This is a genomic window from Shimia sp., assembly GCF_049116215.1.
Lineage (GTDB): Bacteria > Pseudomonadota > Alphaproteobacteria > Rhodobacterales > Rhodobacteraceae > Shimia.
This window is the reverse complement of the sequence record NZ_JAGDZB010000003.1, coordinates 512,014-569,684: the sequence shown is the minus strand read 5'-3', so window position 1 is coordinate 569,684 and position 57,671 is coordinate 512,014. Positions and strand designations below refer to the sequence as shown.

The 57,671-nt window shown below is 56.7% G+C and carries 51 protein-coding genes (1 of these 51 running past the window's edge); 22 read left to right on the top strand and 29 right to left on the bottom strand.

Going from position 1 to position 57,671, the window contains the following annotated elements; all coding sequences use genetic code 11:
* Positions 1-41: 41 nt before the first annotated feature.
* Positions 42-1,052: a hypothetical protein gene (locus JXR15_RS11350; RefSeq protein WP_422053334.1), complete on the bottom strand. Its 1,011-nt coding sequence runs from the start codon at positions 1,050-1,052 to the stop codon at positions 42-44.
* A gap of 457 nt (positions 1,053-1,509) precedes the next feature.
* On the opposite strand from JXR15_RS11350, the gene JXR15_RS11345 reads away from it, so the two are divergent.
* Genes JXR15_RS11345 through JXR15_RS11335 form a run of 3 tightly spaced genes read left to right on the top strand, consistent with a single transcriptional unit; the run spans position 1,510 to position 6,164 of the window.
* Positions 1,510-2,289 (top strand): copper chaperone PCu(A)C, encoded by a 780-nt coding sequence (locus JXR15_RS11345; protein ID WP_422053333.1) that lies wholly within the window; start codon positions 1,510-1,512, stop codon positions 2,287-2,289.
* A gap of 60 nt (positions 2,290-2,349) precedes the next feature.
* Positions 2,350-4,413: a hydantoinase/oxoprolinase family protein gene (locus JXR15_RS11340; RefSeq protein WP_422053332.1), complete on the top strand. Its 2,064-nt coding sequence runs from the start codon at positions 2,350-2,352 to the stop codon at positions 4,411-4,413.
* Entirely contained in the window at positions 4,410-6,164 is a 1,755-nt protein-coding gene (locus tag JXR15_RS11335) for a hydantoinase B/oxoprolinase family protein (RefSeq protein WP_422053331.1), read from the top strand. The genes JXR15_RS11340 and JXR15_RS11335 overlap by 4 nt, the downstream gene beginning before the upstream one ends.
* Positions 6,165-6,201: 37 nt before the next feature.
* Here the strand turns inward: JXR15_RS11335 and JXR15_RS11330 are convergent, their stop codons facing one another.
* Complete coding sequence (locus JXR15_RS11330; protein WP_422053330.1) at positions 6,202-7,416, bottom strand: acyl-CoA dehydrogenase; 1,215 nt, start codon at positions 7,414-7,416, stop codon at positions 6,202-6,204.
* A gap of 237 nt (positions 7,417-7,653) precedes the next feature.
* Between JXR15_RS11330 and JXR15_RS11325 the strand changes: the two genes are divergently transcribed.
* Together JXR15_RS11325 and JXR15_RS11320 are read left to right on the top strand one after the other, a co-directional pair.
* On the top strand, positions 7,654-8,223 hold the full coding sequence (locus tag JXR15_RS11325) for a cupin domain-containing protein (protein WP_422053329.1): 570 nt from the start codon (positions 7,654-7,656) through the stop codon (positions 8,221-8,223).
* 9 nt (positions 8,224-8,232) lie between these two features.
* On the top strand, positions 8,233-9,345 hold the full coding sequence (locus tag JXR15_RS11320) for a CaiB/BaiF CoA transferase family protein (RefSeq protein ID WP_422053328.1): 1,113 nt from the start codon (positions 8,233-8,235) through the stop codon (positions 9,343-9,345).
* On the opposite strand, the gene JXR15_RS11315 is transcribed toward JXR15_RS11320, so the two are convergent.
* The 12 genes from JXR15_RS11315 to purC form a co-directional block, all read right to left on the bottom strand.
* Positions 9,342-10,031 carry an ABC transporter ATP-binding protein gene (locus JXR15_RS11315; RefSeq protein WP_422053327.1) on the bottom strand — a complete coding sequence of 230 codons (690 nt, stop codon included), beginning with the start codon at positions 10,029-10,031 and terminating at the stop codon, positions 9,342-9,344. The genes JXR15_RS11320 and JXR15_RS11315 overlap by 4 nt on opposite strands.
* On the bottom strand, positions 10,028-10,783 hold the full coding sequence (locus JXR15_RS11310) for an ABC transporter ATP-binding protein (protein WP_422053326.1): 756 nt from the start codon (positions 10,781-10,783) through the stop codon (positions 10,028-10,030). The genes JXR15_RS11315 and JXR15_RS11310 overlap by 4 nt, the downstream gene beginning before the upstream one ends.
* Complete coding sequence (locus JXR15_RS11305) at positions 10,776-11,759, bottom strand: branched-chain amino acid ABC transporter permease (protein ID WP_422053325.1); 984 nt, start codon at positions 11,757-11,759, stop codon at positions 10,776-10,778. The genes JXR15_RS11310 and JXR15_RS11305 overlap by 8 nt, the downstream gene beginning before the upstream one ends.
* Before the next feature lies 1 nt (position 11,760).
* Positions 11,761-12,678, bottom strand: a complete 918-nt coding sequence (locus tag JXR15_RS11300) for a branched-chain amino acid ABC transporter permease (protein WP_422053324.1) — start codon at positions 12,676-12,678, stop codon at positions 11,761-11,763.
* Between the two features lie 150 nt (positions 12,679-12,828).
* A complete protein-coding gene (locus tag JXR15_RS11295) occupies positions 12,829-13,962 on the bottom strand; it encodes an ABC transporter substrate-binding protein (protein ID WP_422053323.1) in 1,134 nt (377 codons plus the stop codon).
* A 296-nt stretch (positions 13,963-14,258) separates the two neighbouring features.
* Positions 14,259-17,555: an Rne/Rng family ribonuclease gene (locus tag JXR15_RS11290; protein ID WP_422053322.1), complete on the bottom strand. Its 3,297-nt coding sequence runs from the start codon at positions 17,553-17,555 to the stop codon at positions 14,259-14,261.
* 432 nt (positions 17,556-17,987) lie between these two features.
* Positions 17,988-18,671: an HAD family hydrolase gene (locus tag JXR15_RS11285; RefSeq protein WP_422053321.1), complete on the bottom strand. Its 684-nt coding sequence runs from the start codon at positions 18,669-18,671 to the stop codon at positions 17,988-17,990.
* A gap of 117 nt (positions 18,672-18,788) precedes the next feature.
* Positions 18,789-20,123 carry a sigma-54-dependent transcriptional regulator gene (locus JXR15_RS11280; RefSeq protein ID WP_422053320.1) on the bottom strand — a complete coding sequence of 445 codons (1,335 nt, stop codon included), beginning with the start codon at positions 20,121-20,123 and terminating at the stop codon, positions 18,789-18,791.
* Between the two features lie 4 nt (positions 20,124-20,127).
* Positions 20,128-21,891 carry a sensor histidine kinase gene (locus JXR15_RS11275; protein WP_422053319.1) on the bottom strand — a complete coding sequence of 588 codons (1,764 nt, stop codon included), beginning with the start codon at positions 21,889-21,891 and terminating at the stop codon, positions 20,128-20,130.
* Positions 21,892-21,927: 36 nt separating this feature from the next.
* Positions 21,928-22,596 carry a phosphoribosylformylglycinamidine synthase subunit PurQ gene (gene purQ, locus JXR15_RS11270; protein ID WP_294225715.1) on the bottom strand — a complete coding sequence of 223 codons (669 nt, stop codon included), beginning with the start codon at positions 22,594-22,596 and terminating at the stop codon, positions 21,928-21,930.
* Positions 22,596-22,826, bottom strand: coding sequence for a phosphoribosylformylglycinamidine synthase subunit PurS (gene purS / locus JXR15_RS11265; protein ID WP_054001400.1), 231 nt, complete (start codon positions 22,824-22,826; stop codon positions 22,596-22,598). The genes purQ and purS overlap by 1 nt, the downstream gene beginning before the upstream one ends.
* A gap of 106 nt (positions 22,827-22,932) precedes the next feature.
* Positions 22,933-23,688 (bottom strand): phosphoribosylaminoimidazolesuccinocarboxamide synthase, encoded by a 756-nt coding sequence (gene purC, locus JXR15_RS11260; RefSeq protein WP_299420381.1) that lies wholly within the window; start codon positions 23,686-23,688, stop codon positions 22,933-22,935.
* A 156-nt stretch (positions 23,689-23,844) separates the two neighbouring features.
* Between purC and JXR15_RS11255 the strand changes: the two genes are divergently transcribed.
* The 3 genes from JXR15_RS11255 (at position 23,845) to bmt (ending at position 27,325) form a co-directional block, all read left to right on the top strand.
* A complete protein-coding gene (locus JXR15_RS11255) occupies positions 23,845-24,159 on the top strand; it encodes a DUF1476 domain-containing protein (RefSeq protein ID WP_422053318.1) in 315 nt (104 codons plus the stop codon).
* Between the two features lie 162 nt (positions 24,160-24,321).
* Complete coding sequence (locus JXR15_RS11250) at positions 24,322-26,172, top strand: phosphatidylglycerol lysyltransferase domain-containing protein (RefSeq protein WP_422053317.1); 1,851 nt, start codon at positions 24,322-24,324, stop codon at positions 26,170-26,172.
* A 133-nt stretch (positions 26,173-26,305) separates the two neighbouring features.
* The gene (gene bmt, locus JXR15_RS11245; RefSeq protein WP_422053316.1) at positions 26,306-27,325 is read left to right on the top strand and encodes a betaine--homocysteine S-methyltransferase; all 1,020 of its coding nucleotides are present in this window, start codon (positions 26,306-26,308) and stop codon (positions 27,323-27,325) included.
* A 51-nt stretch (positions 27,326-27,376) separates the two neighbouring features.
* Here the strand turns inward: bmt and JXR15_RS11240 are convergent, their stop codons facing one another.
* From JXR15_RS11240 to JXR15_RS11225, 4 genes are all read right to left on the bottom strand, one after another.
* On the bottom strand, positions 27,377-27,985 hold the full coding sequence (locus JXR15_RS11240) for a carboxymuconolactone decarboxylase family protein (RefSeq protein WP_422053315.1): 609 nt from the start codon (positions 27,983-27,985) through the stop codon (positions 27,377-27,379).
* A gap of 163 nt (positions 27,986-28,148) precedes the next feature.
* Positions 28,149-28,535 (bottom strand): thermonuclease family protein, encoded by a 387-nt coding sequence (locus JXR15_RS11235; RefSeq protein WP_422053314.1) that lies wholly within the window; start codon positions 28,533-28,535, stop codon positions 28,149-28,151.
* A gap of 134 nt (positions 28,536-28,669) precedes the next feature.
* A complete protein-coding gene (locus JXR15_RS11230) occupies positions 28,670-29,401 on the bottom strand; it encodes a substrate-binding periplasmic protein (protein WP_422053313.1) in 732 nt (243 codons plus the stop codon).
* Positions 29,402-29,491: 90 nt separating this feature from the next.
* A complete protein-coding gene (locus JXR15_RS11225; protein WP_422053312.1) occupies positions 29,492-30,577 on the bottom strand; it encodes a PA0069 family radical SAM protein in 1,086 nt (361 codons plus the stop codon).
* A gap of 220 nt (positions 30,578-30,797) precedes the next feature.
* Here JXR15_RS11225 and JXR15_RS11220 point away from each other — a divergent pair, with 220 nt between their 5' ends.
* The 3 genes from JXR15_RS11220 to JXR15_RS11210 all read left to right on the top strand — a co-directional run bounded on the left by JXR15_RS11220 (position 30,798) and on the right by JXR15_RS11210 (position 32,913).
* A complete protein-coding gene (locus tag JXR15_RS11220; protein WP_422053311.1) occupies positions 30,798-31,496 on the top strand; it encodes a corrinoid protein in 699 nt (232 codons plus the stop codon).
* 86 nt (positions 31,497-31,582) lie between these two features.
* Entirely contained in the window at positions 31,583-32,275 is a 693-nt protein-coding gene (locus tag JXR15_RS11215; RefSeq protein ID WP_422053310.1) for a methyltransferase domain-containing protein, read from the top strand.
* On the top strand, positions 32,272-32,913 hold the full coding sequence (locus JXR15_RS11210) for a DUF1638 domain-containing protein (protein ID WP_422053309.1): 642 nt from the start codon (positions 32,272-32,274) through the stop codon (positions 32,911-32,913). Before JXR15_RS11215 ends, JXR15_RS11210 begins: the two co-directional genes overlap by 4 nt.
* Before the next feature lie 41 nt (positions 32,914-32,954).
* Here JXR15_RS11210 and JXR15_RS11205 read toward each other — a convergent pair whose 3' ends face one another.
* Positions 32,955-34,190 carry an ATP-grasp domain-containing protein gene (locus JXR15_RS11205; RefSeq protein ID WP_422053308.1) on the bottom strand — a complete coding sequence of 412 codons (1,236 nt, stop codon included), beginning with the start codon at positions 34,188-34,190 and terminating at the stop codon, positions 32,955-32,957.
* A gap of 142 nt (positions 34,191-34,332) precedes the next feature.
* On the bottom strand, positions 34,333-34,956 hold the full coding sequence (locus JXR15_RS11200; protein ID WP_422053307.1) for a helix-turn-helix domain-containing protein: 624 nt from the start codon (positions 34,954-34,956) through the stop codon (positions 34,333-34,335).
* An 85-nt stretch (positions 34,957-35,041) separates the two neighbouring features.
* Between JXR15_RS11200 and JXR15_RS11195 the strand changes: the two genes are divergently transcribed.
* The 4 genes from JXR15_RS11195 to JXR15_RS11180 all read left to right on the top strand — a co-directional run bounded on the left by JXR15_RS11195 (position 35,042) and on the right by JXR15_RS11180 (position 39,867).
* Positions 35,042-36,562 carry a class I adenylate-forming enzyme family protein gene (locus JXR15_RS11195; RefSeq protein ID WP_422053306.1) on the top strand — a complete coding sequence of 507 codons (1,521 nt, stop codon included), beginning with the start codon at positions 35,042-35,044 and terminating at the stop codon, positions 36,560-36,562.
* Positions 36,559-37,200, top strand: a complete 642-nt coding sequence (locus tag JXR15_RS11190) for a DsbA family oxidoreductase (RefSeq protein ID WP_422053305.1) — start codon at positions 36,559-36,561, stop codon at positions 37,198-37,200. The genes JXR15_RS11195 and JXR15_RS11190 overlap by 4 nt, the downstream gene beginning before the upstream one ends.
* A gap of 190 nt (positions 37,201-37,390) precedes the next feature.
* Positions 37,391-38,608, top strand: coding sequence for a multidrug effflux MFS transporter (locus JXR15_RS11185; RefSeq protein ID WP_422053304.1), 1,218 nt, complete (start codon positions 37,391-37,393; stop codon positions 38,606-38,608).
* A gap of 41 nt (positions 38,609-38,649) precedes the next feature.
* Entirely contained in the window at positions 38,650-39,867 is a 1,218-nt protein-coding gene (locus JXR15_RS11180) for an MFS transporter (RefSeq protein ID WP_422053303.1), read from the top strand.
* Between the two features lie 116 nt (positions 39,868-39,983).
* On the opposite strand, the gene mfd is transcribed toward JXR15_RS11180, so the two are convergent.
* A complete protein-coding gene (gene mfd, locus JXR15_RS11175) occupies positions 39,984-43,451 on the bottom strand; it encodes a transcription-repair coupling factor (protein ID WP_422053302.1) in 3,468 nt (1,155 codons plus the stop codon).
* Positions 43,452-43,490: 39 nt separating this feature from the next.
* The gene (locus tag JXR15_RS11170) at positions 43,491-44,015 is read right to left on the bottom strand and encodes a component of SufBCD complex (RefSeq protein WP_422053716.1); all 525 of its coding nucleotides are present in this window, start codon (positions 44,013-44,015) and stop codon (positions 43,491-43,493) included.
* 117 nt (positions 44,016-44,132) lie between these two features.
* Between JXR15_RS11170 and hemB the strand changes: the two genes are divergently transcribed.
* The 4 genes from hemB (at position 44,133) to JXR15_RS11150 (ending at position 46,665) form a co-directional block, all read left to right on the top strand.
* Positions 44,133-45,134, top strand: a complete 1,002-nt coding sequence (gene hemB, locus JXR15_RS11165; RefSeq protein ID WP_422053301.1) for a porphobilinogen synthase — start codon at positions 44,133-44,135, stop codon at positions 45,132-45,134.
* Between the two features lie 133 nt (positions 45,135-45,267).
* On the top strand, positions 45,268-45,828 hold the full coding sequence (locus JXR15_RS11160; protein WP_299420329.1) for a YSC84-related protein: 561 nt from the start codon (positions 45,268-45,270) through the stop codon (positions 45,826-45,828).
* Between the two features lie 19 nt (positions 45,829-45,847).
* Positions 45,848-46,366, top strand: coding sequence for a hypothetical protein (locus tag JXR15_RS11155; protein ID WP_422053300.1), 519 nt, complete (start codon positions 45,848-45,850; stop codon positions 46,364-46,366).
* Positions 46,367-46,455: 89 nt separating this feature from the next.
* On the top strand, positions 46,456-46,665 hold the full coding sequence (locus JXR15_RS11150; protein WP_422053299.1) for a hypothetical protein: 210 nt from the start codon (positions 46,456-46,458) through the stop codon (positions 46,663-46,665).
* Here the strand turns inward: JXR15_RS11150 and JXR15_RS11145 are convergent.
* Entirely contained in the window at positions 46,640-47,512 is an 873-nt protein-coding gene (locus tag JXR15_RS11145) for an NAD(P)-dependent oxidoreductase (RefSeq protein ID WP_422053298.1), read from the bottom strand. The two genes, JXR15_RS11150 and JXR15_RS11145, sit on opposite strands and share 26 nt — an antisense overlap.
* Positions 47,513-47,593: 81 nt before the next feature.
* Between JXR15_RS11145 and JXR15_RS11140 the strand changes: the two genes are divergently transcribed.
* Positions 47,594-50,062 (top strand): penicillin acylase family protein, encoded by a 2,469-nt coding sequence (locus tag JXR15_RS11140; protein WP_422053297.1) that lies wholly within the window; start codon positions 47,594-47,596, stop codon positions 50,060-50,062.
* Between the two features lie 10 nt (positions 50,063-50,072).
* Here JXR15_RS11140 and hflX read toward each other — a convergent pair whose 3' ends face one another.
* The 4 genes from hflX to trkA form a co-directional block, all read right to left on the bottom strand.
* Positions 50,073-51,347 carry a GTPase HflX gene (gene hflX, locus JXR15_RS11135; protein ID WP_422053296.1) on the bottom strand — a complete coding sequence of 425 codons (1,275 nt, stop codon included), beginning with the start codon at positions 51,345-51,347 and terminating at the stop codon, positions 50,073-50,075.
* Entirely contained in the window at positions 51,347-51,586 is a 240-nt protein-coding gene (hfq, locus tag JXR15_RS11130; RefSeq protein ID WP_008204623.1) for an RNA chaperone Hfq, read from the bottom strand. Before hfq ends, hflX begins: the two co-directional genes overlap by 1 nt.
* A gap of 122 nt (positions 51,587-51,708) precedes the next feature.
* Positions 51,709-53,229 (bottom strand): TrkH family potassium uptake protein, encoded by a 1,521-nt coding sequence (locus tag JXR15_RS11125; protein ID WP_422053295.1) that lies wholly within the window; start codon positions 53,227-53,229, stop codon positions 51,709-51,711.
* A gap of 3 nt (positions 53,230-53,232) precedes the next feature.
* Positions 53,233-54,609, bottom strand: coding sequence for a Trk system potassium transporter TrkA (gene trkA / locus JXR15_RS11120; protein ID WP_299420314.1), 1,377 nt, complete (start codon positions 54,607-54,609; stop codon positions 53,233-53,235).
* Between the two features lie 134 nt (positions 54,610-54,743).
* Between trkA and JXR15_RS11115 the strand changes: the two genes are divergently transcribed.
* Together JXR15_RS11115 and JXR15_RS11110 are read left to right on the top strand one after the other, a co-directional pair.
* The gene (locus tag JXR15_RS11115) at positions 54,744-55,226 is read left to right on the top strand and encodes a hypothetical protein (protein WP_422053294.1); all 483 of its coding nucleotides are present in this window, start codon (positions 54,744-54,746) and stop codon (positions 55,224-55,226) included.
* A 25-nt stretch (positions 55,227-55,251) separates the two neighbouring features.
* Positions 55,252-55,683: a hypothetical protein gene (locus JXR15_RS11110; protein ID WP_422053293.1), complete on the top strand. Its 432-nt coding sequence runs from the start codon at positions 55,252-55,254 to the stop codon at positions 55,681-55,683.
* Positions 55,684-55,701: 18 nt separating this feature from the next.
* On the opposite strand, the gene JXR15_RS11105 is transcribed toward JXR15_RS11110, so the two are convergent.
* Together JXR15_RS11105 and JXR15_RS11100 are read right to left on the bottom strand one after the other, a co-directional pair.
* The gene (locus JXR15_RS11105) at positions 55,702-57,126 is read right to left on the bottom strand and encodes a sigma-54-dependent transcriptional regulator (RefSeq protein WP_422053292.1); all 1,425 of its coding nucleotides are present in this window, start codon (positions 57,124-57,126) and stop codon (positions 55,702-55,704) included.
* A protein-coding gene (locus JXR15_RS11100; RefSeq protein WP_422053291.1) for an ATP-binding protein crosses the window boundary here: on the bottom strand, positions 57,123-57,671 show its 3' end. Its footprint extends 1,716 nt past the window's final position; 549 of the gene's 2,265 nt are visible here — the last part of the coding sequence; its start codon lies beyond the right edge, outside the window; the stop codon is at positions 57,123-57,125. Before JXR15_RS11100 ends, JXR15_RS11105 begins: the two co-directional genes overlap by 4 nt.

Genomic DNA, 57,671 nt, shown 5'->3' with positions numbered 1-57,671 from the left:
TGCGAATGAATGACGGTTCTGTCTAGAGGGCGCGTGTTGTGTCAGAAGCCGCGCGGGGATGCAAGCAGCCAAAGGCCAAAAAAGGTGTAGCAAATCATAAAGATAGCGAGGGGCACCTGAGACAGGAGCGCCATGCGCGCGGATCCGAAGTGCCGGACAGCAACCGCGTGGGCAAGCAAAACCGCCACGATATGGCCGATCACAACACCACCTGCCTGGCACAGCCAGAGGACGCGCACACTCTCTTGAGTGTTAAAAAATCCGGTGGTCACGTAGACATGTCCGAGCCCCAATAGATCCTGCCCCCGTGCCCAAGGATCGGTCGCCGAGATCAGCGCATACTGTGCCTCTACAAGAAAGCTCGTGAAGTAGTGCGCAAAATGATACCCGAGCGCGATTGGCAATACTGTGGGAGCAAAAAGGCAAAACGCAGTTGCAAGGCTTACGTCGGTGACCCGTCCGAGCATCAACCCCATCCAAAGCGTCGCAGCAAAGACCCCAACCAGCAGCACATTGCTCAATATCAGCCCGGCCAGAGTTTGCCAAATAACCGCTGAGCGACCGGGAAACTCCAGCGGGTTCAAGCCAATCTGTGCCAGCCACCAAAAGGTTTCGTTCACGCCATCAAAGCTACCGCTGCCCAGCACCAACAGGCACAACAGTGCCAACCCCGGCGGCACCGCACGGCGTTGAGCAATTTGCCAGCCCCAAAGTCCAAAGGCTCGACTTTTCGAGTACCGGCCAAACGGTGCCAAACGCGCGTAGAGCTGCATAACCATGCCTATGCCTTCAGCCCTCAAAGCCCAACGATGGCCAAACAGCAGAGTGCCAATCAGATGCAACAGCCAATACGCCGCCACAGCCCGAGCCAATCGCGCAGGATCAGAAGGAGCTATGTCCGCCAGCAAAAATGTGACAAATCCCAAAAAGGACACCACGCCAAGGCTGTGGCCAAGTTTTGGAGACAACCGAAATTTTGGCTGATGCCCCATCAGGGATTGCAAGATCCAAACAGGCCCAGTCCACGGATTTATCCAACGCCAAAGGTCCATGACAAATCCCTGCACAAAAACAAGCCCAACCCACCAAACGGTCCAGATTGTTAGGGGCAATGGATTGGCGAATGGATCGCGAGACCCGTTCAAGCCAATATAAACAAGCCACATAAGAATAACGCTGGATAGCAGGCTAGGTACTTTGGGTGAAAGGCTCGACCGATTACGCCAAAGTCTTAGGGGCGTGAAAATCCGCAACGCGGCGCTGCTTGGCAAAAATGCCATAAATGCGACTGTCAAAGCCACCGCAAATACACCTGAGGCGATGTAAAAATCCGTCGGTAGAAGCAGCACGAAGCCGCCCTCTGAGGTGTGGGCCCATGCGGGGCCAGAGACCATTGTAACACCAGCAAACGCGGGTCCACAGATAAGGCGCCAGCGCTTGAAACTGGGTGTTTGGTGGGACATCGTGACGATCATGCGGCGAATATAGCGACGGGTTTATGAGATGAAAGTGCGAAAGATTGCGGGGGTTTTGGCGCTGTTTGGCTTGATTGTCGGGCTCGGTTGGGTTGCTTTGAAACCAAAATCCGAGGCCCAAATTTTGTTGTCCAACGCGACCGCGGCACCGCTCGCGGCACAGCCGAACCAGCTCGCCGTATTTGTCACGATGGAGAATGTCGGACCACCGGACCAACTGATGTCTGCCAGTGCCACACACGCACAAGATGCGACGTTCAGCGAAAATCATGGGCTGCTCGCTCTGCCCGCCAATTCCCGTACTTCTCTGGCCGCAGACGGGATTTTTCTGACACTGAATGGCATTGGCGGCGACTTGGCAGACGGGCGGACCTTCCCAATTTCATTGTCGTTTGAAAAGGCTGGCACGATCACGACACGCGCACGCCTGGTAGCCCCCAAAGTTTCTGGCAAAGCGGCAGATGTGGGTCTCTTTGGCATCGGGGATATTTGTCAGGTGGGCGACGGAGAGCCAGCGCCACGTATTGCGATCTCCGCCAATGAAACCGAAGACGGCTGGCAGATTGACGTTCTCTCTGACGACTTCGAATTCACGCCAAACCTTGTCGACGGGCCACATGTTCCGGGCACCGGCCACGGCCACATCTATCTCAACGGTTTGAAACTCGGCAGGCTCTTTAGCCCGACAACAAAAATAGGCCACTTGCCTCCCGGTCAGCACGAGATTCGGATCACATTGTCGACCAACGACCATCGCGCCTACGTGATCGGAGACAAACCGGTAACGGCTTCGATTCGAATTCACAGCGATTGACAGGCAAATATCCCTGCCTCCATCATTTGCGTGCAAATGGATTTGCACGGAGGATCGCGGGTGGCCGAATCTGATAACACGCAAACCGGCACGGTTGTTGGCGTCGACGTAGGCGGCACCTTCACCGATCTCATTGCCTTGAGTCCTTCAGGCCTACGCCTGGCAAAAGTGCCCAGCACCTTACACGATCAGTCCAAGGGCGTGATGTCCGCGCTTGAAGCTGCGGAATGCGAAATCGCAGCACTTGACCTCATTGTGCACGGCACAACCACCACCACCAACGCGGTTCTTGAACGCAAGCTGGCCCGAACCGGCCTCATCACAACAAAAGGCTTCCGGGACATCTTGGAACTTGGTCGCCGCACTCGACCTCAGGCCTACGGTATGTTTGGCGAATTTACGCCTCTCATTCCCCGTGATCTTCGCCTTGAGGTCGCGGAACGCATGGACAGCGTTGGCAATATTCTGACACCGCTAGATATCGACGGTGTCACTGAAGCAGCCCAAATCCTGCTGGATCGTGGGTGTGAGGCTGTTGTCGTGCATTTCCTGCACGCCTACTCAAACCCTTCTCATGAACGTCAGGCGGTCCAAGCGCTATGCAAGGTCTGGCCCAACTTATACATCACCGCCGGCCACGCATTGTTGTCGGAAAGCCGGGAATTCGAACGCGGGGTCACCGCTGCGGTGAATGCATCGGTCCAGCCGGTCCTCACCAAATATATCAACCACTTATCCAGGGCTCTGACGGAGCAAGGGTATGCCCGAGACCTACTGATTATGAACGGAAACGGCGGTATGGTGCAGGCCCAGAATGTCTCTCAGGAAGCGGCCAAAACCGTGATGTCCGGTCCTGCATCGGGAGTCATGGCCGCAGCCTTCACCGGACGCGCGGCGCAAGAACCCGACCTCATAACCTATGATATGGGCGGAACATCTACGGATGTTGCCTTGATCCGGGACGCCACGCCTTCGGTCTCAAATGAAATCGAAGTCGAATATGGCATGCCCATCCATGTACCCATGGTGGATGTGCGCACAGTTGGTGCTGGTGGCGGGTCCATCGCAAAAATCAACTCCGGTGGTCTGCTGGAGGTTGGTCCAGAGAGTGCGGGCGCAAACCCCGGCCCAATTTGCTTCGGGCACGGCGGCAAACAACCAACCATCTCAGATGCGAATTTTCTGCTTGGGCGTCTCCGCCTTGCACACCTCTCACCTGAGGAACAGAGCGCCCGATCCCGTGATGTACGCCGCGCCTTTACCGAACACCTCGCATCGCACCTGAAGTGCTCCGCAGTTGAAGCAGCCTCTGCGGTTGTTCGGGTAGCCAACACCAAAATGGCGGGGGCAATCCGGATGGTGTCGTTGTCCTTGGGGGCCGATCCCCGGGACTTTGCGCTCTTTGCTTTTGGTGGCGCAGGGCCTTTGCATGCCGCATCGTTGACAAAAGAACTGGACATACCTCGTGTCATCATCCCGACCCGACCCGGTCTGACCAATGCTTTGGGCTGCGTGGTTGCCGACCTGCGCCATGACTTTGTGCGCACCATCAACGCGCCGTTGAGCAAACTGACTCAATCCAAACTTGCCACGGTCTGTGAAGAATTGATCCAGGAAGGCAAAACCTTGATCGGTCGGGAATCTGTTCCACTGGAAGGCGTAGAGGCCCACCTGTCTCTCGACATGCAATTTGTCGGACAAACCCACCTTCTCCGCGTGCCAATAACGGAGGAGAGACTGTCCATTGACGACATTCAAGCCCTTTTTGAACACGTGTACTTTCAGCGGTTTCAGGTGAAACTGGACGAAATGCCAGCTTCTGTGGTGAACGTAAACTGTTCCGTTGTTGGTCGGCGCCCGCCGTTGGATCTGACTCTTCTTTCGAGTAGAACCTCACGCGCGCCAACTCTTGAGGCTGCACAAACACAGTCGAGACAAGTCTTTTTTGACAACACTTGGATAGAGACGCCAATCTATTCTCGAGACGCTCTTCCGTCTGATGCGACACTCACTGGCCCGGCGATCATAGAACAAATGGACACCACAATTGTGGTTCCACCGGGGGCTAGACTTTCATCCGATGTGGTTGGCAATCTTGTCCTGCATGTCGGAGCGAATGTATGACGCTGGACCCTATCACACTCACCGTCATTCAAGCTGGTCTGCAGCAAGTTTGCGACGAAATGGACCTCGCCTTTTCGCGGGCCGCCTTTTCTCCGGTCATCGCGGAGGCCAACGATCGCTCTGACGGGATTTATGCCGCCACCGATGGCGCATTGATTGCCCAGGGGGCCGCAGGCTTGCCTGTGTTTGTCGGCACCATGCAGTACTCGACACGCGTTCTGATTGAGATGATCGCCGCAGGAGAGGTGGCGGCCCCGATTCCCGGCGACATTTACATCGTCAATGACCCCTATCTCGGGGGCACTCATTTGATGGATGTACGCTTTGCCAAACCGTTTTACCGTGACGGAGAAATCTTCTGCTGGCTGTCCAACACAGGTCATTGGCCCGATACTGGCGGAGCCGTCCCAGGCGGATTTTCCGCGTCTGCCACGGCCGTTGAGCAAGAAGGACTACGCTTACCGCCCGTCAAGCTATTCAAGCAAGATGTTATGGACAAAGAGATATTTGCAATCATCCAGTCCAATATTCGAGTTGCAGACCAGCGTATCGGAGATGTGCAAGCCCAAGCTGGCGCCCTACGCGTAGGCGAATCCCGCCTGTCCGCATTGCTTGACCGCTATGGCGATTCAACTGTTTCGGATGCCATCGACCAGCTACATCAGCGTGCGGAAGACCAAATGCGCAGCAGTCTTCAAAACATCCCCAAAGGCACCTACACATCCACAGCATTTGTCGACAGCGATGGTGTGATCAACGCGCCGCTGACCATCGCGCTTTCGGTCACCAAATCTGACGATGGGCTGACCTTTGACTTTACGGACAGCAGCCGGCCTTGCCTCGGTCCCATGAACTCAGTGAAAGCCACGACGCACAGCGCAGTCTACCTCGCCATGCGCCACATTTTCCCGGATGTGCCGATGAATGCCGGGGCCTTTGCGCCCTTCACGCTTACTGGCATCGAAGACACCTTCCTGGACGCCAAATACCCGCGCCCGGTCTCCGGCTGCGCCGCCGAAGTATCACAACGCATCGCAGAAGCGGTTTTTGCAGCCCTCGTTAAGGCCATCCCCGAAAAAGTCACAGCGGCCCCCGCCGGTACCAGCGGAAACTTTGCGCTTGGCGGTTTTGATCCCGCGCGCAATCTCAACTACGTCATGTATCAAATCTCAGGCGGCGGTTATGGCGGCAATGCTCATCACGATGGGCTGTCAAATGGCTGCTCGACCATCGGCATATCCAAGGCCCCGCCCATAGAAATAATGGAGCAAGCCTACCCGGTGCTCTATCGTCACTACGCCTTACACGAAGGTTCCGGCGGTGCAGGCGAACATCGTGGGGGATTTGGTTTGGACTATGAGGTCGAACTGCGTCGCGGTGAGGCCAAGGCCAGTTTTGTCATGGACCACGGACGCTTTGGTCCGCAGGGGGCTCGCGGTGGCTGTGACGGCGAGGTCAATGAGGTCACCGTGTATCGTGAAGGCGTGCCATACACGCCGGAACACTTTTCCAAGGAGCAGGACATTCCGCTTGCGGCGGGTGACCGGGTACACGTGCAAACGCCTGGCGGAGGCGGGTATGGCGATCCGCTAGAGCGCGCCCCTCATCTTGTTGCCGAGGACATTCGCCTCGGCCGATATACCATTCAACAGGCAAAGAACTTATTTGGCGTGGTCATCACATCATCCTTTGAGGTAGACAGCGCGGCAACTTCAACGCTCAGAAAAGAAAAGCGCGCCACCGCTAAGTGACGCGCTTCAACTTCCTGATATTACATTCTGAAAAGTATCAGAAAAACGCCTGCAAACCGGTCTGTGCACGCCCAAGGATCAACGCGTGCACGTCATGTGTGCCTTCATAGGTGTTCACCGTTTCCAGGTTCACCATATGACGGATCACACCAAACTCCAGGCTGATGCCGTTGCCGCCGTGCATGTCACGTGACAGACGCGCGATATCCAGCGCCTTGCCACAGTTGTTGCGCTTGATGATCGACACCATCTCAGGCGCTGCCTTAGCCTCATCCATCAAGCGACCAACGCGTAGCGCAGCCTGAAGACCCAGAGAAATCTCGGTCTGCATGTTGGCCAGCTTCAGCTGGAACAGCTGGGTCTGAGCCAATGGCTTGCCAAACTGCTTGCGGTCCAGACCATACTGCCGCGCCGCGTGCCAGCAATACTCCGCCGCGCCCATCGCGCCCCAGGCAATGCCGTAGCGCGCACGGTTCAAACAGCCAAACGGACCTTTCAGGCCTTCGACATTTGGCAGCAGCGCATCTTCGGACACTTCCACGTTATCGAGCACAATCTCTCCAGTGATCGACGCGCGCAGCGAGGCTTTGTGCATGATCTTCGGCGCGCTCAACCCCTTGGTACCTTTGTCCAGAACAAAGCCGCGAATTTTGCCGCCATGCGCGTCTGACTTGGCCCAAACCACAAACACATCCGCGATTGGGGAGTTGGAAATCCACATCTTGGCACCGTTCAGCGCGTAACCGCCGTCCACTTTCTTGGCAGTGGTTTTCATGCTGCCCGGATCGGAACCCGCATCCGGTTCGGTCAGGCCAAAGCAACCAATCCACTCGCCCGACGCCAGTTTTGGCAAGTATTTCTTGCGCTGTTCTTCAGAGCCATAAGCGTAGATCGGATACATCACCAGCGAGCTCTGCACCGACATCATTGAGCGATATCCACTGTCTACGCGCTCCACTTCACGCGCGACCAGACCGTAGGTCACATAGCCAGCACCAATGCCGCCATATTCCTCAGGAATGGTGGTGCCCAACAGGCCCATTTCCCCCATCTCGGCAAAAATCGCCGGATCGGTCTCTTCCTTCTCGAACGCTGCGGTCACCCGAGGCGCCAGTTTTTCGTCACAATAGGCGCGCGCGGCATCGCGTACCATGCGCTCATCTTCTTCCAGCTGGCTTTCGATCAGAAACGGGTCTTCCCAGTTGAACGAACCCAATTCCGGTTTGGACTGTGGTGCCAGATCCTTGGCCATGGTCTCTCCTTCCGTCCGCCCACATAGGGGCGCAAAACATCAATTTCCGTTGCCGCCCAACATGTCCGACCCTGCCCTCGCGTCAAGGCAACCCGGGACAAACGCCGCTACGTCGCAAAATCTTTCTTGCCTTCTATTGCGCAGAATATTGAGCATTGCTAGACCAAATTGATCAAAGTTTCGTTGCGTCCTGTTGGCACAGTATATCACAGCCAAAGGCACAACACGGAGGACCTGATGAGCGACACGTTTGACGTGGGTGACCGCCTTAAAAAACTGCGCCTATCCGCAGGATTGAGCCAGCGACAATTGGCGCAATACGCTTGCGTACCGCATGGGCAGATTTCCATGATCGAAACCAATCGCTCCAGCCCTTCTGTGGCTAGCTTGCGCAAAATATTGGGCGGCATGGGCATGTCGATGGCTGAGTTTTTTGAGCCAGAAACCCATGCGCCGGGTCAGGTTTTCTTTGGTCCGGAGACTCTCTCTGACCTGACGTCACAACTGGGCACCGAGGCTTCGAAACTGACCCTTAAACAGATAGGCAATGCCAAAGACCACGGCTTGCAGATCCTGCGCGAACACTACGCCCCGGGGGCTGACACCGGTGAAACCATGCTCTCCCATCCCGCAAATGAAGGCGGCATCGTGCTCTCTGGCGAAATCGAAGTGACCGTGGGCAGCCAAACCCAAATCCTGCGTGCCGGGGACAGCTATCTATTCGACAGCCGACAACCACACCGCTTCCGCAACATCTCTGACACACCGGCCGAGGTGGTTTCCGCCTGCACGCCGCCCTATCTCTGAAGGCTTCCCATGACCCCACTCAAAGGTCTCAAAGTTGTAGAACTCGCCCGCATTCTGGCTGGCCCCTGGATTGGCCAATCACTCGCCGACCTTGGTGCTGAAGTGTTCAAAGTGGAAGCTCCTCAGGGTGATGACACCCGCACTTGGGGCCCACCCTTCATCGAGCGTGACGGCGACAAAACCGCCGCTTATTTCTACGCCGCCAACCGCGGTAAAACATCCGTGGTGGCAGATTTCCGCACCGAAGAAGGTCGCGCCCAGGTGCTGGAGTTGATCAAAGACGCCGACATCCTGATCGAGAATTTCAAAGTTGGCGGGTTGAAAAAATACGGTTTGGATTACGACACGCTATCCAAAGCCAACCCACGCCTGATCTACTGCTCTATCACCGGCTTTGGTCAAACCGGCCCCTATGCCAAACGTGCTGGCTATGACTTCCTGCTGCAAGGCATGTCTGGACTGATGTCGATCACCGGAGAGCCAGACCGGCAACCCCAAAAGGTCGGCGTTGCAGTGACAGACGTGGTCACCGGCCTCTATGGCACCATCGGCATTTTGGCTGCAGTGGAACAGCGCCACACCACGGGGCGCGGACAACACATCGACATGTCCCTGTTGGATTGCGCTACCGCGATGCTGGCCAATCAGGCGATGAACTACCTCGCCACCGGCTACAGCCCAAACCGCAAAGGCAATGCTCACCCCAATATCGCACCCTATCAAGTGGTGCCCACATCTGACGGCCACATCATCATCGCCGTCGGCAATGATGGTCAATTCCAGCGCCTCTGCGGGGTGCTGTCACGCGGTGATCTTGGAGACTCACCGGACTACACCACCAACCAACTACGGGTTGCCAATCGCGATGCCCTCACTGAGCAGATCGAATTAGAAACCAGCAAATGGTCTTCAGCAGATCTTTTGGCTGCACTGGAATCGGCGACCGTTCCCGCCGGCCCAATCAACTCGATTGAACAAGCGCTGACCGATCCGCAAATCGCCGCACGTGGCATGGTAGTAGAGGCCGAAGGTGTGCGCGGACTGCGTGGCCCATGGGTGTTTTCCGACGCGGACCTATCCTCAGACCGCACCGCGCCGGTATTACCTAAACCAAAACCTTAGACGCCAAGATAGCGGTCGGTCTCTGCCGCTCCCAAAGCGTCAAAGCCATCGGCCCAGACCGTGCGCCCCTTCTCAAGGATCACCGCACGGTCTGCCACCTGCCCCAACTCTTTGAGCGATTTGTCGATCGCAATGATTGCCATGCCAGTTTCGGCCTTAAGCTTTGCAACAGCTCCCCAAATCTCCTGACGGATCACGGGTGCCAGCCCCTCAGTCGCCTCATCCAGAATAAGCAACTTCGGATTGGTCATCAGCGCCCGGCCAATCGCCAACATCTGCTGTTCACCTCCGGAGAGCGAAGCTGCAGACTGATCTCTTCGTTCTTGCAAACGGGGAAACAGACGACACACAGACTCAAAGTCCCAGGCCCCTTTTCTGGCGGCCGCGATCAGGTTCTCATACACCGACAGGTTTGCAAAACAACGGCGCCCCTCGGGCACCAGCCCAATACCCAATCGCGCGGCTTTATAAGACGGCAAACCGCCAATATCCTGCCCGCCAAACTGCACTGCGCCATCCGTGTTCTTCAGCATCCGGCACATGACCTTCACGGTGGTGGTTTTACCCATACCATTGCGCCCCATGAGCGCCAGCACCTCGCCTTCGCCCACGCTCAGCGACACATCAAACAGCGCCTGGCTGGGGCCATAAAACGCCGCGACATTTTTTAGCTCGATCAAGCTCATGCTGGCACCTCATCACCTAAATAAGCCCGCCGGATTTCCGGGTTCACTTTGATTTCCTCTGGCGTGCCTGTGGCGATCACCTCGCCATACACCAGCACGCTGATCCGATCCGCCAGCGCAAAAACCGCGTCCATATCGTGCTCAATCAACAGAATGGGCGCTTCTTTGCGCAACTCTGTCAAAAGCCCAATCATCTGCTGCGCCCCTTCCAGGCCCAGGCCGGCCATTGGCTCATCCATCAGAAAGGCTTTTGGCTTCAACGTTAGTGCAACGGCCACCTCCAATTGCCGCCGTTGCCCGTGGCTCAAATCCGCCGTGCGCGTTGCTGCAAACTCCGCCAATCCAACCTGCGCCAAGGCCGCCCTGGCCACCGTCACAAGTTGCGCATCTTTCATCACCGGCTTGAAAAACGACAACACATTGCCACGTTGCCCCAAGGCACCAAGCACCGCATTTTGCAAAACCGTGTGCTCCATCGCCAGGGACGAGATCTGAAACGTCCGCCCAAGCCCTTTGCGCGCGCGCTCCGCTGGACCATCACCGGTCAGATCCTCATCCATCAGCCGCACAGTGCCGCCGTCAGAGGGCAAATGACCGGTGATTTGCTGGATCAACGTCGACTTCCCTGCCCCATTCGGGCCGATCAGCGCGTGGATTTCCCCTTTGCGCAAATCCAGCGACACATCATTGGTGGCCTTCAAGGCGCCAAAACTTTTGAAAAGCCGCTCTGTGCGCAACACCACATCAGTCATGGGCTTTCTCCCGACCTGCCAGGGCACCAATCACGCCACCTTTTGCAAAAAGCACGATGCCAAGCAGCAGCGCGCCCAGATAAACGTGCCAAAACTCCGACAACCCGCCCAGCGTATGTTCCAGAAGGATAAATATCATCGCGCCAATCACCGGCCCAAACAGCCGACCAACGCCGCCAATGATGATGAAGATGATGATCTCACCGGACATCTGCCAGCTCAGCATTGTTGGGCTAACAAAGCGGTTGAGGTCTGCAAACAATGCGCCCGCTAAGCCTGTCACCGCGCCAGAAATCACAAAAGCGACCAACCGCAGATGATACGGCTTCATGCCCACGGACAACACGCGTGTTTCATTTTGCCGCGCCGCGCTCAGCGCAAGCCCAAAGGCCGATTTATGGATCGCATTCATCAGCAACAGCGCCAGACACAGGACCGCAAAACACAGGCCAAAGAACTGCATCGGCACCAGCGTGTTTAGCCCAGGAAATTCATTGCGCACGTAGATCGACAGACCATCCTCGCCGCCGTAAGCGGGCCAGCTGATCGCGAAGTAGTAGATCATCTGCCCAAAGGCCAAGGTGATCATGATGAAATAGACGCCCGAGGTCCGCAGGCTCAACGCCCCAATGGCCAGCGCGGCCAAGGCGCTTGTTATCATCGCCACCAGCCAGATCACCGGCATCGATTTTGTGCCTTCGATAAGAAACGGCGCTTCCATGATTGGCGCATAGGCCTGAGCATGGCTTGCCAAAATACCCATCACATAGCCGCCAATGCCAAAGAACGCCGCGTGCCCCAGGCTGACCAGACCACCCGTCCCCAAAGCGAGGTTCAACCCCACGCCCGCCAATGCAAAAATCGCCGCACGTGTCGCCAAAGTGATGATAAACGGCTCATCGGCGATCAATGCCCAAAGCGGCACCCCAAGTAAAACCGCTAGTGCGGCCACATTGATCCAGGTTTCTCGTGTCATCTCAGGCCACCCCATAAAGTCCGCGGGGGCGGAACACCAAAACGCCCGCCATCAGGATGTAAATCAACATTGACGCCAGCGCCGATCCAACGGACACCGCCGCTGACGGCTCCAAAAACAACCCAAACGCCTGGGGCAACAACACACGGCCCATCGTGTCGGTGAAGCCAACCAAAAGCGCACCAACAAACGCCCCTTTGATTGAGCCAATGCCGCCAATCACAATCACCACAAACGCCAGGATCAGCACCGGTTCGCCCATGCCAACTTGCACCGATTGGATCGCGCCTACCAAGGCTCCGGCAAAGCCGGCGAGAGCCGCGCCGAGCGCGAAAACAAAGGTATAGAGTTTGGCAATATCCACGCCCAAAGCGGCAATCATCTCGCGATCTGCTTCACCTGCGCGGATGCGGATGCCCACACGTGTGCGATTGATCAAGGCAAACATCGCAGCGGCCACCACCAGCCCAATCACGATGATTGACAATCGGTAAGCCGGATACTGAATGCCTCCGGGCAAGGTCACCGGCCCGGCCAACACGGCTGGGACATCCAGGAACAAGGGGAACGAGCCAAACATCCAGCGCGTGCCTTCAGAAAAGATCAAGATCAGTGCAAACGTCGCCAAAACCTGATCCAAGTGGTCCCGATCATAAAGCCGCCGGATAATGGTCAGCTCAATCAGGGCCCCAGCCAGCGCGGCCGCCGCCAAAGACGCCATCAGGGCCAGCACAAACGAGCCCGTTGCGGCTGCCACAGCCGCCGCGGCAAAGGCCCCGATCATATACAGCGACCCATGCGCCAGATTGATCAGCCCCATGACGCCAAAGACCAACGTCAGGCCTGCGCTCATGAGGAACAGCATCACGCCGAACTGAAGCCCGTTCAGCATCTGCTCTATGAAAAGTAGTGTTGTCATTGCCCTCGCCCAGTGCCACAGCGACACGCCTCCGCCAACATGTCGGCGTAGAAAATTCAGTCTATTCAGGATATTGAAGATCAAACATCATGCACCCACCCCGCCAAGATGCATGGAAAAGGGAAGGCCCAAAAGCCTTCCCAATGTCACTTACATTTTGCAGTCGCCAGCATAGGCGTCCGCGTGGTTGGTCAAGCCAGTTGCGATGATCTTGTTGGTGTACACGTCACCTTCTTTGATCACTTCGCGCACGTAGATGTCCTGTACGGGGTGGTGGTTGTCACCAAAGGCAAAGTCACCGCGCACGGAGTCAAACTCCGCCGCTTTCAGCGCGGCGCGGAACGCGTCCGCATCCGCCACATCCGCCTTATCCATTGCAGAAATCAGCAGGTTGGCGGTGTCAAAACCTTGGCTTGCATAGAGCGATGGCAAACGGCCGTATTCTGCTTGGAACGAGTCGACAAATGCAGCGTTTGTCGCGTTATCGATGTCTTTGTTCCATTGGCTGGTGTTCTTCACACCCATCGCCGCGTCCCCAACAGCCTGCAAAATACCTTGGTCGAAGCTGAACGCCGGACCAACCAACGGAAGATCCACGCCACTCGCAGCATATTGCTTCAAGAACGAAATCCCCATGCCGCCTGGCAGGAAGAAGTACACACTATCCGCACCGGAGGCCCGGATCTGCGCAATCTCGGCAGCGTAATCCGTTTGGCCAAGCTTTGTGTAAAGCTCCCCAGACAAGTCGCCTTCAAAGAAGCGCTTGTACCCGGTCAAAGCGTCCTTGCCAGCCGGATAGTTGGGCGCCAAGATAAAGCTGTTCTTCAAACCGCTGTCGTTGGCGTAGGCTCCCGCCGCTTCGTGCAGGTTGTCGTTCTGCCACGCAACGTTGAAGTAGTTCGGATGACAGCCTTTACCGGCAAGCGGCGACGGACCGGCATTTGGTGACAGGTAAAACTTTCCCTGCGCGGTCGCGGCTGGCACCACGGCCATGGCAAGGTTGGACCAGATGATACCGGTCAACACGTCCACCTTTTCCGATTGGATCATCTTGTCGGCCAGCTGCACTGCGATATCCGGTTTGCGCTGGTCATCCTCAATCACCACCTCCAGATCGTCGCGGCCAGCCTGCTGCACTGCCAGCATAAAGCCATCGCGGACGTCGATGCCAAGCCCAGCACCGCCACCCGACAATGTGGTGATCATTCCTACTTTCACATCAGCCTGCGCTGTTGCGCCCGCCAATGCCATCGCCGCAGCCAATGCCGCACTCCGCAACTTCATTTTGTCGCTCCCTGGTTTCTTGTTTTTTCAAGATGAACTTTGGGCGCTCAAAGGCCTGTCCGTCAATAACCTGAGGGAATTTTTTTTAAGCTTAAAATATCTTCAAGCCTAAAAGGTATTTTGTCTTACCTTTACAGCACCTTGCTGATCGACACTCAAGCGTTGAATTGGCCAAACTTTATGGTGCTCCGCGCGAACGCTTCCTCTATGCGAGAACATAAATTGCACCACACACGTAAAACTGACGGGCCCACATCAACAAAAACGCCGGGGAAATACCCCGGCGTTTAGATATTTTATCCGCGCGACCACCAGCCGCGTCGTTTTGGTTTGGGCGGAGCCGCGGGTTCTTCTGGAACCGTAACCTCCGGAGCAACCGCCACTTCCAATGGCTCTTCTACGGCCTCTGGTGCACTGCTGACTTCAGCTTCAGCCATCGGCGTTTCAACAGGTTCCGAAGACTCAACAGGAGTGTCAGCCACGGGCGCCTCTTCCGATGTGACAACTGCCTCAGGCTCATCTTTCACTTCAGCAGGCGTACCTTGATCACTTTCTGCTTCAGCCGCTTCCACCTGTTGCGCTTCGACTGGAGTCTCAAGGCTAGCCTCTTCTGGCTCTACCTCTTGCGCTGTGGTGTCATCACTTAAAGCTTCGGATTTCTTGCCACGTGACCGGCCACGACGGCTACGGCTGCGTTTCTTCGGTTTCTCATCACCGTCAGAAGCCTCTTCCGCAGGTGTCTCAGACCCAGTCTCAGCGGCTTCACCAGCCTCCGACGCCTCCGTTTCAGAATCGCCCTCGGTCTTGGTTTCTCCGTCAGCGTTGTCTTCACCCTCACCGTTGCCGCGACGACGGCGGCGACGACGGCGGCGCTTCTTCGGCTTCTCTTCACCCGAATCTTCCGCTGGCTTCTCTTCTACCGCAGCTTCTTCGGAGATCACTTCCGCTTCTTCCACATCAGCGTCGTCAATCGCATCCATGATTGAGATGTCGCCTGACACCACAGGTGCCTCAACCTTCGCCACGGCACGTGTTGCTGTCTTGAATTTCTCAATTGCGAAGTCCGGAGAGACCAGATGTGGATCAGCTTCGATCCGTACAGACAAGCCATAGCGCGTTTCAATCTGCGCCACATGCTCGCGCTTCTGGTTCATCAGATAGTTGACGATGGCGACCGGCGCTTTGACCAGAACTTCACGGGTCCGACCACGTGTGCCTTCTTCTTCAATCTGACGCAAGATAGACAGCGCGAGGTTGTCATCAGAGCGGATCAAACCTGTGCCATGACAATGTGCACAGGGCTGTGTTGTGGCTTCGATCATGCCAGGACGCAGGCGCTGACGGCTCATTTCCATCAGGCCAAACCCAGAAATCCGACCCACCTGAATGCGGGCGCGATCCGTCTTCAGCTTGTCTTTCATCCGTTTTTCAACAGCGCTGTTGTTCTTGCGCTCATCCATGTCGATGAAATCGATCACAATCAGACCCGCCAAATCACGCAGACGCAGCTGACGCGCTACTTCTTCGGCCGCCTCAAGGTTGGTCTTCAACGCAGTTTCTTCAATCGAGCCTTCTTTGGTCGCCCGACCGGAGTTCACGTCAATGGCCACCAATGCCTCTGTGACACCAATCACGATGTAGCCACCGGATTTCAGCTGAACTGTAGGGTTGAACATGCCGGACAGGTAGCTTTCCACCTGATAGCGTGCAAAGAGCGGCAGCGTGTCCTGATAGCGTTTCACGTTTTTGGCGTGAGACGGCATGATCATTTTCATGAAGTCCTTGGCAATGCGGTATCCGCGCTCGCCTTCCACCAGCACCTCGTCGATCTCGCGCGAATACAGGTCGCGGATCGAGCGTTTGATAAGGTCACCCTCTTCGTAGATCTTCGCCGGTGCGATAGATTTCAGAGTCAGCTCACGGATTTGCTCCCACAGACGCTGAAGGTATTCATAGTCCCGCTTGATTTCGGATTTGGTACGCTTGGCACCAGCCGTCCGCACAATCAAACCTGCGCCCTGCGGGACGTCAATCTCGCCAGCAATTTCCTTGAGTTTTTTACGGTCCGCCGCATTGGTGATCTTACGTGAGATGCCACCGCCACGCGCGGTATTGGGCATCAATACACAATACCGGCCGGCCAACGACAGGTAAGTGGTTAGCGCCGCACCTTTGTTGCCACGCTCTTCTTTCACAACCTGGACCAGCATTACCTGGCGCACTTTGATCACTTCTTGGATCTTGTAGCGACGGGCGCGAGGCTTACGCGGAGGGCGGATTTCCTCGCTATCGTCTTCATCAGCAACCGATTCAATGCTCTCGTCTTTTTCGGACGCATCGGAGCGTTTTCCGCGGCGGCGCGACCGGCGACGATTGGACTTTTTGCCATTCTCTTCGTCATCAGACGACGTATCAGAATCGTTATCGTCTTCTGAACTGCCCGCGTCTGAATCTTCGGATGTCTCGGTTGGAGCATCCGCTGCTACGGCGCCCTCGGATGGCGCGGTATCTTCTTTTACGTCACTTTCAGCAGGCGCATCGGCGGCTTCAATAACCACCTCAGTTTCGGTGCTTGGTGCATCCTCAGCGGAGCCGTCAACTTGATCATCTGAAGTCGCTTCCTCCGAAGCTGCCACATCTGCGTCACCCGTCTCCGCAGGATCGGCCTCTTCCACCACTTCTTCCTCGGCTACAGGGGCGGCGTCTTCAGACACCGCCTCTTCTGCAGACGTCTCGTCTTCGGAAACAACACTGGCCTCGGTTTCGGTTTCTTCACCAGTTTCCGGGTCTTTGCTGACAACTGCATCTTCGCCTTCAGTGTTGGCTGCGATGGTTTTGGGACCCTCGTCTTTGCCGTCAGTGTCTTCGGCGCTTGTGTCCGTCACAGCAGCGTCTTGCGAAGCCGCTTCAGCGGCTTCAATATCAGCCTCAGGCGCTGGATCCGCCGCACTGTCCGCCGAAACCTCTTCCGTCTCAGCGGCGGTGTCTTCCGCATCCGCGACCTCAGTCGCTGGCTCCTCTGCCTCGACAGCTTCCGTTTCGCCAGGCTCTTCCACCGGTGTCTCTTCTACCAGCTCCATCGGTGACAGACCTTCGTCTTGATCACCACCAGCATCTTCCACCAGATCAATGGTCTCCATGCCGGAAATTTCAGCAGCAGTCGTTTCAGACACGGCCTCTGCTGTGTCCGCATCCGCGGCCTCAGGCGCAACCTGATCCTCTGTCTTCTTCTTGCGAGAGCGAGACCGACGGGACCGGGATTTTGGCTTTTCCTCTTCCTCGTCACGGGCCTTCAAAGACTCCGCATAGGCACGCTCTTCTTCCAGAAGCGCCTCGCGATCCGCAACAGGGATCTGATAGTAGTCCGGATGAATCTCGGAGAACGCCAGGAAACCATGACGGTTTCCGCCATAGTCGACAAAGGCCGCCTGAAGCGACGGCTCAACCCGTGTTACTTTTGCGAGATAGATGTTGCCAGCAAGCTGGCGTTTGTTTTCAGATTCAAAGTCGAACTCCTCAACCTTGTTTCCGTCGACCACCACAACGCGGGTTTCTTCCGCGTGGGTGGCATCGATGAGCATTTTCTTAGCCATGTTATCCGTTTGCACCCGCGCAAGCGCCGCGCCCCTCCCGGGGGATCAGGTCGATGAACTTTTCGGGGGTGTCTTGTCTGAGCGAGGGGATGCGCGCCGCCGATGGGGCCGCTTGCGGTCCCTGCTCGGTCTCTCAAATCAATCGCGCGCTTCATCGCGTTTCTTCTCCGACGCGGCATTCGGTGGTCCCGAGCCTGCGCCTGTTACATGCCCTCCGCCATGGCGGTGCGGGCGTCTCTACTGGTTCATTTTCATGAACCCAATCGGTCTGAGCATCCCGCCCGGCCCTCTGCCCCTCGGGGTCCTGTGGGCCAACTGAAACGCAATACTCAGCGAAACTCATACGGTGCGCAAACCCTGCGCCATCCGTTCCCCCACATAAAACCACTCCTGTGGAAAACACAATGGGGAATCGTCTGACGGATACGTGGGTTAGGTTAACGCATCCTCAAAAAGCCCAATCTGCACAGCACCATGGCGCAAATCCCTGGCAACAATCTGCCCCAGATCGGGCAACGGCGTGTTTGGCGGCCGAAGGTCCGGAATTTGCACTGTCAGGCACCCTGCCCGCACAGCTGCAGTGGCCCCAAGATCACTATCTTCAAACGCCACACAGTGCACAGGGTTCACGCCCAACCGGCGCGCCCCTTCTAGATACGGCTCGGGATCTGGTTTATTGGCAATAACTTCATTGCCTGTACACACTGTGTCAAAAAACGACAGAAGCCCAGCCTTCTCCAAATGATGTTGCGCAGCCGGGCCATGCGTCGAGGTCACAACCGCCATCGGCACCGCAGCTTCACGGATCGCTTGCAACACGTCCCGCGCATAAGGTTTTGTCGGCACGCCATGCTCAACATTCTTTTGGTGCAGAATGCGCCAGCGCTGGTCAAACTCCGCGACATCTGTTTGTTGAGGCAAAAACTCATGCAACCGTGCTGTGGTGTCTTTGCTCGACGACCCAACCAAGCTTCCAAAAAACGCCGTAGCCTCTGCTGTTGAAATCCCCAGATCTTCGGTCAGCGTCAAAAACGCCTTCAGAAACATGCGCTCCGTGTCCAGAAGCAAGCCATCCATGTCAAACAGATACGCGGCCGGTGTCTTCAACAATGCCATCACAAGGTACTCCACAAATTTCCGTTAGCGCCAACGTCGTCGCACCCTGCCACCAAACAAAAAACGCCGCAAGCCCGTCGAGAGCCTGCGGCGTTCACAAAATCTATCGATCAGAAATCAGAGGTAATCAGCCCGCTGCAGGCCATACTTCGCCATCTTCTCGTTCAACGTCCGCCGCGGCAAGCACAGCTCTTCCATAACACCTGCGATGGACCCGCGATGGCGCCGCATGGTGTTGTCGATCAACATGCGCTCAAAAGCTTCCACATATTCCTTGAGGGGTTTGCCCTCCGTTGTCACAACCGGCTGCATCTCTTCGTGATCGCTCATCAGCAGTGACGCAATTGTGCCTTCACTGCGACGGCTTTGCAAAACTGCACGCTCTGCCAGGTTGATAAGCTGACGCACATTGCCTGGCCACGGTGCCTGCAACAGCTGCGCAGCCTCTTGCGCACTCACTTTAGGGGCATCACAGCCGTACTCTTCGCTGAATTGCTCTGACAGTCGGGTAAACAGCGTAAGAATATCTTCGCCACGTTGGCGCAGAGGCGGAACCGTGATCCGCAATGCCGCCAATCGATAAAACAAGTCAGAGCGCAATGCATCTTCGCAGGTGCGGTCCTGCTCCTGCATGTTGGAGATCGCCACAATGCGGGTTTCCGCCGGTGTGCCTTGCTCGTTGATCACGTTGAGCAGCTTGGCTTGCAGCGCGTCGCTCAAGCTCTCGATGTCCTCAAGCACCAATGTCCCACCGCGCGCTTCTTCAACGGCAGGCAATTGGCTGTCTTCCGGGTTCATCGGCCCAAACAAACGTTTTGCAAGCGCCTCTTCTTCAAAGGCCCCACAGCTCACCAGAACAAATTTCTTGCCCGCACGGCTGCCCACTGCGTGCAACGCATGGGCAACCAACGTCTTTCCAGTGCCCGTTTCCCCATCAATCAGCACATGCCCATCAGCCTGTCCGAGATCGAGGATGTCCTCCTTGAGACGCGCCATAACCGGGCTCGCGCCAATCAGCTTGTTCATAATTTGATCGCCGTCAGACAGCTCACGCCGCAGCGCCCGCGCATCCAAAGTCAAACGCCGCGCATTGGTGGCTTTCTTGGCCAGCTGCGTCATGCGATCCGGGTTAAACGGCTTCTCAAGGAAATCAAACGCACCCACGCGCATCGCCTCTACCGCCATAGGCACGTCGCCATGGCCCGTGATCATAATCACTGGCAGTGAACTGTCCGCGCCCATCAGCTTTTTCAGGAACTGCATCCCGTCCATGCCCGGCATTTTGATATCGGAGATCACAATCCCCGGATATTCCGCGCCAAGCGCCTTCAGCGCATCTTCTGCGCTGGGAAATGTTTCTGTGTCATAGCCCGACAGTGCCAGCCATTGGCTGATCGACTGCCGCATGTCCTGCTCGTCATCGACGATTGCGATCTTCATGCTTTGTGCCACGAATTTACTCCGCTGCTTCAATATCTTCATTCAAGATAGGCAGTTGAACTTCAAATACAGCCCCCTGCCCATCGCCATTGCGTGCTGTCAGCCGTCCACCAAGGTCGCTGACGATGCCAGAGCTGATTGCCAACCCCAAACCGACGCCCTCACCGGGCTGTTTGGTGGTGAAAAACGGCTCAAAAAGGTTGTTCAAATCCTCAATGCCGGGGCCATTGTCGCGCACCGTCAAAGTGGCTGTTTCCCCTGCTGCCAAAAGGACTTCGATCTCCGGATCGGCCACAGACTCGGTGGCATCCAAGGCATTGCGCAGCAGGTTGATCATCACCTGCTCTATCCGCACCCGATCGCCCATCACGCGCACCGGATCCGTCGGCACAATCTTGCTTATGCGCACCTGACGTTGGCGCAATTGAGGCTCCATCATCGACAAAGCGGACGCCACGGCGTCCCCCATGTCGACCACGTGGAACTCATCGCCGCCTTTTCTGGCGTAAGATTTGAGCTGTTTGGTGATCGCCCCCATGCGCTCGATTAGATCGTCAATCCGCTGAAACGAGGTCAACGCCTCATCCGGCCGATTGCGCTTCACCAAAAGCTGCGCCCCGGCAAGATAGGTCTTCATCGCCGCCAAGGGTTGGTTCAACTCATGGCTCACAGCCGCCGACATTTCGCCCAATGCCGCCAGTTTGGAACTCTGTGCCAGGCTTTGTTCCGCCACTTCCAGGCTCTGCTGCATCCGTTCCCGCTCGGCGATTTCCCGCTGAAGACGCAGGTTCAACCCCCGCAACTCCACGCTTTCCCGCTGAAACAGCGCCATGCGCAGCGCACTTTTGCGACCAAGAACGTAGAATCCAAGCGCCAACAGGATTGCAAATCCCATGATTTCCAGCGCCAGAACCGCGTTCACTTTCTCCCTTACACCGGCGTAACTTGTGAAACTGGTCATCTGCCAGCCCCTGAACGGGATCCGCGCGCCCATGCGCATCACCGCCTCCCCGCGCAAATACGCATCCGCCGGGTCCTGCGCCCAATCCGCTGTCACCTTAATGGCGCGCTCAATTGCGCCCAAAGCTGGCTGTCGCGCCAAAGCCTCTGCTTCAGTCAACCCACGCCACCGAGGTTCACTGCTCAGGATGATCGTGCCTTCGCTATTTGCCACCAAAACAGCATCTGAAATCCCGGCCCAGGCGCGCTCAAACTTGTGCAAATCCACTTCAACCGCGATCACCCCAAGCGTGGCACCGCCACTTTCCAACCGTCTGGAGTAGATAAACCGATAGGCTCCGGTCTCATCTCTGGCCGCTGTAAACAGTGTAACATTGGACCGCAAAGCATTGATAAAAAACTCTTGTTCCCGATACATCGTACCAAGGCGCGTGCGGTCTGTTGCCGCCACTGTGCGTCCAGTCTCGTCCAGCAGCAACAATGACGCCGCGCCAATTTCATCAACAAAGCTGATCAACCGCGCGGTGGAGCTGGAGAAGTCTTGTGAATCCAGCGCCCCAATCAATTCAGGGTCTTTTGCCAGCAACTGCGGCACAATTGCGTTGCGTCGCAACTCACTCAACAAGTTGCCGGAATAGAGCGCCAACCGGAGCTCTGCCCGATTGCGCGTATTGGCCGTAAATCGATCTGTCAGGAAACTGTTGGTGACCCAGATCGTCACCCCTGCAACCACAACCAACAAAGCCAAGGTCACGCGCGCCCGCCAGCTTGTTGTCGCCGGGCGCAGTTTTTCAGAGGTGTCAGAAGCGTTTTGCGTCATGCACGAACAGTACGCCTACGCGCCGACACCCTCAAGTCACGCTGTGGCAAACTGGTCCATCAACGCGCGGAACATTGCCACCCCGTCTGTGCCGCCATGGCCGGTATCCGCTGCCCGCTCCGGGTGGGGCATCATGCCTAGCACACGGCGGTTTTTGCTGACCACACCGGCGATGTCCGCAACCGACCCGTTTGGATTGTCGGTATAGGTGAACGCAATCCGGTCCTCATCACGCAGCTGCGCCAGCTTCTCGTCGGTCACAAAGTAGTTGCCGTCGTGGTGCGCAATCGGCACGTTCACAACGTCACCTTTGCTGTAGCCAGAGGTAAACGCAGTATCTGCGCTAGCCACTTCAAGACCAACCGTACGACAGATGTACTTCAGCCCGGCATTGCGGCGCAACGCGCCCGGCAGCAAACCAGTTTCGGTCAGGATCTGAAAGCCGTTACAGACACCAAGTGCATAGCCACCACGCTCGGCGTGCTTGATTAGCGACTGACAAATCGGAGAATTTGCCGCAATCGCGCCACAGCGCAGGTAATCGCCAAAGCTGAAACCGCCTGGAACACCAACCATGTCGATGCCTTCTGGCAGCGCCGTATCTTTGTGCCACACCATGGTGACATCCGCTCCGGCCTGCTCAAAGGCCACCGCAAGATCGCGGTCACAGTTGGAGCCCGGAAAAACAATGACCGCAGCTTTCATCAGCCCATCTCCACCCGGTAGCTTTCGATCACCGTGTTGGCGAGCAGCTTCTCACACATCTCGGTCACGGTTGCCTCGGTGGAACCTTCTGCCAGATCCAACTCGATCACCTTGCCCTGCCGTACACCTTCGACACCATCAAAACCAAGACTGCCAAGCGCGTGACGCACGGCCTCACCTTGTGGATCCAGAACGCCGTTCTTCAGCATGACATATACGCGGGCTTTCATTTGGTCTCTCTCCAATTGGGCATGTGGCGGGACTGTCCCGCTTTTCTTACCAAAAATTGTCTTTCCAACCGCGCCCAAAGTTGGGCGCAGCTGGCTTAGGTCTGGATCAGCTTACAAGCGTTGGCTTGGGGCCGGTGCCTTTGGGCAGCACACCAAGGCGGCGCGCCACTTCGGCATAGGCATCGGTCAGGCTGCCAAGGTCACGGCGGAACACGTCCTTGTCGAGCTTGCGCCCGGTTTCGATGTCCCAGAGGCGGCAGCTGTCCGGGCTGATTTCATCCGCCAGAACCAAGCGCTGGAAGTCGCCTTCATACACCCGTCCAATCTCAATTTTGAAATCGATCAAGCGGATACCAACACCAAACATCACGCCGCTCAACCAGTCGTTCACGCGCAGCGCCAGGCCAAGAATATCGTCCATATCCTGCTGGCTGGCCCAGCCAAAGGCAGCGATGTGCTCTTCAGACACCAGCGGATCACCCAGGCTGTCGTCTTTGTAGCAGTATTCCACGATCGGGCGTGGCAGCTGTGTGCCTTCTTCAATGCCCAACCGCTTGCTCATAGAACCCGCCGCAAAATTGCGCACGATCACTTCCAAAGGAATGATCTCACAATTGCGCACCAACTGCTCACGCATATTCAGGCGCTTGAGGAAGTGTGTTGGCACACCAACCTGCGTCAGGCCGGTCATGAAATATTCGCTTAGGCGGTTGTTCAACACACCTTTGCCGTCAATCACGTCTTTCTTTTCCGCGTTGAACGCAGTGGCGTCATCTTTGAAGTACTGGACAATGGTGCCCGGCTCAGGGCCCTCAAACAGAATCTTGGCTTTGCCTTCATAGATTTTTTTGCCGCGGGCCATGGCTACATTCCTTCTCTTCCGGGATGAGTCCCGAATTTGTTCGCCCTCTTAATGGATGGATAGCATTGTCGCAAGCTCACGGCTTACTCTTGCGACAGGCCATGTGGATGATCATATTATAATTGTGACATCCTATGGTTATGGAGGAGTTCATAAATGAACGCATTTGACGACCGCGAAGCCGCCTTTGAGGCCAAGTTTGCGCATGACGAAGAGATGAAGTTCAAGGCAGAGGCCCGTGCAAACAAAAAGCTCGGACTTTGGGCTGCTGAACTGTTGGGCAAGTCCGGTGCAAAAGCCGAAGACTACGCCAAAACTGTGATCGCCGCAGATTTTGAGGAAGCAGGTCATGATGATGTGATCCGCAAGGTTGTTGGGGATCTTGGCGACAAGGCGGACGAGCAGACCATCCGCGCCAAACGCCGCGAAGCTCTCGCCGCTGCAAAAGAAGAACTGGCCACCGAGGCCTGATCCCTTCAAATCCCCTAGAAATTACAACGCGCGGGCTTCGGCTCGCGCGTTTTTTTAGCTCCAATTGTCTTTGTTAAGGCGGCCGAAACCACGCATCCGATAGCGATTTGGGTCACTTGGGACAGGTAACGATTTGGGGCGGGAACCTTGAAGACATCAAAGTTGAAAATTGCGCAGACTTGTCTGCGCCGGATTTGGCCGTTTGCCTTTGGCGCGGTTTGCCTTTGGCTACTTTCTGAGCAGGTTGACGATGTCGACTATGGCGCACTTTGGGCCTCGGTGCTCTCCGCCGCGGCCTGGCAATGGGGCCTTGCCCTCACCTTCTCAGCACTCAGTTTTTTGGCCGTCTCTCGTTATGATGTGATCGCGCAGCGGCATTTTCAGATGCACCGCAGCACGTCGGAAGCCATGACCGTTGGCGCGACGTCCATTGGTCTGGGCCAAACCTTGGGCGCCGGCGCCGTTGTTGGCACTTTTGTTCGCTGGCGCATGATGCCTGATCTGTCGCTCAAAGACGCAGCCCGCATCACCGCCTTTGTCACCGTGACTTTTTTGGCAGCGATGGCCGTGACCATCGCCATCGCCGCATTGGTCCTACCCACCCCGCATGTGCCCGCCTTCTTGCCGCCGGTCATTCTGGCTGTTGCGGCACTTGTTGTGGTGTTTGCTTTTGTGTTCCCCGTTCTGCCACGCCAAGGCAGCCGCTTGAGCTTGCCAACATTGCCTGCCATGGCCGCACTGCTAAGCTTATGTCTGATCGACACCATCTTTGCAGCTCTGGCGCTCTACGTACTGCTCCCACCCGAACTGACGCTGAGCTTTGCCGTCTTGCTGCCAGTCTTCCTAATTGCTCTTGGTGCCGCCATTTTCTCCGGCACTCCCGGTGGTGTCGGTCCATTTGAGCTGACCCTCCTGGCGATGCTGCCTCATCAACCAGAAGCGGCTCTGCTGGCAGGTGTCCTGGCATTCCGCGCCATCTACTATGCTTTGCCCGCGCTCTTGGCTGGCTTGGTGTTCCTGCGCCACCTCACCAAACCACGACCTGCACGCGCCCCTCGTCAGCACCGAGCCTATGAGGCCTACGACAATGCACCTCTCACCACTGTGAGCCGTGCCGAACTTGGCGTGATCCGTCAAAACGGCGGCGCGCTGCTGTCCTGTGACGCAGGCCGCTACGGCGCCGTGCGCATTGGCCAAACCCTGGTGGCCCTGTTTGACCCCATCGAAGGCGACGCCCACGCCATGGCCCGCCCACTCAAACACGCCGCTCGTGCGCAAAACCGCATCGCCTGCAAATACAAAATCTCCTCCCGCCAAGCCGTAAAAACCCGCAAGGCTGGTTGGGCCGTGGTGCATATTTCTGACGAAGCTGTGCTGGCACCAGCCAGGCACACAACCGCTGGGTCCACTTATCGACAACTACGCCGCAAACTACGCAACGCCGAGAAAGCTGGCGTTCGCGTCTCTCAGCCAGGTGCGCATCAGCTGCCACTGGGCGACATGGCAAAGGTCACTTCCGCTTGGGAAGCCAAACACGGCATCCCCAAAGGTCTGACCATGGGCCGGTTTGAGGATTTTTATGTTGGTTGCCAGACTGTCTTCCTCGCGTTCAAAGAAGACCAGCTTGTCGGTTTTGTAAGCTTCCACGCCACCGCCCATGAATGGTGTCTCGACCTGATGCGCGTGCTGCCCGAAGCCCCTGACGGCACCATGCACCAATTGGTACAAAGCGCCATCGAAGTGGCAGCCCACGCCGACGTGCCACGGTTCTCTCTGGCCGCAGCGCCAGCCCTGCCCGAAGGCAAAACCGCTCTGGAACGAAAAATCCGCAGCTACCATTTCAAACATGCGGGCGGCGCAGGTCTGCGCCAGTTCAAAGCCTGTTTTTCCCCCCGTTGGGAACCGCTTTTCATGGCAGCACCGGGTCCGGCACAGCTCAGCTTGGCCGCACTTGATCTGACACGCGCGGTGAACTTGCGCAGCACACCAGCAACCCCGATAGCGTGCCAGTAGACCGTGCCGTCGGATTCTTACCTGTCCTCAGCCTAATAATGGTCTTGCATCAAATTAAGTTGTGCCTCGACGCCTCCCGTGGCACATCGCAGCGCAACTGACACGCGGCGCGCCGCGCCTTAAGGAGTTTCTGATGACCAACGCCCTCTCCAAGCTTTTGGAAACCCGTGACTGGCTCATGGCCGACGGCGCCACCGGCACCAACCTGTTTAACATGGGCCTCAGCTCAGGTGATGCACCGGAGCTCTGGAATGCTGATGAACCGCAGAACATCAAAAAGCTCTACAGCCTCGCGGTCGACAACGGCTCAGACATCTTCCTGACCAACTCCTTTGGCGGCAACGCCTCCCGCCTGAAGCTGCACGACGCCCAAAACCGCGTGCATGAATTGAACCGCCTCGCCGCCGAGATTGGCCGCGACGTGGCGGATGCTGCGGGCCGTCCTGTGATTGTCGCAGGCTCTGTTGGCCCAACGGGCGACATCATGGAACCTGTGGGCAGTCTATCGCATGCAGACGCTGTTGAAATGTTCCACGAACAAGCCGAAGGCCTGAAAGAAGGCGGCGCCGACGTATTGTGGCTGGAAACCATTTCTGCACCAGAAGAATACAAAGCCGCCGCCGAAGCCTTTGCTTTGGCCGACATGCCTTGGGTTGGCACCATGAGCTTTGACACCGCAGGCCGCACCATGATGGGTGTGACCTCTGCTGATATGGTGCAAATGGTCGATGCGCTGCCCAACACCCCATTGGGTTTTGGCGCCAACTGCGGCACCGGCGCGCCAGACTTGTTGCGCACCGTGCTGGGCTTTTCTGCCCAAGGCACCGAGACACCTATTGTGGCCAAAGGCAACGCAGGTATTCCAAAATATCACGACGGCCACATCCACTACGATGGCACGCCGGAGCTGATGGCGGACTATGCCGTGATGGCGCGCGACTGTGGCGCCACCATTATTGGTGGCTGCTGTGGCACCATGGCCCACCACCTCAAAGCCATGCGCGAAGCTTTGGAAACCCGCCCTCGCGGAGAGCGTCCAAGCCTCGAGCTGATTGCTGAGAAACTGGGCGGCTTTTCTTCTGCCAACGACGGCACCGGTGATGACGCCGCCGCGCCGGCCCGCGAGCGTCGCGGTCGCCGCCGCCGCGGTTAAGCCAACTGCAGATTACCCTTTGAAAGCCCGGATATTGTCCGGGCTTTTTGTTTAAGTGTGGTTCCAGTCGTCAGGATTGTCCGAGTTGTTGGGCGAGAGCCCCAGAATGTCCCCCTTAGTGGAACATCCAAGCCCCAAGACGGTGCGGTTGGCATAGCCAAAATAGGCCGATACCTGATTGATTTCCAAAATCTCACCATCGCTGAACCCGGCGTCCCGCAGCTGAACAATCAGTTTTTCGCTTAGTCCAGCTGCATCCCGCGTCAATTGTCGGGCATATTCCATAGCCAACTTTTGCTTGTCATCCAGCGGCGCGCGCGCGATGTCGCGTGCCTCAATCGCTTGGCGAATACCGTCTGCCCGCGCATCATCTGCCAGCAACCGTTTCAAACCAGCAAAATGATGCTCCACGCAATAGTCACATTCATTAAGCGAACTGACCCAAACCCCCAGCGTTTCCAAAAACCACTTTGGCACCGTGTTGCCGCTGTGATGCAAAACATACTTGTAGATCGCCATATGCCCCTCCATCGTATGGGGCCGCAGGCTGTGCATCATCATGATGTTGTCGACGTTGTTGTCCGGGCCTTTCACCCGATCATAGAGCATCTTCAGTTTTCCGTCGGCGTCGTCGTAGGCGACCGTATCGATCCAGGGCATCACAAAGTCCTTTGAAAGCGCAACACGTCCAGACACAAACGTGCCCCAACGTGTCAAAAGAAATGCGCCCACCTTGCATCGATAACAAAGCAACTATCAAGAAGAAGAACGGGACATCACAACAGGCTCTAAATCAGAGGAACGCCAAAGACTTTTGTGACACTCAGCAATACCCTGCCCGTTTGATCCGGCTCTTGGCCGACGCCTGCTCAAATTGCCGATACCGCTCACCGGAGTACTGCGCACAATCCAATGCATGACCGGCCGCAATCACTGCTGCGCCAATGTCCTGCCCATCCGCATAACACACGCCGATGTAGCGATCATAGGACCGCTCCCTGGTCAGGTCACAGGACACCTTTTTGCCGCGCAAGTAAATCACGGTCCACCGCTTGGCGTCTTTGCCGGCGCGGGTCTTGAGCTCCGGCGCATCAACACCTTGGAACCGAACAGGCGTCCCGTTTAGAACAATTGTGTCCGCATCGCGCACCTGCACATCCGCCCAAACAGGCGTGGTCGCCAAAACGGCAACCGCAATCAATCTTTTCATGTTGGTCTTCAGTCGTGAGTGAGTGGTGGGTCCGCACTATCATGTGGTCAGACCTGTGTCACATCCCCACCACGACCCAATGGGTCATAGGCAGCCGACCGCCTATGACCATTTTTCGTAGGAAGAAAACCCGCTCAAAAGGCGTGCTTCTCACGCAGCGCCGACACAGTGTCGCCATTTGCCGCCAACCACGTGTCAAACGCTGCGACCACATCCGGGCGCGAACTTGTCGAGAGGTGATAATTTGACACCGAATGCGGCAGTTTTTCATCAAACACCAACGCATCTTCGTCCTTCCCAAGTTCACGCAAAACGCGCCGCACCACGTCTTGGTTTGCATAAGCGCCGTCAATACGCCCAACCAACGCCTGACGAACCATGCCGATAAAATTTGCATTTTCCGCCAAGTCCACGTCACCCGCGTTGATCCGGTCCAGCCAAGAGTACGGCGTGAAACCGAGAACAGTGCCAAGCCTGTCCACGTCTTCCACCGGACGTCCAACTTGGTCGGGCAGCACCATCACTCCATCGACCGCTTCCGCGACAACTTCCGAGTACACCATACCTTGACCGTCTTTGAGCTCGGCAGACCAATAAGCGTTGTCCGGATATTTCATATCTACATCCCCGGTCACCACCGCCTGCATCAGCCGCGTTATCGGCAGCGCTTTGAACTCGATCTCAAACCCTTCATCTGCAGCAAACGCCGACAAAAGATCCGCCCCAAATCCTGTGTAATTTGTGCCGTCCCAATTGTAGTGCGGCAGGTATTCAATATTTTCGACGCCCACAACCAGACGCTCGGCGCTGGCCTGTCCGGCCACACAAGCCACTGCGAGGCTTGCAACTGCTATCAAGTGCTTCATAGTCTATCTCCAATGGAAATTTGTTCAGACCCGCACCTTCGGGCGCAGAAACTTTCCAATGTGTTGACTTCACCAAAAGCTGAAACTGTTTCAGAAAAGCGCCAATTGTCCGTCCCGCTCAAACGGCACCTCAAACAAGTCGCACCGCAAGGCAGGCATATCTTTGTCCAGCCCATATCGCACCCGCGCTTTATCAACCCGTTGGGCAATCATCTCTGCATAGATGCCCTCGCCGCGCATTCGCTTGTTGAACTCCGCGTGGTAAAGCTCCCCGCCATGCATTTCCCGCATCCGCGCCAAGACTTTGGCCGCCCGCCCTGGATACGCCGCCTCCAACCATTCCTCAAAAAGCGGTGCCACTTCCATTGGCAATCGCAGCATGATCCATGCCATTCCAGTTGCGCCGGCGCTTGCGGCGGCTTCCAAAAGTGCCTCAACCTCATGGTCGGTCAAGCCAGGCACCACAGGGGCCAACATCACACGCACTGGAATGCCCGCCTCCTTTAGGCGCCGGATGGTCTCCAACCGTCGGTTCGGCAACGGACAGCGCGGCTCCATTGCACGCGACAGAGCCTCATCCATGGTGGTCAAAGAAATCCCCACCTGTACCAAACCCTGCCCCGCCATATCGCTCAAAACATCAATGTCGCGCTCCACCAAAGTGCCTTTGGTGGTGATCGCCACCGGATGGTTGAACCGTTGCAACACCTCCAGCACCGAGCGCATAACCCGGTACCGGCGCTCAATGGGCTGGTATGGATCGGTATTGGTGCCAATTGCCAACAGGCTTGGCGTGTACCCCTTGCGTCGCAGCTCTTTCTCCAAAACCTCCGCAGCTTTGGGACGCGCCACCAGTTTGCTTTCAAAATCCAATCCCGGCGACAGGCCCAAATAGGCGTGTGTTGGCCGCGCAAAACAATAGGTGCACCCATGCTCACAGCCGCGATACGGATTAAGCGACCGATCAAACGGAATGTCTGGTGACGTGTTTCGTGTGATAGCCGAGCGCGGCCGCTCCTCACTCACCTCAGTTGCAAAACCCGCGCGTTCCTCTGGTATGTCCCAGCCATCGTGCACTTCTTCACGTTGGGCATCGTAGCGGCTCGACACATTGCTCTGTGCACCGCGCGCACGTCGGCGCGCGACATCAATTTTCTGCGGTTTCAGGTCGGACATGCTCCCAAACTAGAACAAAAGGAGAACACATGCAACAAACCCCATGATCTGGATGAGAAACTTTCATCGCATTCATGATTTTTGCCCCTACACGTCGCACGCGGCTTTGGCTATGTCGCTATTCAGACAGTTTGCCCGCTGAAAAAGTTTGAAAGCTGGGGTATAACGAACAGCAACCGGTGCCCATATTGGGCCCCCGCCAGGGTATTGGAATACGCGCATGTCAGAAGAAGACGACATCATCCTGTCCGAACTCAATGACGAGGAACTTGTCCAACAGATGTTTGACGACCTCTATGACGGTCTCAAGGAAGAGATCGAAGAGGCTGTGAACATCTTGCTGGAACGCGGCTGGGAACCCTACCGCATCCTGACCGAAGCCCTTGTGGGCGGCATGACCATTGTGGGCGCCGACTTCCGCGATGGCATCTTGTTTGTGCCTGAAGTGCTTTTGGCCGCGGGCGCCATGAAAGGCGGCATGGGTATCCTGAAGCCTCTGCTGGCTGAAACAGGCGCCCCGCGCATGGGTTCCATGGTGATTGGCACCGTCAAGGGCGACATCCACGACATTGGCAAAAACCTTGTGGCAATGATGATGGAGGGTGCCGGCTTTGAAGTGGTCGACCTTGGCATCAACAACGCTGTTGAAGGCTATCTGGACGCCCTTGAAGAGCACAAACCAGACATCCTCGGCATGTCAGCCCTTCTGACCACCACCATGCCTTACATGAAGGTGGTGATCGACACGCTGGTCGAAAAAGGACAGCGCGACGACTACATCGTTCTGGTCGGCGGCGCCCCTCTGAACGAGGAGTTTGGCAAAGCTATTGGCGCGGATGCTTACTGCCGCGACGCGGCTGTGGCCGTAGAAACCGCCAAAGAATGGGTGGCTCGCAAACACAATCAGATGAGCGCCTGATCAGGCCCATCTCCTTTGCTCACTCCCCGAGCAATTTGATCCGGCCCGCCCTTCACAGGCGGGCCGTTTTTGTTCAAGGTACCGATATGTCCGGATTATATAGCCCTGATCTCGCCCGCATCCACGCCGAAGGTTTCAACGACACCTTTGACGAAGCACATGATTGGCTCGCCGCGCAAATCCTGCATGGACCAGTCAACGCCCACCTGTTTGACATCGGCTGTGGCGATGGCACTTGGCTTTCCGTGGCCGAAGATCGCGGCGTCATGGGCGAAGGCGTCGACCTTTCACCCGCCTTTGTAGAAATCGCCCAAGCGCGTGGCCTGCTGGTGAAACAAGGCAACGCTGCTGACATTCACATCCCCAAAGGCACCACCGCTGTGACATGCCTTGGAGAAGTCCTCAGTTACATCGACACCACCACCAAGCGCGACACGCTTCAGCCCGTGGCACAGGCTGCATTTGACGCCCTGCCCTCCGGCGGCCTGTTGTTTGCTGATTTGATTGGCCCCAGCTGTCTGCCACATGCTCGGCGCAACACCGGCGCGGATTGGCAGATGCGCATTGAGGTCACGGTAGAGCGTGACCGCCTCACCCGTCGCATCGAAACCCAGGTTGGCAACCGGTTTGACACGGTGATCCATCAGCAATCCCGCCGCCATCCAAACAGCACCAAACGCGCACTTGAAGCCATAGGGTGGCGCTGCAAGATCCTTGACAGCTACGGCCCCGCAGGGCTTCTCCCGGGCCGCTTTGCCATCAAGCTGACCAAGCCATGACCGATCTCCCCGACGACACCACCCTCGCTCAGTCCGGCTTAGCCCCCACCGGCAAATCCGGCCGCATTCTGCTGCTCGCCTGTGGTGCGCTCGCACGTGAAATTCTCGACCTGATCAAACTCAATGGCTGGTCTCACATGGACCTCACCTGTCTGCCTGCCATCTTTCACATCCATCCTGAGAAAATCGCCCCTGCCGTACGAGAGGCTGTCGCCAAACATCGCGGCAGTTATGACGCCATCTTTGTGGTCTATGCTGACTGCGGCACCGGTGGTCAGCTGCAACAGACCTGCGATGAATTGGGTGTGCAAATGGTGGCAGGCCCGCATTGCTACAGTTTTTTTGAAGGCAATGACCGCTTCGCAGAAATATCAGAAGACGAATTCACCGCCTTCTACCTGACCGACTTCCTCGTCCGGCAATTTGACGCCTTTATCATCAAACCCATGGGCCTCGATCGCCATCCCGAGTTACGCGACATGTACTTTGGCAACTACGAAAAACTGGTCTACCAAGCGCAAACCGACGACCCAGCGCTGACGGAAAAAGCCAAAGCCTGCGCGGATCGCCTTGGCCTCGCGTTTGAACGGCGTTTTACCGGCTACGGCGACATGGCCACGGCTCTGGAAGCGCTCTAACAAAAAAAGGCGCCCCAAACCGGAGCGCCTTGATAATTCACTTACGACAATCGCCGCGTTGGCTTGGGGTCAGGTGTTTCGACGGATGTTTTCTCACGCCGATTTTTCTCAAGCAAGGTTTCGAACGCATCAAATATGCGGTTCATGTGTTTGCTTTTGTAGGGAAAAACCTCTTCGTCATCCATATCATGTACGATCAGCGCGTTGTCCGCCTCAAACACCACCAGATTGCCTTCCGGGTCTTCGGCGCAGTCGACACCAAAATAGTCCAGGTCAATTGCTTCGGTCAGTGCGCCAAACCCTGACTCGTGGCGGGTGGCAAACGAGCGGTCGAAACTGTCCATCCAGGCGGATTCCTCCGCTCTCTTTTCAGCAAACTCTTCCATGCGTGCGTTCAAGTACCAAAGGTCCCATTGGTCCGCGATGGCCATATGACAAGGGAACGGCTGCCCATCGACAAAAATCACGCGATACTTACGGTAAAAGCCATCTTCTTGTGTGGCATAAGGGATGAACTCTGAGACATAGAATGTTGCCTCTGTACGTTCCGCCAAATAGGCCGCAAGCGCAGTTTGGCTTTCGATCAGTACCAGACCTTCGCCCGCATGGCTGCCCACAGGTCGCACCACATAGGGATAATCGCCAAGCACCGCCAAGCGCTCCTCGCCCGCATCGCCTTGCAGTTCCACACGCTCAAAGCGTTGTGTTTTGGGGAGTGTCAGCCCGCCTTTGCCAGCAAACATTTTTTCAAGCGTGTCACGCTCCAGATCCACCTGACCAACCGGTAAGTTCACCACTTTGGTGCCAGCCGCTTCGGTCAAAGCCCGGACCTTGGCTTGGAAAGCCATGGCTTTCACACTGTCCGCAGGGGCCGCACAAAACGCCACATCATGTGCGGGCAGATCAATTTGCGCGTCACTGTCTACGTTCAGATAATATGTGAGGATCTCAACATCCGCGTCCTGCAATAGGAACTCGATGGGCGTGTTGCCGCCAATATGGCTTGGCTCCGCAAACACCAGCAATTTGGTGCGCGCAGCGTCACTCTTCTTTGTGCTGAAAATCTGTTGCCGCTTAAGCGCTTCTTCCTGCCAAGCCAATCCCGCCGCACGGTTGCCCTGCAGCTGATCTATCACCGACAGATCCATAAAGATGCCATCCGCATCTTTTCCGGTGAACACTTTGCTCAGCAACTCAGTACGCAGAGGCTGAAGATCAACGCCGTCAAACGCCATCTTTGTCAGGCTCGCAAGCCCGATTCTTTCTTGAGGTTCCATTCTGGCTCCAAATGTAAGTGCCCCTCAGGAATGCCCCAATCGTTGTTAAAAATACGTGCAATCAATCATTACAATTTTCGCTATCTGCAAAAACTGTGGAATTTGGTGAAAATTAGTCAAAAACACCTGCCCAAACAGGCATTTATGCGAGCGACGTCACCCAGAGGATTGTCGCATCATCTGCGCTCACGGAGACCACATTGTGGCCCATGGAACCGTCATAATAGGCGCTGTCACCGCGCCGCATTTCGACAGGCTCATAAAACTCGGTGTAAAGCATGACCACACCGGTCAACACGTACAAAAACTCTTCGCCGTCGTGGCGCACCCAGCCGTCAAACTCTTCCATCGACCGCGCCCGAACCCGTGCCCGATACGGAAGCATCGCCTTCTTGCGCAGCCCTTCCGCCAACAATTCATGTTCATACGTGGTGGTAACCTGGCGCGTGCCCTCACCGGACTTCACCAACGCCATACGGCCGTTGACCTGATCTTTGATTGGCGCGGTAAACAACTGCGGCACAGAGATTTCCAACCCGACCGCCAGCTTTTTCACCGCATCATAGGTGGGGGACATCTGGCCGTTTTCAATTTTGGACAGGGTTGACCGTGCCAGACCAGCCTGACTGGCCGCTTGCTCCAACGTCCACTTACGGGCTTTGCGCAATTCGCGCACGCGTTCACCAAGGTCAAGCGGTTCGACATGATCCTGCCCGCCGTTCTCACGCGCGATCTTGATCAACGATTTTGGGTCTTTTGAGCTCATGCCGCGCTTCTACCGTGCGCAACCATGCACTGGCAACCGCCACGTTTCTCTTGCACCCATTGCGTTTGCTGCATACGCCAACCTTATGTGCTCAATCTTTGACCAAGGCCCACCGCCACCCTGTCCCACGTCTTTCAACATGGCCGCCCATGTGCTGCGCCATGCGGATCGTTTGGCGGACAAAGAGGCTCTCCGTATCTTATCGTCCGAGAGTACTGAAAGCTGGACCTTCGGCGCTCTGAAGTCTGCCATCCTTGGCACAGGAACCGGTCTTTTGCGGTCCGGTCTTACCCCCGGTGACCGGGTCCTGATGCGCCTTGGCAATACGGTGGAGTTCCCAATTTCCTATCTGGCTTGCATCGCTGTTGGTTTGATCCCCGTTCCAACGTCCTCTCAACTTACCGAAGCTGAAGTCACAAAGATGGTGGAAACACTGTCTCCAGCGGCCATTTTGCATGACCCTGAGGTTGCAACAACTTCAAAGCCACAACCCAACACACTGACAACACAAACTCTTCTTGAATTTCACACCCTTCCCGCTGCTGATTTTGCCTTTGGCGACCCCAACCGTCCCGCCTACATCATTTATACGTCTGGCACCTCTGGTATTCCCCGAGCGGTGGAGCACGCACATCGCGCAATTTGGGCACGCCAGATGATGTTTGAGGGCTGGTACGATCTGCACGAAGACGACCGCCTCCTGCACGCCGGCGCCTTCAACTGGACCTTCACACTTGGCACTGGCTTGATGGACCCCTGGACCAAAGGCGCCACCGCGCTGATCCCAGCGCCAAACACCGCGCCTCAGGACTTGCCACACCGCCTACGGGAGAGCCATGCAACCCTGTTTGCCGCAGCACCAGGTGTCTACCGCAAAATACTCGCAACATGTGACAATCCTGCGCTGCCAGACCTGCGCCACGGTCTCTGTGCCGGCGAAAAGCTCTCCGAAACTTTACGCACCCAATGGAATGCAGCCACCGGAACGAAACTCTTCGAAGCTTTTGGCATGTCCGAATGCTCGACCTTCCTTTCGGCCAGCCCGGCTCACCCTGCGCCAAAAGGCACTTTGGGTCGCCCTCAAACCGGCCGCAAGATCGCCATTCTGGACAGCACCGGCCCGGTGCCTCACGACACCCCCGGCACCATCGCCGTACACAAATCAGACCCCGGCCTGATGCTGGGCTACCTCAATGCCCCCGAAGAGACCGCTGCGCGGTTTCAAGGCGATTGGTTCCTCACGGGCGATCTTGGCCAAATGGACGATGACGGTCACGTCACTTACCTCGGCCGCGCAGACGATATGATGAACGCCGGTGGTTTCCGCGTTTCGCCACTTGAAGTCGAGGCAGCACTCCTGCCATTTCCGGAGATCAGTTCCATCGCGGTAACCGATGTGGAGGTCAAAGCCGACACCCACATCATCGCCGCTTTCTATACGTCTGATCACGATCTCGTGGAGGACGCGCTGAAAGCCTTTGCGGAGACCCATCTTGCGCGTTACAAGCAGCCTCGGCTTTACCAACGCCTGCCCGCGTTGCCCACCAACGCCAATGGCAAACTCAACCGTCGCGCCCTGCGCGAATTATTCAAGGCTTCCACATGATCAAACTCGACATCATCTCCGACCCGATCTGCCCGTGGTGCCTGATTGGCAAAACCCGCCTGATGAAAGCTTTGGAAGCCGAAGGGGACCATCCATTTGTCATTGAGTGGCACCCGTTTCAGCTCAACCCGGATATGCCTGCCGAGGGCATGGACCGTCGCGAATATCTGGAAACCAAATTTGGCGGCAAAGACAATGCCGTAAAAGTCTACTCCGAGATTGAACAACACGCGCGCGACGAAGGTTTGGAGATCAACTTTGCCGCCATCAAACGCACCCCCAACACCATCAACGCCCACCGCTTGATCCATTGGGCTGGCATCGAGAAAAAGCAAAACGCCGTGGTGGATGCATTGTTCGCCGCCTATTTCAAAGACGGCCGTGACATTGGTGACATCGACGTTCTGGCAGACATTGCAGACAGCGCAGGCATGGACGCCGCGATGGTGCGCAAACTGCTGGAGTCTGATGCCGACGTGGAAGACATCCAAAAACGCGATGCGCATAGCCGCGAGATGGGGGTGAATTCGGTGCCAACCTTCATTGTGGCCAACCAACATGCGGTGCCCGGCGCACAACCCGCCGAATTGTGGCGCCGCGTGATGGCCGACCTAAAGGCGCAAAACGCCGCTGAGTGAGACCTGAACCACCGTTCATTCTTCACTTGTGAACCACAACGCCCCACGCTAACTTAGCCAGGTCGACCCGCCATTCTGCGGCCTGACCACTCAAGCACGATCACCCAACTGGTGTAGGCCAGAGTTTGAACAGCGCCGCTTTCGCGTGCTGTCCTCTTGCCTGCATGAGCTTTTTTTGACGGAGCATGTCATGACCAAAGACAATCTGCCGATGACGCAGGTCGAATTCATTGCCCTCTGCGCGATGATGTTTGCCACCATTGCGTTTTCGATTGACGCCATGCTCCCAGCCTTGCCGCAAATCGCCGCCGAGCTCAGCCCGGGCAGCCACAACACCGAAACTCTGATTGTCATGTCCTTTGTGTTGGGCATGGGCATTGGCACGTTTTTCACTGGCCCGCTGTCAGATCGCTTTGGCCGTAAGCCAGTGCTGATCTCCGGCGCGGTGATTTACACACTCTGTGCCTTCATTGGCTACCAAAGCCAAACACTGGAATGGCTGCTCGCCGCGCGCCTTTTCCAAGGCATGGGCGCTGCTGGTCCTCGGGTGGTAACGCTCGCCATTGTCCGCGACCTGTTCTCTGGTCGCGACATGGCACGCATCATGTCTTTTGTAATGATGGTGTTCACATTGGTGCCTGCCATCGCGCCTCTTCTAGGCCAAATCATCATCGATTTCTCCTCATGGCGCGGCATCTTCGTGGCTTTCATGGCGTTCTCCATGCTGTCAGTGGCGTGGATCAGCATCCGCTTGCCAGAGCCTCTGCCCGTCGATCACCGTCGCCCCTTTAGCATCGCCAAACTCCTAGCGGGTCTGCGCGAAATGTGGAGTATTCCCGCCGTGCGCACCTCTATTCTGGTGCAATCTCTGATCATGGGCAGCCTGTTTGCCCTCATTGGCACTGTCCAGCTGGTCTATGACCAGACCTATGACCGCGCCTCAGAGTTTCCCTATTGGTTTGCAGGCATCGCTTTGGTCTCTGGCACCGCAAGCTTCCTCAATGCCAAACTGGTGATGAAACTGGGGATGCGTTTCCTTGTCACAGTTGCGGTGGCAGGCAAAATCATCTGCGCCTTTATCATGGTTCTGTGTTTGGCGATGCCTGATCTGAACATGCAGTTTTACGCCTTTGCACTGTGGCAGTTGACCGTATTCTTCTCGATAGGCCTGACCATCGGCAATCTCAACGCTATGGCGATGGAACCCTTGGGGCATATGGCGGGCACCGCTGCGTCAGTGATGGGCGCGCTCTCGACCATCTTTGGCGTCATCCTTGCGGCGCCGATCAGCCTCGCTTTTAACGGCACACCTTTGCCGCTGGTGATCTCTGTGGGGACCTTGGCTCTGATGGGCTTCTTGCTGATGCTACACATGCGTCGCATCGAAGCGCGCTCCATCGCTGCCTAAAGCCGCTTGCACATCCGCTAGCTGTACGGGACACTCCCCGTATGGCCAGCACCCTCATCCTCCGCAATCGCAATTTCCGACTACTCTTTGCCTCCGGCGCCCTGACCAATCTGGGCGACGGGTTGGTTATGCTGGCCATCCCGTGGCTGGCGACCCTGCTGACGCGCGACCCCGTTGCCATCGCCGCTGTTGCCGCCGCCGGGCGACTGCCCTGGCTGTTCTTTGCCTTGCCAGCGGGCGTGATCGCCGATCAAGTAGACCGCCGCAAACTCATCGCGCGGGCTGATCTTCTACGTGCCTCCCTTGTGGGCGCCATCCTCTGGCTGGCGCTTAGCGCGCCTGGCCCAGGCGCCATCTGGCTGCTGGCTGCCCTCACTTTCCTTCTGGGCGCCGCCGAGGTCCTGCGCGACAACGCCGCCCAAACCATCCTGCCGGACATCGTCACCCCCTCTGATCTCGAATCCGCTAATGGCCAGATGTGGAGCGTCGAACAATTAACCGGTCAATTCATTGGCCCACCACTTGCAGGCTTCTTGATCGCCTCCAGCGTCGCCCTGCCCTTTGGCCTCGATATTGCGGCGCTCGTTTTGGCCGCAGGCCTCGTCTGGATGATCAGCCTCGCCCCACGTCCCAAGGTCCAACAGAACTTCTTTGGCGCTTTAAAAGAAGGCATCGCCTTCATGCGCTCCGACCGCCTGCTTCTGCGCCTCGCCATTGTGCTGGGCTGCGCCAATTTCATCGCCATGGGCACAATGACCGTTCAGGTCCTCTATGCCCAAGAGGTATTGGACCTCAGCGCCACGCAATATGGCTTTCTACTGTCAATTGCCGCGCTTGGGGCCATCACTGGCAGTCTCACCGCCCCCAAACTGGTGCAATGGTTCGGCACGCAAGCCTGCCTCTACGCCTCTATCGCAACCTGGAGCATCGGTAATGCCACCATCGGTCTCAGCAGCTCTGCTGTACCAGTGGCCCTAGCGCTGTTCTCGGTTATGGCCGCTTCCATGCTGTGGAATGTAATCACGGTCTCCTGGCGGCAACGTCGCATCCCAACCGAGCTTCTGGGCCGCGCAAACAGCATTTATCGCTTCTTTGGCTGGGGCAGCATGCCACTGGGTGCTCTCGCCGCCGGCGCCATGGTCGCGCTTCTGGAACCGACATTAAGCCGCGAGCTTGCCCTGCGCGCACCATTCCTGACCGCAGCCGCCCTCTGCCTCTGTCTGCTGCTATACGCCATTGCACGCCTGCGTCTGGACTGACCCAAAGCTTCATTTGACCAAAATTATCCCGGGGGTTTGGGGGCAGCGCCCCAGGCCAAACGCGGCGAAATTGCACCTTCGCAAAACAGCCGCGATACAGACGCAATACCGACGCGCTATATGGCAGCTTTTGTCTTCTTGCGTTTCTTCTCGTCGACAACTTTCTGCGCCAGATCCCGGGCAATCGCAAACGCGCCTTTGATCTTGTCTGAGGACTTCTTCCAATCCCGACGCACAACAATTTTGTTGTCCTTGACCTTGGCGAGGCCTTTCTGATCCTGAATGAACTCGACCAGCCCCTGGGGCGAGGCAAACTTGTCGTTGTGGAACTGAATAGTCGCGCCTTTGGGACCGCCATCCAACTTGGCAATACCAGCCTTCTTGCACATCTCTTTGATCCGCACGATCAGAAGCAAGGTGTTGACCTCTTTGGGCAATTTGCCAAACCGGTCGATCAACTCCGCAGCAAAGCCTTCCAGCTCCACCTTGCCCTGCAACCCACTCAGGCGACGGTAAAGACCAAGCCGCACATCCAGATCCGGTACATAGGTATCCGGGATCAGAACAGGCACGCCAAGATTGATCTGAGGCGCCCATTGATCATCGCCTTCCGACAAGCCTTCAAGCTCACCTGTCTTGATCTTGGCAATCGCGTCTTCCAGCATCGACTGGTAAAGCTCATAGCCCACATCGCGCATCTGACCAGACTGCTCCTCGCCCAGCAGGTTACCTGCACCACGAATATCAAGGTCTTGAGAAGCAAGGGTAAATCCAGCTCCTAGCGTGTCCAAAGACCCCAAAACCCGCAGCCGTTTTTCCGCAGCTTGTGTCAACTTTGCCCGCGGCTTGGTGGTCATATAGGCATAGGCCCGCGTCTTGGAGCGCCCAACCCGTCCCCGGATTTGATACAGCTGCGCCAACCCAAACATATCCGCGCGATGCACAATCATTGTGTTCGCGGTTGGAATATCCAACCCGCTTTCCACAATTGTTGTTGCCAAAAGCACGTCGTACTTGCCGTCGTAAAAGGCATTCATACGGTCATCGAGTTCCCCAGCCGCCATCTGACCGCTCGCCGTGACAAAACTGACTTCTGGCACATGGTCGCGTAAAAACTCTTCAATTTCAGGCAAGTCGCTGATCCGCGGCACAACGTAGAAACTCTGCCCCCCGCGATAATGCTCCCGCAACAAGGCCTCACGCACGGTGACCGCATCAAAGGAACTCACGTAGGTTCGGATCGCCAAACGGTCCACCGGTGGCGTGCCAATGATCGACAGATCGCGCACACCAGACAAGCTCAATTGCAAAGTTCGAGGGATTGGCGTCGCCGTCAATGTCAGTACATGTACATCGCTGCGCATCTGCTTGAGCCGCTCTTTATGTGCCACACCAAAGTGCTGTTCCTCATCAATGATCAGCAACCCGAGGTCTTTGAACCGGATGCTCTTGGCCAAAAGCGCATGGGTGCCCACCACAATATCAACGGTCCCGCGTGCAATGCCGTCACGTGTTTTCTCCGCTTCCTTGGCTGAAACAAACCGCGACAAAGCTCTGACTTCCAAGGGGAATCCACGGAACCTTTCCGCAAACCCTTTGGCGTGTTGTCGCGCCAACAAGGTGGTCGGCGCCACCACTGCCACCTGTTGGCCAGACATCGCCGCCACAAAAGCGGCCCGCATCGCAACCTCGGTTTTGCCAAAGCCCACATCACCGCAAACAAGCCGATCCATGGGCCGTCCGGACGCCAGGTCGCCGATCACATCGCCAATTGCACTCAGCTGATCCTCGGTTTCCTGATACGGGAACCGGGCGGAGAATTCTTCCCAAGCATGATGTTGCGCCTCAAGCACCGGCGCCCTGCGCAATTCTCGCTCAGCCGCCACGCGGATCAACTTGTCCGCCATCTCGCGGATGCGCTCTTTCAGCTTTGCTTTCTTGGCCTGCCACGCGCCGCCGCCAAGGCGATCGAGCAACCCCTCATCGTGGCCGTACTTTGATAACAGCTCAATGTTTTCAACCGGCAGATAAAGCTTTGCACTTTCTGCATATTCCAGCGCGATGGTCTCATGCGCAGCCCCAGCCGCGGTGACCACTTCCAGCCCCAAATACCGCCCAACGCCGTGGTCGACATGCACCACCAAGTCACCTGGGCTCAATGATTGGGTCTCGGTCAAGAAGTTTTCGGCCCGCTTCTTTTTGCGCGGCGCCCGGATCAGGCGATCACCCAAAACATCTTGCTCGGAGATCACCGTCATGGACGGTGTTTCAAACCCATGTTCCAACGCCAAAACCGCTAAGTACAGACCGGTTTTCCCGATGTTTTTTGCGTCTTTGATGTGAATGGTTTCCGCCAGACCTTCGTCTTCAATCAGCCCGCTCACACGCTCTCGCGCGCCCTCGGAGTAGCTCGCCACAACCACCGGCCCATCCGCCTGCTTTTTGCGAATATGATCTGCGAGAGCCCCGAAAAGACTGACGGTTTCTTGCTGGCGCTCAGGAGAGAAATTCCGTCCTATGCGCCCACCAGCATCAATCACACCTGGGCCGGACGCTTGCGGCAGCGGCGAGAAATGCAGCACCCGCCGCCCCTTAATCGCGTCACTCCACGCAGCGTCATCCAAATACAACAGCTCCGCAGGCACCGGTTTATACACCGTATCCATGCGGGCTTTTTGTGCCATGGCATGTTGGCGGGTTTCATATTGATCCGCCACGCTGTCCCAACGCGAAAGGCGCGCCGCATCTGATTGATCATCCACAGAAATCACGGCATTTGGCAGGTAATCAAACAGCGTTTCCAGTTTCTCGTGAAAAAACGGCAGCCAGTGCTCCACACCCTGATGTTTGCGACCTGCACTGATCGCTTCATACAGTGGATCATCTGTGCCAGCGGCCCCAAACTCGATGCGGTAATTCTGCCGAAACCGCGTGATCGCCGGGTCATCCAGAATGACCTCGCTGACCGGCGCAAGCTCGATCATGTCGAGCGTTTCCGTGGTCCGCTGGGTCGCCGGATCAAACCGCCGCACGCCATCCAAAACATCACCAAAAAAATCTAGCCGCACCGGGCCACTGTCACCCGGCGGGAAAATATCGATGATCCCGCCTCGGATTGCGTAATCCCCCGGTTCCATCACGGTTGGTGCCTGTGTGAAGCCCATACGCACCAAAAACTGGCGCAGCGCCTCTTCGTCCACTCGCTGGTCGACCTGTGCCCGAAATGCCGCCTCTTTCAACACCTTGCGCGCTGGCACCCGCTGCGTCGCCGCATTGAGCGTGGTCAGCAGCACAAATTGGCTAGGCATGTCATGCACCAAACCGGCCATGGTCGCCATACGTGTCGCGGAAATGTCGGCATTTGGAGACACGCGATCATAAGGCAGACAATCCCACCCCGGAAACACAATAACAGGCATGTCGGGTTGGAAAAATTCCAACGCCGCCCGTGTGGCTGCCATGCGCTTATCGTCACGCGCCACATGCACCACCGGGCCGTTGCTCTTGGCCACCTCATTCAGGATCAGCTTAGCGTCAAAGCCTTCAGGAGCCCCACCCACGGAGATGTGCTGCACGTCTTTCATCGGATTAACCGTCCAATTTTATAGTGTTACGGGGTGACCTCACCCAAGAGGAGAGATTTGGAAGTTCTGAAACATACCCCAAAGCGAGGTCACAAAAATTGAAATCATCCCGATAAACTGCACCCAAAACCGGTGTCGCGCCAACCGCTTTCTGAGATCAACGGATGATGGGGCTTCTGCCCGGATACGCCGTGCCAACCGGACACTCAGCAAACTGACAATGCTCATCGGAAACATCAGCAGGAACACCGCCTGCGCAAATTCCACATTGTAGCCAAAACCGACGCCCGCCAGGCCTGTCAGTGCAAAACAGCCGCCGCCGATCAGAAAGAGGCCGGACACATCTGCAATGTGCAGCAATCGATTGCAATTGATCCGCACCAAGTCTTGAAGGTCAATCTCCGCCTGACAGCCATTGCGTTTTGCACGCAGCACAGAATCCCACGGCACCCCCAACACCCAATGGCTGGCCGTGGACCAGAAAACCGCCAGCGCAATCCAGAACCAGAGGTTGCTGAAGCTGCGCATATCGATGAGTTCAAAAATAGTTTGGCTCAGGTCCAAAGTCTTCACTGCCCTTTAGAATTTTAACTCACATACCGCGCCCCTGCGGCAATTCCTAGCCTTGAGGTGTGGTAAAATCCGTGGCACCTCTGATGTTGCAAATTTACGGAGCATCCTATGACCCACACGCCTGCGCCATTCCCAACCTCGCGCCTGCGCCGCACCCGCCAATCTGCTGCTGTGCGCGGCCTTGTGCGTCAGAACACGCTGACCGTGGATGACCTGATCTGGCCGGTATTTGTGCGTGATGGCGAAGGGGTGGAAGAGCCTATTCCCTCCATGCCTGGTGTTTACCGCCGCTCCGTGGATAAGATCGTCGAGGTCGCGCGCGAGGCCGCAGACCTTGGTATTCCGGTGATCTGTCTGTTTCCCTACACCGATCCTTCGCTGAAAACCGAGGATTGTGCAGAGGCCTGGAACCCGGACAACCTCTCCAACCGCGCCACCCGCGCGATCAAAGACGCCGTGCCAGAGATTGCAGTGATGACCGACGTCGCGCTGGACCCCTACAACATCAATGGGCATGACGGTTTTGTGGTGGACGGCGAAATTGTCAATGACGCCACTGTGGACGCCCTCGTCAAACAAGCGCTGTCCCAAGCGGAGGCTGGCGCAGACATCATTGGTCCGTCTGACATGATGGACAATCGCATTGGCGCCATTCGAAACGCCCTAGAAGCCAGCGGTTTCCAAAACGTGATGCTAATGAGCTACGCCGCCAAATACGCCAGCGCCTTTTATGGCCCTTTCCGAGACGCTGTTGGCGCGTCCGGCGCCCTCAAAGGCGACAAGACAACCTATCAAATGGACCCTTCCAATGCTGACGAGGCGCTGCGTCTTGTTGCGCGTGACCTCTCAGAAGGGGCCGACATGGTCATGGTCAAACCGGGCATGCCCTACTTGGACATTTGCCGAGACGTGAAAAACGAATTTGGGGTACCCACCTTCGCCTATCAGGTGTCCGGCGAATACGCGATGATTACCGGCGCCGCGCAAAACGGTTGGATTGACGGTGACAAAGCCATGCTCGAAAGCTTGATGGCATTCAAACGCGCCGGATGTGACGGTATCCTGACCTACTTTGCGCCAGCCGTGGCCCGCAAACTGGCGGGAAAATAAACAAAAACCGCACAAAATATAGGGAATTGGCGCAGTTTTCGTGACATCGAACACTGCGCCGACTATACTATTGCCAAACCGGATCAAAAAAAACCGGTGGTATGAGCAGAACAACACATATGGGCAAAAGACCATGAGCAATTTGACACGGCGCGGCTTTGCGCTGACCGGACTGGCTGCGGCAGGATTGACCGCTGCCTGCGGTAACGGTGTAGGATCCAACGCCTCAAGCGAGATTGATGCGCGCGCAGACACCACATTGGATTATCTGTTTACCGAGTATCCGAACACATTGGACCTGAAGGCAAAATCGACCGGTATGTTGGTTATGCCACTGATCACCGAAGCTGGGTTTGGCTTCGGCGGTGGCTACGGCCGTGGCGCCCTTCGCATCGACGATGTGACCGTGGACTACTACTCCGCCACCAAAGGCAGCGTTGGCCTGCAACTGGGCGCACAACAACACGCCCACGTGCTCTTCTTCATGACCGATGGCGCGCTTTCCGAATTCCGCAGTTCCAACGGTTGGGCTGCCGGTGCTGGTGTTCAATATGTGGTTGCCAACGAAGGCGCCAATATTTCAGCGGAAACAACCAACCTTTTGGCCCCGGTCATTGCTGTGATCTTTGGTCAAGCGGGGTTGAAGATCGGCGCCACTCTGGAAGGCATCAAATACACCCGCATCATCCCATAAGCCTCTGACGTCTTTGGCAATGCTGGAGTTCCCGGACATCCCCTATGTCGAGCGCGCGGGCCACACCCTCGCGCTCGATCTGTTTCTGCCAAATGACAAATTACCAACTGGCCTGATGCTCTTTGTGCATGGCGGTGGGTTTCTAAAAGGCGACCGTCTTGGACCGCCAGCTGAAAGGCTTGCACGCAAATTGACCGGTCTTGGCGTGGCTATGGCGTCGATCAGCTATCGCCTTGGCACCCATGACACTGAGCTGCCTGTTCCAATTCGCCGACAAGTCTATGCCAACCGCTGCCGCGCCAAAGCCTGCGGCCTCGCACTGCAATACAACCTGATGGGTCCACGGTTTGAAGCCGCACGGACGGATGTTGGTGCAGCTTTTGAGTTTCTCAGAAGTCCGCAATCGCCACAGAATTTCAGCGATCTGTCCATAGGTCTTATCGGCATCTCCGCAGGCGGCATGGTTGGTCTGTCCTTGGTCTGTCCTTGGTCTTTCCGCATGCCAACCTGCCACGATTTGAAAAACCAGCCTGCGTGATCGCCCTGGGCGCCACGTTGCAAAACCCTTGGGCGCTTACAAAAAACGCGCCGCCTTGCCTCATGCTGCACAGCTGCGAAGACCGCATCGTGCCCACCGGAAATCGCGACATCCTCGCGCCTCTTATTGCGCAAGCCAAAGCGCCCATCGACATCCAAATCTGCCAGAGGAAAGGTCACAACGCGCCGGTGCACGCATTGTTTTCTGACGACGCCCCAGATGGGACGCCGTATTGGGACATGGCACAGACCTTGATGCGCCAATCCGGCGTGCTTAGCCCATCGCGCGCAGGCGCTTGATCAAGCTTGACGTATCCCAACGCCCGCCGCCCTGTTTCTGCACGTCTTTGTAAAACTGATCCACCAATGCGGTGACTGGCAGGCTCGCGCCCACCTCATCCGCGGTCGACAGGCAAATCCCAAGGTCTTTGCGCATCCAGTCCACCGCAAACCCGTGCTCAAACTCATCGTCGATCATGGTCTCATAGCGGTTCTGCATCTGCCAACTGCCAGCCGCGCCACCGGCAATCACGTCCACCACGGCACGGCTGTCCAACCCAGCTTTTTCGGCAAAATGCAGCCCCTCGGACAGGCCTTGCACCAAACCGGCAATACAAATTTGGTTCACCATCTTGGTCAGCTGACCCGCGCCGCTCTCGCCCAAGCGCTTGATCGACCGCCCATAAGCCTGCATCACCGGCTCCGCAGCTTCATAGCTGACTTGATCCCCGCCACACATGATCGACAGAACGCCATTTTCGGCCCCAGCCTGTCCACCGGACACAGGCGCGTCCACAAAGGCGATGCCTTGCGCTTTGCCCGCTTCAAACAGCTCTGCAGTGACCTTGGCCGACACCGTGGTGTGATCGACAAAAATCGCATCAGCCGCCATGCCATCAAACGCACCATTCTTACCAATGCAGACCTGGCGCAGGTCATCGTCATTGCCAACACAGCACATCACAAAATCCGCACCCTGAACGGCCTCTTGTGGTGTCACACCAAACGCCCCGCCATGTTCCTTTGCCCAGGCCTCCGCCTTGGCGGTTGTGCGATTGAAAACAGTCACTTCGTGACCGGCCTTCACCAAGTGGCCCGCCATCGGATAGCCCATTACACCCAGACCCAAAAAGGCAACTTTTGCCATCGTCTTTTCCCCAACTGTCTATTGTCGTAATACTTGTCTCGCCTGCGCAAGCAGAAGGCAAGAACAAACAAGGGCAGCCCTATGACCACATTCTTTCAATGGCTTTTGCGGATCGCGAGCGGCCTGGTGATTCTATGTGTGCTTGGTGTCGCACTAATCTACTTCCTCGCCTCGCGCAGTCTGCCAACCTACGACAAATCTCTATCTGTCGCTGGCATCACAGATCCCGTGGAAATTGTGCGCAATAATGCCAACGTGCCACACATCTTTGGCGAATCCGACGAAGATGTCTTCTTTGGTCTTGGCTATGCCCACGCGCAGGACCGTCTGTGGCAAATGCTAACCCTGCGCCGCACGGTGCAAGGCCGACTCTCCGAAGTTTTTGGTCCGCGTACTCTAGACATCGACAAACTCATGCGCCGTTTTGACTTGGCCGGTGCCGCGCGCCAGTCCGTGCGTGTGCAAGATGACGAAACACTCGCGGCACTTGAGGCCTACGCACGTGGCGTCAACGCCCGCATCGACGAAGTGAATACCGAAGCCTTAGGACGCGGCGCTCCTGAATTGTTCCTGTTCAAACAAAGCTTTGCTCCGTGGCAACCATCGGACTCCATCGCCTTGCAAAAACTCATGGCACTTCAGCTCACCGGCCATATGCAATTCGAAGTGCTGCGCGCCCGCACCTCGCTGGCGCTGCCGGATCAGGCCCGCCTTGTCGACATCTTGCCGGACGCGCCTGGCACCGGCATCGCCGCGCTACCCGAATATTCCAGCCTTGTGCCCAACACGCGAAAGTTTGCCAAAAGCACGCCACTGCCGGAGCACCCGCTCTCACCATTTGCCCTGCCAAGCCTCTCCGGCGCGTCCAACGCCTGGGCCGCAGCACCAAACCGAAGCGCCTCCGGAGGTACCCTTCTGGCCAACGATCCGCACCTCGGCTTGTCTGCGCCTGCCATTTGGTACCTCGCCCGCTTAGAGCTCTCTTCCGGAGGCGTAATTGGCGCCACAATTCCCGGTATTCCGGTAGTTCTGGCAGGTCGCAGCAACGATCTTGGCTGGGGTGTCACAGCGGCCTATGTCGACGATCAAGACATTATGATCGAGGAGCTTGATCCGACCAATTCGGAAAACTACCGCACCCCAAACGGCTTCAAACCGTTTGCCACCCGTAAATCCATTGTCACCATCAAAGACAGTGCACCAATTACCCTGACGCTGCGCTGGACCGACAATGGTCCTGTCCTGCCAGGATCCGATTTCAACCTGAACTCAATTACACCTCCAGGCCATGTCGCAGCCTTAAACTGGACAGCGCTAAGCCCACGAGACACATCAACAAGTGCCTTGATGGCATTGATGTTTGCGACCTCGGTCGAAGATGGCATGGAAGCCACCAAAGGCCATATTGCGCCTGGTCTCACACTGACTCTCGCAGATCGTGAAAACATCGGCATGAAGTTGATAGGTGCTCTGCCCAAACGCGATGCCAGACATCAAAGCCAGGGCCGCCTGCCCGCCCTCGGTTGGCGCGCAGAGAACCGCTGGCAAGGCACGCTGGATACCGCCGCCAATCCGTCCTTTATCGAGCCGGTTGGAGGCATCGTCGGCAACACCAACAACAAACTGGTTGAGCGCCCGTTCCCCGCGCATATTTCCCACGTTTGGGGCGACAGCCAGCGCATCCAACGCTGGACCCTTCTGATGCAATCCCGCCGTGTGCACACCCGGGACAGCTTCATCGAGGCCCAGCTGGACACCGTCAGCTTTTCCGCCCGCGCCCTACTCCCATTGATTGGCGCAGACCTCTGGTTCACTGGCGAGGCTGCCCCGGAAGGCTCCCGCGAACGCCAACGCCAACGTGCTCTTACGTTGCTGTCAGAATGGAACGGCGAAATGAACGAACATATGCCGGAGCCGTTGATCTACGCCGCCTGGACCCGCGCCCTGCAGGACCGCCTGATCCGTGACGACCTCGGCCCGCTGGCAGATGAATTCACCCACGTTGAGCCGCTCTTCATCGAACGTGTGTTCCGCAATGTTGGCGGCGCAGCAGAGTGGTGCAACGTGCGCCAAAGCGCACCAAAAGAAACCTGTGCCGACATGGCCCGCATGGCGTTGGACGATGCGCTGATCGCGATAGAAGAACGCTACGGCCAACAACTCGAAGCCCTACGTTGGGGCGACGTGCACCAAGCCACCCACGACCACCAAGTCCTTGGAAAGGTGCCAGTTCTACGGTACTTTGTGAACATCCGCCAATCTACATCCGGCGGTGACAACACCCTGCAACGTGGCAAAACCGCTGGCAGCGGTGCCAATCCATTCCTGAACGTACACGCCGCCGGCTATCGTGGTGTCTATGATTTTGCAGACCCAGACAGCTCGGTGTTCATCATCTCCACCGGACAATCAGGACACTTCCTGTCGCGATTTTACGACGACATGGCCCAACTGTGGCGCCGTGGCGAGTACATTCCAATGTCTCTGGATGAAGAACTGGCGCGCGCTGCCGCAGTGGGTGTTACCACATTGCAGCCGCGCGCGCAGTAGCAGTAAAAGTTTAGAGGCTTTCGAACTGGGCGCGTTGTTTTGGTGTCCAGTGAACGGTGAGCTCAAACCCGTCTTCGGCTTGCTGCTCATCTTCGACAACACCTTCTTTGAACAGCCAGGCCCGGCCTTTGCCATCGGCAAATGACAACTTGAGGACTTCACGAGTTTTGTCGCCTGCCAGCGCCTGGGCAATGGCGGCAAACATCTCGTCTAGCCCTTGGCCACTCACCGCAGACACTGCAAAGATCGCATTCTCGCGGTCCGCCTTGGCCACCACAGCGTCGCGATCATCGGCGCTGAGCAGGTCGATCTTGTTCCAAACTTCGATTTGCGGCGTGTCTTCACTCAAGCCCAAAGTTTCCAGAATGGTGGTCACATCTTCGGCTTGATGCTGGCTTTCCGGGTGCGCAATATCCCGCACATGCAGAACCAAATCCGCTGCCAGCACTTCTTCCAAAGTCGCGCGGAACGCCGCCACCAACTGCGTGGGCAAGTCACTGATGAATCCCACCGTGTCAGAAAGGATCACTTCTGGCCCGTTGTTGGGCAATTCCACCGCCCGCATGGTTGGGTCCAGCGTGGCAAAAAGCATATCTTTGGCCATCACATCTGCACCGGTCACGCGGTTGAAAAGTGTGGATTTCCCAGCGTTGGTATAGCCCACAAGCGCCACAATTGGGAACGGCACCTTGGCCCGCGCCTTACGGTGCAGCTCACGGGTTTTCACAACTTTGGACAACTGCCGCCGCAGCCGCACCAGATGGTCATCAATGGCCCGTCTGTCAGCCTCAATCTGGGTTTCACCGGGACCACCGACAAACCCAAGACCGCCTCGCTGACGTTCCAGGTGGGTCCAGGCCCGCACCAGTCGGGTGCGCTGATACGACAGCGCCGCCATCTCGACCTGCAGAACACCTTCGCGCGTACGAGCACGATCGGAGAAGATCTCGAGGATCAACCCGGTCCGGTCCAGAAGTTTGACCTTCCACTCTTTCTCAAGGTTGCGCTGCTGCACCGGTGTCACGGGCCCGTCGATCAGGACCAGCTCGACCTCATTGGCTTTGAACAGCGCCTTCAGCTCTTCAATTTTGCCGGATCCAAAAAGCGTGCCCGGCTGCGCCCGCGGCAAGCGCACCACGTTTGAGCCAACCACTTCCAGTTCCGGCAAAGCGTCCGCAAGTGCAATGGCCTCTTCCAATGCGAAAGAGGCCTCACGCCGAACATCGGCGCCGTAAATATCGGGATGCAGAACCCAAGCGCGGGTCACCTGCGTGTCATGCTCCATCAAGAGGCGTCTTCACCCTCGTAAAGAGAAATCGGCTGAGCCGGCATGATTGTGGAGATCGCATGTTTGTAGACCAACTGGCTTTGACCATCACGGCGCAACAACACACAAAAATTGTCAAACCAGGTGATCACACCCTGCAATTTTACGCCATTGATCAGAAAAATAGTCACCGGAACTTTGGTTTTCCGGACGTGATTTAAAAATGCATCTTGGAGATTCTGTCGATCCGAAGCCATGTCGCGCTTGCCTTTGTTCTTGTTTATGCATCGGGTAGTCGTGCGCAGGGAGTATGGAACGTGGATTCGTGACTTACCAGCCTAAATTGTTAAGTTTTTGGTTCGGCCCTACGTAAACCGCATCATTTCTGCCACAAATCCGGCGATATCAATGCGATGATGGCCAGTGCCTCCAGTCGTCCAAAGGTCATAGCTGCACATAAAATGAGCTTTTCCGCGACCCCAAGCGACGAAATCGCAATTGGGAACTCACCGGCAATTTGGGTCAGCGGACCCGCCGTGGTCAGCGCCGAAATGGCCAAGATGGCCGCCTCTTGAAAATCATTCCCCAGCAGGGCCAACGCAATTGTCACCGCCGCAATCGACAGCGCAAACAGCATGAAAAACACCCAGGCAATCACCGCCCCTTTGCGACGGATCTGACGTGCGCCTGTGCGACGGCGACCCAGCACCACATTTGGATGCACCAGCCGCTCCATTTCCCCAAGCCCCTGCACGTAAAGCGCATAGACCCGCAAAAGCTTTACACCACCGGCAGTGGTGGCCACGCCGCCACCTACCATCGCCAACGCCATGAGAATCAGGCCCGGTGCAGACAGCCCGCTCCATTCGCGCGCCACTTCCCATTCGCCGCTCTGAAAACCAGTGGTGGTCAGGAAACTCATCACCGTGAACACCCCGCCCCACGCTGCCTTCAGCGCCGCCGTCGGGTCTTGTAACGCGTTGTCTTCAAACGCGCCCACCCAATGGCGCATGAACAGCGCCGTGGGCACAACCGCAACAATCAAGAACCCTAACCGCAGCTCCGGATCTTCCCAAAGGTTATTTCGGCGCACGGCACCGGTGTCCGAACTGAACGTGCCGCGTGACAGGGCAAACAAGAGAAACAGGAAAATCACCATCTCTCCTGGCACACCGCTAACACTGGATCCAACGCCCCCAACAGCGGAAATTCCGCTGGTCGACATGGTCGCCATCGCATGCATGGTTGCCACAAACGGACTGTCGCCAAGCACAATCAACATCACGGCCAAAGCAAAGGTCAGCCCGCCATAAATCGGTACCAACGCCTGTGCGGCCTTGCTCCAGCGTTTCATTGGGTGGGCACGTTGCATATGGCCTAGGCTTGCGCTCGCCTGGCCCGGCTCTCCAACGGCGGTCACTTCAAATCCACCCAGGCTAAGCGGGGCAAACACCGCCGCCGCCGCCAACCACATCAGCAACCCGCCAAGCCAGCCCACCATGCCACGCCACAAATGCAGCGGATCCACCAGCATGCTTGCAGGCTCATAAATGGTCATGCCTGTGGTGGTCAGACTGCTGACCATCTCAAAATACACGTCCAGAAAAGGCACCACATCGAGCGCTTCATACATTGGCCACGCCAACACCGCTGGCAACAGCGTGATGGCAAAAAACAACGCTTTAAGATTGTCAGACGTCCGTGCTTGGCGCGTCGTGCCCTGGATTGCGATCGCAATCAGCACGCAGGTAAAGAGCACCAGAATGCCACCGTAAAAGAACATACGCGCGACAAAATGCTGGTCCTGATGGGAGGCCAGCGCCGCCGGCACAAACATCATAAAGCCGGAAAACAGCACCATCTGCACAAGCAGGGGAATTTGTGACAGGCTCAGCTTCATGGCTTAGAAAAAGTCGATGGAAACTTGCAGTAACCGCTCCACTTCGGGCACGTCTGCGGTCAGGGAAAACAGCACTATCACATCGCCTTCATCGATGCGCGTCCCGCCTTTGGGTTTCACCACCTCAGTCCCTTTTAAAATGGCCCCGATCAACACACCCTCAGGAAAATCAATGTCGCGCACCATTTGGCCTGCAATCGGCGATGTCGACAGCACCTCGGCCTCGATGATCTCCGCTTCTGTGTCACCCACAGAATAAACGTCTTTCACCCGTCCATGTCGAATGTGACGTAGGATCGAACTCACCGTTGTGGCGCGCGGGTTGATAAACGCATCAATCTCCAACGGCGTCATCAGCGGCGCCAAAGTTGGATCGTTGATCAAAGAGATCGCCAATGGACACCCTGCGGACTTCGACCGTACAGAGGCCAACATGTTGGTCTTGTCATCATCGGTCACAGCCAGCACTGCGTCCGCCCGGTCCACGCCGGCTTCTGCCAAAAGCGCCACATCCATACCGTCGCCGTTTAAAACAATGGTCCGTTCCAGCGCTTCGGCCGCGCGTTCAGCCACCTTCCGATCCCGTTCGATGATCTTTGTGCGCACCCGTGAGGCGCTGGCTTCAAGCCGTTGTGCCACCATCAACCCAACGTTCCCGCCGCCCACAATCACCGCGCGGTCCTGTTTTTTCTGCTGCTTGCCAAACACTTCCATGGTCCGGTTGACGTCTTCAGCAAGTGTGAAGACATAAATGTCATCCCCGACAAAAAGCTGATCCCCCGGCTCCGGCGCGATCAGTGATCCCTTGCGCCGCACCCCAACCACCACCGCGCTCAATGTCGAAAACAGATCGGTCAGCTGGCGCAGAGGCGTGTTCACCACCGGACAATCCTCGTCCAATGTCAGGCCCAGCATTTGAACTTTGCCACCTAGGAACGTCTCCGCATCAAAGGCCTTGGGCGTCGCCAAACGCTTCAGCGCCGCATCCGCCACTTCGCGTTCTGGCGAAATCACCACGTCAATTGGCATGTGATCTCGTCGATACAGGTCAGAATACAGCACATCCAAATAAGACTGGCTGCGCAAACGGGCAATCTTGCGCGGCACCGAAAAAACCGAATGCGCCACTTGGCAGGTCACCATATTGACCTCATCAGAATAGGTCGCGGCAATCACCATATCTGCGTCCCGCGCGCCTGCGCGATCCAACACATCCGGATAGCTTGCAAATCCTGCAATGCCTTGAACATCCAACGTATCCGTGGCGCGCCGCACCAGCTCGGGGTTGTTGTCAACAACGGTAACGTCATTGTTTTCTCCGGACAAATGGCGGGCAATCTGCCACCCAACCTGACCGGCCCCACAGATAATGACCTTCATGTGCTTCCCTCTTGGGTTTCGGCTCTCAGCCATGCCAGAAGGGGGAAGGCAGGTCAATTGTTACCATTGACCCCAGAAGCCAGACGGGCTTTGATTGGCTTAAGTTTCAAGCATTTGCGTTAAAGGTGAGTCTCATGCGGACAGCGGCCCTTTTTGCCATTTTAGGCATATCTCTTACGGCATGTAGCCCAACCTCCTACTCTGGCTTTGCCAAATCCGGCGTCACCCGCGAAACCGCGTCATATGATGATACGGCCTGTTCTGTTGAGGCCAACCGCCTCTTTCCCTCCGCAACATTCACCACAACTGTCTACGGCGGCTACCACGGCGGGTATGGCGGCTACGTTGGCGGATACTGGGGCGGATACCCGGGGTACTATGGCGGCAACCACATCCAGACCCGCGATGTAAACGCTGGCATGCGCGCCGAACACCGTCGCGACTGTATGTCTTTGAAGGGCTATACCGCCGTGACCCATCCGGTGTGTACCGAAGAGCAACTGGCTGGTCGACAGTTTACACCGGTCAAAGGGGCGCCGAAACCAGCCCCAAATCTCTGCGCCATCCGGGCACAAAGCGGCGGCGTCGCCCTAGTGGATCTCAACAAACCGGTGTGACCCGGTCTTGCCAAGGAAACATGTCATGAAACACCCTTTGCTCATCGGATGTCTGTTACTGGCCATTTCTGGCTGCACAGAGTTCTCCACCATGTATCAACCAGGCAAAACCAAAACCGAGCGCAACGTGGATCAGGCGCAATGTAACCGGCTTGCGGCCGACAGATACCCGCCGCGAATCGTCACCGATTGGTGGCCGATTTACGCAGCCGACGGCAGGGTGATTGGCCAGCGTCCTGAAAGCTACGACATCAACGAAGGGCCACGCTACACCGCTGCCCGCAATTGTATGGAAGAACGCGGTTATGCCCGCGTGACCATTCCTTATTGTAAAGACGAACAGATTGCCGGTCGCTCTTACGCGCCCATCACCGTTGCCCCATATCTCAGCCCCGACATCTGCGGCCTGCGAACGGACAACGGTCGTGTGATCATCGACTTAAGCAAGCCACTCTAAAGGTTTGAAAAGCCAGGGTTACCCGACTTCACGCGCCTCTTCTTCTTCCTCAGCTGTGACATGCGCCACCCGTGTTCCTGCTTTGTTGGAGGTCACAACGCCCAGCGACTTCAGCTTGCGGTGCAACGCACTACGCTCCATACCGACAAAACTGGCGGTGCGGCTGATATTGCCACCAAACCGATTGATTTGCGTCAGCAAATATTCCCGCTCAAACGCCTCACGCGCCTCACGCAAAGGCAAGGTTGCCAATGCACCAGACAGCACCACACGACCCTCTTCGGCAGGGGCATCGGTCTCGCCAGGCAGCTCGCGACATTCAATCGGCCCCTGCCCGTCACCCAAAATCAAGACTCGCTCAATCAGGTTCTTCAACTGCCGCACGTTGCCGGGCCACACCATAGTTTGCATCAGTGCCGCGGCATCCGCACTCAACTCGCGCAGTGGCAGGCCTTGACCGTCATGCAATTGTGCAAGGAAATAGGCTGCCAACTCAGGAATATCTTCGCGCCGCTCTTCCAAAGATGGCACCGCGATCGGCACGACGTTTAGACGGTGGTACAGTTCCTCACGAAACACACCTGCATCAATCGCTTGCTTCAGGTTGCGGTTCGTCGAGGAAATCACCCGCAGATCAACCCGCACCTTTTTGGCTCCACCGACACGTGTGAACTGCTGATCCACCAAAACGCGCAGAATTTTACTTTGCGCCGCCAAAGGCATATCCGCCACTTCATCAAAATAAATCACACCGCCATTGGCCTGTTCCAACAGACCGGTCTCAACGCCCCGTTCCGCGCTTTCACGACCGAACAAGATTTCTTCCACCCGATCCGGATCCATTCCCGCGCAGGACACCGTCACAAACGGCGCTCCAGCCCTGTTGGAATTGGCGTGAATGTAGCGCGCCGCCACGTCCTTCCCAACGCCGGCCGGACCAGTCAACATCACCCGTCCATTGGAACGGGTCACCTTGTCCAATTGAGAAATCATACCCCGGAAGGCTGCACTTTCTCCAACTAACTCCGCAGGCTTGCTGTCCTGTCGCTTCAACTCAGTGTTTTCGCGGCGCAAGCGGCTGGTTTCCATCGCCCGTTTGATCACCACCAAAAGCTGGTCAATGTTGAACGGCTTCTCGATGAAATCATAAGCACCTTGTTTGATCGCAGCGACCGCAATCTCAATGTTTCCATGCCCAGAAATGATCACCACCGGCACTTCGGGATAATCGTTTTTCACAGCTTTCAGGATGTCGATGCCATCCATATTGCTGTCTTTGAGCCAGATATCGAGGATCATAAGCGCCGGTTGTGCACTGGTGACCTCAGCCATCGCATCATCAGAGTTCCCAGCGAGGCGTGTGGTGTAGCCTTCGTCCTTCAAAATATCGGAAACCAACTCCCGGATATCGCGTTCGTCATCTACGATCAGAATGTCACTCATAATACTCGCTCGCTCTCTTTGGGGTCCACGGCAGCTGCAGCCTGCTGAGACAGCGGCAACCGAATTTCGGCCATCGCTCCTGCGTGGGAATTGTTGTCAAACACGGGCGCATCCAGCAGCGCAAGCTGCCCGCCGTGTTCTTCGATGATCTTTTTTACAATCGGGAGACCAAGACCCGTGCCCTTGTCACGCGTGGTGACATAAGGCTCAAACAATCGCGCACGATCCTCCGGCAGACCAATGCCATTGTCCGCAATGCGTACAACCGCCTCACCCGACTCCTGGATCAAGCTCACATGCACCTCCGGGACATACCCATCAGGCGCGCCTTTTTCTTGCAATGATTCAGTGGCTTCTCCGGCGTTCTTGATGAGGTTTGTCAACGCTTGTGAGATCATTGTCGCATCCAAGTCCGCCGCCAGCGGCCCGGCACATATGTCGCGCTGAAACCGCACATCCGGCTGACCAGATTCTTGCAACAACACAGCTCCCGATACCAGTTCCACCACCTCAACCGACTTCCGAACTGGCTCCGGCATCCGGGC

Excerpts from the sequence above, each read along its gene's own strand:
- JXR15_RS11145 (WP_422053298.1), bottom strand. The coding sequence starts at position 47,512 with ATGGCAAAAGTTGCCTTTTTGGGTCTGGGTGTAATGGGCTATCCGATG.
- JXR15_RS11325 (WP_422053329.1), top strand. The coding sequence starts at position 7,654 with ATGAGCGACACGTTTGACGTGGGTGACCGCCTTAAAAAACTGCGCCTA.
- JXR15_RS11230 (WP_422053313.1), bottom strand. The coding sequence starts at position 29,401 with ATGAAGCACTTGATAGCAGTTGCAAGCCTCGCAGTGGCTTGTGTGGCC.
- JXR15_RS11105 (WP_422053292.1), bottom strand. The coding sequence starts at position 57,126 with ATGAGTGACATTCTGATCGTAGATGACGAACGCGATATCCGGGAGTTG.
- JXR15_RS11155 (WP_422053300.1), top strand. The coding sequence starts at position 45,848 with ATGCTGGAGTTCCCGGACATCCCCTATGTCGAGCGCGCGGGCCACACC.
- JXR15_RS11335 (WP_422053331.1), top strand. The coding sequence starts at position 4,410 with ATGACGCTGGACCCTATCACACTCACCGTCATTCAAGCTGGTCTGCAG.
- purQ (WP_294225715.1), bottom strand. The coding sequence starts at position 22,596 with ATGAAAGCTGCGGTCATTGTTTTTCCGGGCTCCAACTGTGACCGCGAT.
- JXR15_RS11330 (WP_422053330.1), bottom strand. The coding sequence starts at position 7,416 with ATGGCCAAGGATCTGGCACCACAGTCCAAACCGGAATTGGGTTCGTTC.
- JXR15_RS11200 (WP_422053307.1), bottom strand. The coding sequence starts at position 34,956 with ATGAGCTCAAAAGACCCAAAATCGTTGATCAAGATCGCGCGTGAGAAC.
- purC (WP_299420381.1), bottom strand. The coding sequence starts at position 23,688 with ATGGCCCGCGGCAAAAAAATCTATGAAGGCAAAGCCAAGATTCTGTTT.
- JXR15_RS11220 (WP_422053311.1), top strand. The coding sequence starts at position 30,798 with ATGTCAGAAGAAGACGACATCATCCTGTCCGAACTCAATGACGAGGAA.
- JXR15_RS11190 (WP_422053305.1), top strand. The coding sequence starts at position 36,559 with ATGATCAAACTCGACATCATCTCCGACCCGATCTGCCCGTGGTGCCTG.
- JXR15_RS11225 (WP_422053312.1), bottom strand. The coding sequence starts at position 30,577 with ATGTCCGACCTGAAACCGCAGAAAATTGATGTCGCGCGCCGACGTGCG.
- hfq (WP_008204623.1), bottom strand. The coding sequence starts at position 51,586 with ATGGCTTCGGATCGACAGAATCTCCAAGATGCATTTTTAAATCACGTC.
- JXR15_RS11125 (WP_422053295.1), bottom strand. The coding sequence starts at position 53,229 with ATGAAGCTGAGCCTGTCACAAATTCCCCTGCTTGTGCAGATGGTGCTG.
- hemB (WP_422053301.1), top strand. The coding sequence starts at position 44,133 with ATGACCCACACGCCTGCGCCATTCCCAACCTCGCGCCTGCGCCGCACC.
- JXR15_RS11350 (WP_422053334.1), bottom strand. The coding sequence starts at position 1,052 with ATGGACCTTTGGCGTTGGATAAATCCGTGGACTGGGCCTGTTTGGATC.
- JXR15_RS11315 (WP_422053327.1), bottom strand. The coding sequence starts at position 10,031 with ATGAGCTTGATCGAGCTAAAAAATGTCGCGGCGTTTTATGGCCCCAGC.
- hflX (WP_422053296.1), bottom strand. The coding sequence starts at position 51,347 with ATGGAGCATGACACGCAGGTGACCCGCGCTTGGGTTCTGCATCCCGAT.
- JXR15_RS11140 (WP_422053297.1), top strand. The coding sequence starts at position 47,594 with ATGACCACATTCTTTCAATGGCTTTTGCGGATCGCGAGCGGCCTGGTG.
- bmt (WP_422053316.1), top strand. The coding sequence starts at position 26,306 with ATGACCAACGCCCTCTCCAAGCTTTTGGAAACCCGTGACTGGCTCATG.
- JXR15_RS11160 (WP_299420329.1), top strand. The coding sequence starts at position 45,268 with ATGAGCAATTTGACACGGCGCGGCTTTGCGCTGACCGGACTGGCTGCG.
- JXR15_RS11235 (WP_422053314.1), bottom strand. The coding sequence starts at position 28,535 with ATGAAAAGATTGATTGCGGTTGCCGTTTTGGCGACCACGCCTGTTTGG.
- purS (WP_054001400.1), bottom strand. The coding sequence starts at position 22,826 with ATGAAAGCCCGCGTATATGTCATGCTGAAGAACGGCGTTCTGGATCCA.
- JXR15_RS11295 (WP_422053323.1), bottom strand. The coding sequence starts at position 13,962 with ATGAAGTTGCGGAGTGCGGCATTGGCTGCGGCGATGGCATTGGCGGGC.
- mfd (WP_422053302.1), bottom strand. The coding sequence starts at position 43,451 with ATGAAAGACGTGCAGCACATCTCCGTGGGTGGGGCTCCTGAAGGCTTT.
- JXR15_RS11285 (WP_422053321.1), bottom strand. The coding sequence starts at position 18,671 with ATGGCATTGTTGAAGACACCGGCCGCGTATCTGTTTGACATGGATGGC.
- trkA (WP_299420314.1), bottom strand. The coding sequence starts at position 54,609 with ATGAAGGTCATTATCTGTGGGGCCGGTCAGGTTGGGTGGCAGATTGCC.
- JXR15_RS11195 (WP_422053306.1), top strand. The coding sequence starts at position 35,042 with ATGTGCTCAATCTTTGACCAAGGCCCACCGCCACCCTGTCCCACGTCT.
- JXR15_RS11255 (WP_422053318.1), top strand. The coding sequence starts at position 23,845 with ATGAACGCATTTGACGACCGCGAAGCCGCCTTTGAGGCCAAGTTTGCG.
- JXR15_RS11185 (WP_422053304.1), top strand. The coding sequence starts at position 37,391 with ATGACCAAAGACAATCTGCCGATGACGCAGGTCGAATTCATTGCCCTC.
- JXR15_RS11300 (WP_422053324.1), bottom strand. The coding sequence starts at position 12,678 with ATGACAACACTACTTTTCATAGAGCAGATGCTGAACGGGCTTCAGTTC.
- JXR15_RS11110 (WP_422053293.1), top strand. The coding sequence starts at position 55,252 with ATGAAACACCCTTTGCTCATCGGATGTCTGTTACTGGCCATTTCTGGC.
- JXR15_RS11310 (WP_422053326.1), bottom strand. The coding sequence starts at position 10,783 with ATGACTGATGTGGTGTTGCGCACAGAGCGGCTTTTCAAAAGTTTTGGC.
- JXR15_RS11305 (WP_422053325.1), bottom strand. The coding sequence starts at position 11,759 with ATGACACGAGAAACCTGGATCAATGTGGCCGCACTAGCGGTTTTACTT.
- JXR15_RS11290 (WP_422053322.1), bottom strand. The coding sequence starts at position 17,555 with ATGGCTAAGAAAATGCTCATCGATGCCACCCACGCGGAAGAAACCCGC.
- JXR15_RS11210 (WP_422053309.1), top strand. The coding sequence starts at position 32,272 with ATGACCGATCTCCCCGACGACACCACCCTCGCTCAGTCCGGCTTAGCC.
- JXR15_RS11180 (WP_422053303.1), top strand. The coding sequence starts at position 38,650 with ATGGCCAGCACCCTCATCCTCCGCAATCGCAATTTCCGACTACTCTTT.
- JXR15_RS11240 (WP_422053315.1), bottom strand. The coding sequence starts at position 27,985 with ATGCCCTGGATCGATACGGTCGCCTACGACGACGCCGACGGAAAACTG.
- JXR15_RS11205 (WP_422053308.1), bottom strand. The coding sequence starts at position 34,190 with ATGGAACCTCAAGAAAGAATCGGGCTTGCGAGCCTGACAAAGATGGCG.
- JXR15_RS11215 (WP_422053310.1), top strand. The coding sequence starts at position 31,583 with ATGTCCGGATTATATAGCCCTGATCTCGCCCGCATCCACGCCGAAGGT.
- JXR15_RS11275 (WP_422053319.1), bottom strand. The coding sequence starts at position 21,891 with ATGACGCAAAACGCTTCTGACACCTCTGAAAAACTGCGCCCGGCGACA.
- JXR15_RS11320 (WP_422053328.1), top strand. The coding sequence starts at position 8,233 with ATGACCCCACTCAAAGGTCTCAAAGTTGTAGAACTCGCCCGCATTCTG.
- JXR15_RS11115 (WP_422053294.1), top strand. The coding sequence starts at position 54,744 with ATGCGGACAGCGGCCCTTTTTGCCATTTTAGGCATATCTCTTACGGCA.